General features: G+C 42.4%; 52 protein-coding genes, 2 tRNA genes and 1 riboswitch (2 of these 55 only partly in view). Of the genes, 24 read left to right on the plus strand and 30 right to left on the minus strand.

The window, feature by feature from the left end; all coding sequences use genetic code 11:
• Positions 1–574 carry the 3' portion of an argininosuccinate lyase gene (argH, locus tag ACHEVO_RS08670; RefSeq protein WP_394124740.1) on the plus strand. Its footprint begins 800 nt before the window's first position, so the window shows 574 of its 1374 coding nt (coding positions 801–1374); the start codon falls outside the window, past its left edge; its stop codon occupies positions 572–574.
• A gap of 317 nt (positions 575–891) precedes the next feature.
• Complete coding sequence (locus ACHEVO_RS08675) at positions 892–1182, plus strand: oxidative damage protection protein (RefSeq protein WP_057757820.1); 291 nt, start codon at positions 892–894, stop codon at positions 1180–1182.
• A gap of 97 nt (positions 1183–1279) precedes the next feature.
• On the opposite strand, the gene phoU is transcribed toward ACHEVO_RS08675, so the two are convergent.
• From phoU to pstS, 5 genes are all read right to left on the minus strand, one after another.
• On the minus strand, positions 1280–2062 hold the full coding sequence (phoU, locus tag ACHEVO_RS08680) for a phosphate signaling complex protein PhoU (RefSeq protein WP_102078266.1): 783 nt from the start codon (positions 2060–2062) through the stop codon (positions 1280–1282).
• A 119-nt stretch (positions 2063–2181) separates the two neighbouring features.
• Positions 2182–3018, minus strand: a complete 837-nt coding sequence (gene pstB, locus ACHEVO_RS08685) for a phosphate ABC transporter ATP-binding protein PstB (protein ID WP_394124741.1) — start codon at positions 3016–3018, stop codon at positions 2182–2184.
• A gap of 172 nt (positions 3019–3190) precedes the next feature.
• Positions 3191–4099, minus strand: coding sequence for a phosphate ABC transporter permease PstA (gene pstA / locus ACHEVO_RS08690; RefSeq protein WP_394124636.1), 909 nt, complete (start codon positions 4097–4099; stop codon positions 3191–3193).
• 61 nt (positions 4100–4160) lie between these two features.
• On the minus strand, positions 4161–5114 hold the full coding sequence (gene pstC, locus ACHEVO_RS08695; protein ID WP_101204645.1) for a phosphate ABC transporter permease subunit PstC: 954 nt from the start codon (positions 5112–5114) through the stop codon (positions 4161–4163).
• A gap of 209 nt (positions 5115–5323) precedes the next feature.
• Positions 5324–6490 (minus strand): phosphate ABC transporter substrate-binding protein PstS, encoded by a 1167-nt coding sequence (gene pstS, locus ACHEVO_RS08700; RefSeq protein ID WP_101211185.1) that lies wholly within the window; start codon positions 6488–6490, stop codon positions 5324–5326.
• A 293-nt stretch (positions 6491–6783) separates the two neighbouring features.
• Positions 6784–6928: riboswitch (TPP riboswitch) on the plus strand.
• Positions 6929–7176: 248 nt separating this feature from the next.
• Between pstS and thiC the strand changes: the two genes are divergently transcribed.
• Complete coding sequence (gene thiC / locus ACHEVO_RS08705; RefSeq protein ID WP_394124637.1) at positions 7177–9291, plus strand: phosphomethylpyrimidine synthase ThiC; 2115 nt, start codon at positions 7177–7179, stop codon at positions 9289–9291.
• A gap of 122 nt (positions 9292–9413) precedes the next feature.
• Here thiC and ACHEVO_RS08710 read toward each other — a convergent pair whose 3' ends face one another.
• Together ACHEVO_RS08710 and ACHEVO_RS08715 are read right to left on the minus strand one after the other, a co-directional pair.
• Positions 9414–10304, minus strand: a complete 891-nt coding sequence (locus ACHEVO_RS08710) for a fructose bisphosphate aldolase (protein ID WP_394124638.1) — start codon at positions 10302–10304, stop codon at positions 9414–9416.
• A gap of 177 nt (positions 10305–10481) precedes the next feature.
• Positions 10482–11330 carry an EamA/RhaT family transporter gene (locus ACHEVO_RS08715; protein WP_394124639.1) on the minus strand — a complete coding sequence of 283 codons (849 nt, stop codon included), beginning with the start codon at positions 11328–11330 and terminating at the stop codon, positions 10482–10484.
• A 369-nt stretch (positions 11331–11699) separates the two neighbouring features.
• Here ACHEVO_RS08715 and ACHEVO_RS08720 point away from each other — a divergent pair, with 369 nt between their 5' ends.
• The 3 genes from ACHEVO_RS08720 (at position 11700) to ACHEVO_RS08730 (ending at position 15226) form a co-directional block, all read left to right on the plus strand.
• Entirely contained in the window at positions 11700–13616 is a 1917-nt protein-coding gene (locus ACHEVO_RS08720; RefSeq protein WP_394124640.1) for an ABC transporter ATP-binding protein, read from the plus strand.
• Positions 13617–13697: 81 nt separating this feature from the next.
• Positions 13698–14588, plus strand: coding sequence for an alpha/beta fold hydrolase (locus tag ACHEVO_RS08725; RefSeq protein WP_394124641.1), 891 nt, complete (start codon positions 13698–13700; stop codon positions 14586–14588).
• A gap of 20 nt (positions 14589–14608) precedes the next feature.
• Positions 14609–15226 carry an alpha-ketoglutarate-dependent dioxygenase AlkB family protein gene (locus ACHEVO_RS08730; RefSeq protein WP_394124642.1) on the plus strand — a complete coding sequence of 206 codons (618 nt, stop codon included), beginning with the start codon at positions 14609–14611 and terminating at the stop codon, positions 15224–15226.
• A 32-nt stretch (positions 15227–15258) separates the two neighbouring features.
• On the opposite strand, the gene ACHEVO_RS08735 is transcribed toward ACHEVO_RS08730, so the two are convergent.
• The 4 genes from ACHEVO_RS08735 to ACHEVO_RS08750 form a co-directional block, all read right to left on the minus strand.
• Complete coding sequence (locus ACHEVO_RS08735; RefSeq protein WP_394124643.1) at positions 15259–16131, minus strand: EcsC family protein; 873 nt, start codon at positions 16129–16131, stop codon at positions 15259–15261.
• Positions 16132–16326: 195 nt separating this feature from the next.
• The gene (locus ACHEVO_RS08740; protein WP_394124644.1) at positions 16327–17358 is read right to left on the minus strand and encodes an NADP-dependent oxidoreductase; all 1032 of its coding nucleotides are present in this window, start codon (positions 17356–17358) and stop codon (positions 16327–16329) included.
• 186 nt (positions 17359–17544) lie between these two features.
• Positions 17545–18300, minus strand: coding sequence for an endonuclease/exonuclease/phosphatase family protein (locus tag ACHEVO_RS08745; protein ID WP_394124645.1), 756 nt, complete (start codon positions 18298–18300; stop codon positions 17545–17547).
• Positions 18301–18508: 208 nt separating this feature from the next.
• The gene (locus tag ACHEVO_RS08750) at positions 18509–19621 is read right to left on the minus strand and encodes an AOC03_06830 family ribosome hibernation factor (protein WP_394124646.1); all 1113 of its coding nucleotides are present in this window, start codon (positions 19619–19621) and stop codon (positions 18509–18511) included.
• 496 nt (positions 19622–20117) lie between these two features.
• Between ACHEVO_RS08750 and ACHEVO_RS08755 the strand changes: the two genes are divergently transcribed.
• The 4 genes from ACHEVO_RS08755 (at position 20118) to ACHEVO_RS08770 (ending at position 23905) form a co-directional block, all read left to right on the plus strand.
• Complete coding sequence (locus ACHEVO_RS08755; RefSeq protein ID WP_394124647.1) at positions 20118–22358, plus strand: M3 family metallopeptidase; 2241 nt, start codon at positions 20118–20120, stop codon at positions 22356–22358.
• Entirely contained in the window at positions 22359–22616 is a 258-nt protein-coding gene (locus tag ACHEVO_RS08760; RefSeq protein ID WP_296208958.1) for a YheV family putative zinc ribbon protein, read from the plus strand. It abuts the gene before it with no gap.
• 142 nt (positions 22617–22758) lie between these two features.
• Positions 22759–23307 carry a hypothetical protein gene (locus ACHEVO_RS08765; RefSeq protein WP_296208956.1) on the plus strand — a complete coding sequence of 183 codons (549 nt, stop codon included), beginning with the start codon at positions 22759–22761 and terminating at the stop codon, positions 23305–23307.
• A gap of 34 nt (positions 23308–23341) precedes the next feature.
• Entirely contained in the window at positions 23342–23905 is a 564-nt protein-coding gene (locus ACHEVO_RS08770) for a hypothetical protein (RefSeq protein WP_394124648.1), read from the plus strand.
• Between the two features lie 119 nt (positions 23906–24024).
• Here the strand turns inward: ACHEVO_RS08770 and pnp are convergent, their stop codons facing one another.
• The 14 genes from pnp to tpiA form a co-directional block, all read right to left on the minus strand.
• Complete coding sequence (gene pnp, locus ACHEVO_RS08775; RefSeq protein WP_394124649.1) at positions 24025–26127, minus strand: polyribonucleotide nucleotidyltransferase; 2103 nt, start codon at positions 26125–26127, stop codon at positions 24025–24027.
• A gap of 690 nt (positions 26128–26817) precedes the next feature.
• Complete coding sequence (gene rpsO, locus ACHEVO_RS08780; RefSeq protein WP_045443035.1) at positions 26818–27084, minus strand: 30S ribosomal protein S15; 267 nt, start codon at positions 27082–27084, stop codon at positions 26818–26820.
• A 379-nt stretch (positions 27085–27463) separates the two neighbouring features.
• A complete protein-coding gene (locus tag ACHEVO_RS08785) occupies positions 27464–27640 on the minus strand; it encodes a hypothetical protein (protein ID WP_167514323.1) in 177 nt (58 codons plus the stop codon).
• Positions 27641–27754: 114 nt separating this feature from the next.
• Entirely contained in the window at positions 27755–27916 is a 162-nt protein-coding gene (locus tag ACHEVO_RS08790; RefSeq protein WP_166739220.1) for a hypothetical protein, read from the minus strand.
• A 97-nt stretch (positions 27917–28013) separates the two neighbouring features.
• Positions 28014–28538 (minus strand): type 1 glutamine amidotransferase domain-containing protein, encoded by a 525-nt coding sequence (locus tag ACHEVO_RS08795; protein ID WP_394124650.1) that lies wholly within the window; start codon positions 28536–28538, stop codon positions 28014–28016.
• Positions 28539–28937: 399 nt separating this feature from the next.
• The gene (gene truB / locus ACHEVO_RS08800; RefSeq protein WP_394124651.1) at positions 28938–30029 is read right to left on the minus strand and encodes a tRNA pseudouridine(55) synthase TruB; all 1092 of its coding nucleotides are present in this window, start codon (positions 30027–30029) and stop codon (positions 28938–28940) included.
• A gap of 9 nt (positions 30030–30038) precedes the next feature.
• Positions 30039–30428: a ribosome-binding factor A gene (locus ACHEVO_RS08805; RefSeq protein ID WP_102078739.1), complete on the minus strand. Its 390-nt coding sequence runs from the start codon at positions 30426–30428 to the stop codon at positions 30039–30041.
• 201 nt (positions 30429–30629) lie between these two features.
• Positions 30630–33356 (minus strand): translation initiation factor IF-2, encoded by a 2727-nt coding sequence (gene infB / locus ACHEVO_RS08810; RefSeq protein WP_057757754.1) that lies wholly within the window; start codon positions 33354–33356, stop codon positions 30630–30632.
• Positions 33357–33504: 148 nt separating this feature from the next.
• Positions 33505–34989 carry a transcription termination factor NusA gene (gene nusA, locus ACHEVO_RS08815; protein WP_057757751.1) on the minus strand — a complete coding sequence of 495 codons (1485 nt, stop codon included), beginning with the start codon at positions 34987–34989 and terminating at the stop codon, positions 33505–33507.
• A gap of 135 nt (positions 34990–35124) precedes the next feature.
• On the minus strand, positions 35125–35625 hold the full coding sequence (gene rimP, locus ACHEVO_RS08820; RefSeq protein WP_057757748.1) for a ribosome maturation factor RimP: 501 nt from the start codon (positions 35623–35625) through the stop codon (positions 35125–35127).
• A gap of 452 nt (positions 35626–36077) precedes the next feature.
• Positions 36078–36154 (minus strand) — tRNA-Met (locus ACHEVO_RS08825).
• Positions 36155–36277: 123 nt separating this feature from the next.
• Positions 36278–36361: transfer RNA gene (locus tag ACHEVO_RS08830), tRNA-Leu, on the minus strand.
• 141 nt (positions 36362–36502) lie between these two features.
• Complete coding sequence (gene secG, locus ACHEVO_RS08835; protein WP_191114493.1) at positions 36503–36811, minus strand: preprotein translocase subunit SecG; 309 nt, start codon at positions 36809–36811, stop codon at positions 36503–36505.
• A 214-nt stretch (positions 36812–37025) separates the two neighbouring features.
• The gene (gene tpiA / locus ACHEVO_RS08840) at positions 37026–37838 is read right to left on the minus strand and encodes a triose-phosphate isomerase (RefSeq protein ID WP_296208924.1); all 813 of its coding nucleotides are present in this window, start codon (positions 37836–37838) and stop codon (positions 37026–37028) included.
• A 384-nt stretch (positions 37839–38222) separates the two neighbouring features.
• On the opposite strand from tpiA, the gene pilB reads away from it, so the two are divergent.
• From pilB to coaE, 4 genes are all read left to right on the plus strand, one after another.
• Positions 38223–39938 (plus strand): type IV-A pilus assembly ATPase PilB, encoded by a 1716-nt coding sequence (pilB, locus tag ACHEVO_RS08845; RefSeq protein WP_394124652.1) that lies wholly within the window; start codon positions 38223–38225, stop codon positions 39936–39938.
• A gap of 222 nt (positions 39939–40160) precedes the next feature.
• Positions 40161–41384, plus strand: a complete 1224-nt coding sequence (locus ACHEVO_RS08850) for a type II secretion system F family protein (protein ID WP_134292256.1) — start codon at positions 40161–40163, stop codon at positions 41382–41384.
• Positions 41385–41391: 7 nt separating this feature from the next.
• Positions 41392–42291: a prepilin peptidase gene (locus ACHEVO_RS08855; RefSeq protein ID WP_394124742.1), complete on the plus strand. Its 900-nt coding sequence runs from the start codon at positions 41392–41394 to the stop codon at positions 42289–42291.
• A 126-nt stretch (positions 42292–42417) separates the two neighbouring features.
• Positions 42418–43104, plus strand: a complete 687-nt coding sequence (gene coaE / locus ACHEVO_RS08860) for a dephospho-CoA kinase (RefSeq protein ID WP_394124653.1) — start codon at positions 42418–42420, stop codon at positions 43102–43104.
• Here coaE and rlmB read toward each other — a convergent pair.
• Together rlmB and ppnP are read right to left on the minus strand one after the other, a co-directional pair.
• Positions 43067–43837, minus strand: coding sequence for a 23S rRNA (guanosine(2251)-2'-O)-methyltransferase RlmB (rlmB, locus tag ACHEVO_RS08865; protein ID WP_102078746.1), 771 nt, complete (start codon positions 43835–43837; stop codon positions 43067–43069). The two genes, coaE and rlmB, sit on opposite strands and share 38 nt — an antisense overlap.
• A 221-nt stretch (positions 43838–44058) precedes the next feature.
• The gene (gene ppnP, locus ACHEVO_RS08870) at positions 44059–44394 is read right to left on the minus strand and encodes a pyrimidine/purine nucleoside phosphorylase (protein ID WP_057757729.1); all 336 of its coding nucleotides are present in this window, start codon (positions 44392–44394) and stop codon (positions 44059–44061) included.
• 765 nt (positions 44395–45159) lie between these two features.
• Between ppnP and recN the strand changes: the two genes are divergently transcribed.
• The 7 genes from recN (at position 45160) to ACHEVO_RS08905 (ending at position 50596) form a co-directional block, all read left to right on the plus strand.
• Complete coding sequence (recN, locus tag ACHEVO_RS08875; protein ID WP_201568133.1) at positions 45160–46839, plus strand: DNA repair protein RecN; 1680 nt, start codon at positions 45160–45162, stop codon at positions 46837–46839.
• Between the two features lie 167 nt (positions 46840–47006).
• The gene (locus ACHEVO_RS08880; protein ID WP_101204671.1) at positions 47007–47570 is read left to right on the plus strand and encodes a YqgE/AlgH family protein; all 564 of its coding nucleotides are present in this window, start codon (positions 47007–47009) and stop codon (positions 47568–47570) included.
• 140 nt (positions 47571–47710) lie between these two features.
• The gene (gene ruvX / locus ACHEVO_RS08885; RefSeq protein WP_394124743.1) at positions 47711–48202 is read left to right on the plus strand and encodes a Holliday junction resolvase RuvX; all 492 of its coding nucleotides are present in this window, start codon (positions 47711–47713) and stop codon (positions 48200–48202) included.
• 86 nt (positions 48203–48288) lie between these two features.
• Complete coding sequence (locus tag ACHEVO_RS08890; protein WP_394124654.1) at positions 48289–48783, plus strand: hypothetical protein; 495 nt, start codon at positions 48289–48291, stop codon at positions 48781–48783.
• 83 nt (positions 48784–48866) lie between these two features.
• On the plus strand, positions 48867–49193 hold the full coding sequence (tusA, locus tag ACHEVO_RS08895; protein ID WP_101204674.1) for a sulfurtransferase TusA: 327 nt from the start codon (positions 48867–48869) through the stop codon (positions 49191–49193).
• Positions 49194–49259: 66 nt separating this feature from the next.
• The gene (gene xerD / locus ACHEVO_RS08900) at positions 49260–50198 is read left to right on the plus strand and encodes a site-specific tyrosine recombinase XerD (RefSeq protein WP_394124655.1); all 939 of its coding nucleotides are present in this window, start codon (positions 49260–49262) and stop codon (positions 50196–50198) included.
• A gap of 68 nt (positions 50199–50266) precedes the next feature.
• A complete protein-coding gene (locus ACHEVO_RS08905; RefSeq protein ID WP_394124656.1) occupies positions 50267–50596 on the plus strand; it encodes a DUF3817 domain-containing protein in 330 nt (109 codons plus the stop codon).
• Between the two features lie 78 nt (positions 50597–50674).
• On the opposite strand, the gene ACHEVO_RS08910 is transcribed toward ACHEVO_RS08905, so the two are convergent.
• Positions 50675–51931, minus strand: coding sequence for an ImmA/IrrE family metallo-endopeptidase (locus tag ACHEVO_RS08910; protein WP_394124657.1), 1257 nt, complete (start codon positions 51929–51931; stop codon positions 50675–50677).
• A 204-nt stretch (positions 51932–52135) separates the two neighbouring features.
• On the opposite strand from ACHEVO_RS08910, the gene ACHEVO_RS08915 reads away from it, so the two are divergent.
• Positions 52136–52744, plus strand: a complete 609-nt coding sequence (locus ACHEVO_RS08915) for a class I SAM-dependent methyltransferase (RefSeq protein ID WP_101204678.1) — start codon at positions 52136–52138, stop codon at positions 52742–52744.
• Between the two features lie 120 nt (positions 52745–52864).
• On the opposite strand, the gene lptG is transcribed toward ACHEVO_RS08915, so the two are convergent.
• Entirely contained in the window at positions 52865–54073 is a 1209-nt protein-coding gene (gene lptG, locus ACHEVO_RS08920; protein WP_394124658.1) for an LPS export ABC transporter permease LptG, read from the minus strand.
• On the minus strand, positions 54073–55383 hold the full coding sequence (locus tag ACHEVO_RS08925; RefSeq protein ID WP_394124659.1) for an LPS export ABC transporter permease LptF: 1311 nt from the start codon (positions 55381–55383) through the stop codon (positions 54073–54075). Before ACHEVO_RS08925 ends, lptG begins: the two co-directional genes overlap by 1 nt.
• 493 nt (positions 55384–55876) lie before the next feature.
• Here ACHEVO_RS08925 and ACHEVO_RS08930 point away from each other — a divergent pair, with 493 nt between their 5' ends.
• Both ACHEVO_RS08930 and ACHEVO_RS08935 read left to right on the plus strand, forming a co-directional pair.
• Entirely contained in the window at positions 55877–56494 is a 618-nt protein-coding gene (locus tag ACHEVO_RS08930; protein WP_394124660.1) for a cysteine hydrolase family protein, read from the plus strand.
• Between the two features lie 225 nt (positions 56495–56719).
• Positions 56720–57671 carry the 5' portion of a leucyl aminopeptidase gene (locus ACHEVO_RS08935; RefSeq protein ID WP_394124661.1) on the plus strand. It continues 704 nt past the right edge of the window, so 952 of the gene's 1656 nt are visible here — the first part of the coding sequence; it begins with the start codon at positions 56720–56722; the stop codon falls past the right edge of the window.

The following is a 57671-nucleotide window of genomic DNA, read 5'->3' on the forward strand; positions in this document are numbered from 1 at the left end:
AGATCGCTTCTGTACTGGCTCATCGATCATGCCGCAAAAGAAAAATCCTGACGTACCTGAGTTGGTACGCGGTAAAGCGGCACGTGTCTTTGGTCAGTTGATGACCTTGCTTAGCCTAATGAAGAGCCAGCCACTCGCCTACAACAAAGACAATCAAGAAGACAAGGAGCCTTTGTTTGATTGCGTTGATACGTTGACAGGTTCGCTGCTTGCGTTTGCTGATATGCTACCAAACATCACACCAAACAAAGAAAGCATGCGTGCCGCTACGATGAAAGGCTATGCGACTGCGACTGACTTGGCAGATTACTTAGTACGTCAAGGCGTGGCATTCCGTGACGCTCATGAAGTCGTTGGTAACGCTGTTGCTTTAGGCATCAAAGAGGGTGTTGATCTAAGTGACTTGTCATTGGCACAGCTACAGCAATTTAGCGATGCTATCGGTGAAGATGTCTTCGACTATCTAACGCTAGAAGGCTCATTAGCAGCTCGTGACCATTTAGGTGGCACTGCGCCAAACCAAGTCAAGCAAGCGGTGGTTAATGGCCGTGCTCGCTTAAAAGCCTTTGCTTAATCATTAATTTGCAAATAACAGCCAACTTGCTAACTTAAACTTAACACCCGCTACTTATGCGGGTGTTTTTATTTGTCCTATGACCTCTACTGGTTTGGCCAATGTCATTTTCAAAATATCACTAGTTTTAAGAACTTAAATAAAAAAATTAAACGTAGACAATATTTGTTATACATCAACTACCAGAGACTTTATAACAAATGGATAGAGGCTTGACGATATACATTAGTACCCTTTGCTAAATCTACCAAGACCGTTATCATAGACTCATATGATATTTGATTTAACCACTTAATATAACGAATAAGGAATGCCTTATGACTGAGACTTTTAACCCTCAAGCAAATACTGTGTTTTGCCGTAAATACAAGCAAGATTTACCAAAGATGCCGCATCCACCCTTCCCTAATAAAAAAGGTCAAGAGCTGCAAGAGACCGTATCTGAAAAGGCGTGGAAAGAATGGCTTGAGCATCAAACGATGCTTATTAATGAAAACCATCTAAGCATGATGGATCCTGCTGCCAAAAAGTTTTTAACAGAGCAGCGTGATAAGTTCTTAGACAACGAAGACTATGAGCGTGCACAAGGCTGGACACCAGAAAGCTAGTATTTACTGGCTTTCTACTAGCTACATTTAGTAGTTATAAAAAAACGCGCTTACTATAGCGCGTTTTTTTATAAGGTAAAAACCATAGCCTTTCTTATCAGCCTTCATCACTATCTGACGTTTCTAGCTCATTGGCTGACAATGTACTAACTTGACGAGCAGCTAAGCGATCATTGGCTTCTTGTACCGCTTTTTCGACCATGGCATAGTCTGAATGGCGTACGTCTTGTCCACTGATGTAGTTAATCACTAGCTCTGCGACATTTTGTGCATGGTCACCGATACGCTCAAGCGATCGTAATATCCACATAATATTGATGACTTTTGATACGTGGCGCGAGTCTTCCATAATATAGGTCATCAAAGCACGAATGGCTGACTGATATTCGGTATTGACCACGCTATCATTACGCATCACTTCAAACGCTTGCTCCGCATTCGATTGACTAAAAGCTTCTAGCGAGTTGTTTAGCATCAGACGAACTTGATTGCTCAGATGCTGAACTTCAGCGTAACCGTATGCTGATTTACCTTCTGCCGCAATTTTACTGGCCATTCGCGCAATTTTTACCGCTTCATCGCCGATACGTTCCAAATCGACCACACCTTTACTGATTGACATGACTAAGCGCAAATCACTGGCTGCTGGCTGGCGTTTGGCGACCAATAACAAAATGTGCTCGTCGAGTTCGACCTCCATTCGATTGATATCGAAGTCCATATCGATGACTTCTTGCGCCAGTGTTTCGTCTTTATCGATCAGAGCATGAATGGCTTTGGCCACTTGGTTGGCCGCGCTATCACCCATGTATAAAAATAAACGGATGGCTTCATCAAGATCTTGGTCAAAACTTTTGGAGATATGCTTATCACTTTGCATGAGAGGTATTCCCTAGAATCTATATTTTAATAGCGCGGTGTGCTTGTGAAGTTAGAAAGTCGGCTTATAACATGCTAATCAGCTTTGTCTGCTTGTACCGATTTCAGTCCCAATCAATGTTAGCCATAACGACCTGTAATATAGTCTTCCGTCGCGGTTTGAGTAGGTTTGGTAAATATTTGATCGGTTTCACCCATCTCAATCATGTCACCCAAATACATATAGACCGTGTAGTCAGATACGCGTGCTGCTTGCTGCATATTGTGAGTGACGATAGCGATGGTGTAGTCGTTTTTCAGATCTTCGATCAAATCCTCGATAGCACCCGTCGAGATAGGATCCAACGCTGAGGTCGGCTCATCAAGCAACAGTACTTCAGGTTTGGTCGCGACACTACGTGCGATACATAAACGCTGCTGCTGACCACCTGATAACGACAGTCCTGATGCTTTTAGCTTGTCTTTCACTTCTGGCCATAGCGCTGATTTTTTCAGTGCCCACTCTACGCGATGATCCAGCTCGTCTTTGCTTAATTTTTCATACAGTCGTACGCCAAAGGCGACATTGTCATAGATTGACATCGGGAACGGCGTTGGCTTCTGAAAAACCATACCAACTTGTGCACGCAGTAAGTTCACATCGATGTCTTTACCCAAGATGTTTTTGCCATCTAGATTGATGCTGCCTTCTGCACGCATACCTGGATATAGATCGTACATGCGGTTAAAGGTACGCAGTAGCGTAGACTTACCACAACCTGAAGGACCAATAAAAGCGGTCACTTTTTTATCCGCGATATCGATATTGATGTTTTTCAATGCCTGAAAATCATCGTAATAGAAGTTTAGATCTCGAACTTCCATTTTTGCAGCAGGCATGTTCTTAGGAATATCTTGAATCGTTTGTTTATTAAAATCAGCAGTGTTTGGTTGCTGAGCTTGGGCGCTAGTAGACATGGGTCTATTTAATAGGCTGCCTGTTGCCGTATTAAAGTTGTCAGCAGTCGTGTTTGTACGGACATTGCTTAGGACATCATTCATAATATTTCAACCTAGCTCAATTAATTTCATATAAGTTTAAGTAAATGCTTAGCGTGTAGCGTGCTACGGTCTGGTCTGCTCTCAGCCCTTATTTGGGCTGACCTCTACCACCGATAAATCTTGCCAAAATATTCAACACTAGGACAGACGCGGTGATAAGTAGTGCTGCCGCCCAAGCCAATGTATGCCAGTTGTCGTAAGGACTCATCGCAAACTGGTAAATGGTATTGGGTAAGTTAGCAAGGGGCTGACCCATGTCTGTACTGAAGTATTGATTGTTAAGTGCGGTAAATAGTAACGGGGCTGTCTCACCAGTGATTCGAGCAAAAGCCAATAACACACCTGTGGTCAGTCCCGCGCGCGCAGCTTTTACAGTAACTTGAGTGACCAACTTCCATTTAGGAGTCCCTAGCGCATAGGCTGCTTCGCGTAGACTATTAGGTACCAAGTTCAGCATGTTTTCTGTCGTACGCACGACCACCGGAATAACAATCAATGCCAATGCCAACGCGCCTGCCCAACCAGAGAAACTTTGACCTTTTACCATCAGTGCATAGATAAACAGACCGATGACAATCGATGGCGCTGACAATAGAATATCATTTAAAAAGCGAGTGACCTTGCCAAGCATACTACCTTTAGAAAACTCAGATAAGTAAATACCTGTCATAAGACCAATAGGTGCACCGATAAACAATCCTGAAAACGCCAACATGACCGAACCAACGATAGCATTACGTAAGCCGCCCGCACTCATTGGTGGCGGCGTATCAGCGGTAAAGATTGGTAGCTGTACCATGCCTTGGAAGCCTTCAACAAACAAAGTCACCAAAATCCATGACAACCAAAAGAGGCCAAAAACCATCGCTGACATGGCAAAACCTAAACCTAACTTGTTGGTCAAACGACGCTTGTTATACAGGCTTTGATTGTAGCGGGTAGCGCCGTTTGGCTTAGTAGGTAATGGTGCATTGAGCGCATTGTTACTAGCAGGCATAATATTTATTTCCCATATCTTTTATCAATATCTATCAAGGTTCAATAAATCGGTAACAGACTTATCGGTTACCTGCTTTGTGATCCATACGCATGAGCATCAGTTTTGCTAAAGACAGCACAATGAAAGTGATGACAAATAAGATTAAACCTAGATGTAGTAGAGACGCAAGATGTAGCTCACTAGACGCTTCAGCAAACTCATTGGCCAAGGCCGAGGTAATCGTCACGCCAGAAGTGAATAGGCTTGGACTGATATTAAACGCATTACCAATCAAAAAGGTAACTGCCATCGTCTCACCCAATGCACGACCAAGACCCAAAATTACGCCACCAACGACACCAGCTTTGGTGTAAGGTAAGATAATTTTGAACATGACTTCCCAAGTCGTCGCTCCCATGCCATAGGCTGACTCTTTCAGTAAATCGGGTACGACAGAGAAAACATCGCGCATGGTGGCAGCGATGAACGGTATGATCATAATGGCAAGTACTAGGGATGCGGTAAACATACCCAGTCCCATAGGCGCACCTGCAAACAGCTTACCGATAATAGGCAAAGGCCCGACGTGCTCAATAAACCATGGCTGAATGTGATCACCAAAGAATGGCGCAAATACGAATAATCCCCACATGCCATAAATGATAGATGGGATACCAGCCAACAACTCAATGGCGATGCCAAGTGGTTTTTTGAGGAACTTAGGGCACATCTCGGTTAAAAATATCGCAATACCGAAACTGACTGGAACCGCAATAACAATGGCGATAAATGACGTGACTAAGGTGCCGTAAATAGGCGCTAATGCACCGTATTCATTGGCGACTGTATCCCAGTTATTGCTGGTATAAAATCCCAAACCAAACTCTTGAATACTCGGCCATGCTCCAACAATTAGAGACACCAAAATGCCCCCTAAAGATAGGAGGACGAGTATGGCAAACGCTTTGGTAGAGTTGACAAATAAAGCGTCGTAACGTTTTTGTTTAGCCAGTTGGGACCTTAAGTCTGTCATAAGTGTCTCAGCATTGAATGGGATGAATCGAAATATTAAAAAGATGTATCTTAGGTTTTAACACAACAAACTTAAACGGTATGAGTAACTATATCTATCGAGATGTATTCATCAAATTTGCTGTGTTAAAACCTCTCAAACAACTACCGGAGAATAGTTATTCGAGAGGATAACTTGTCAGTTGCTAAATAGTATTTAGCAGAAACAAATTACTGAGCTGGCTTGTAGACAGGCTGTCCATCACTACCTTTTACTTCGTTCCACTTCTCTTTGAACAAGGCCACTGCCGTGTCAGAGAATGGTACGTAGTCTAGTTCCATGGCGCTGTCATCACCTTGGGTATAAGCCCAGTCAAAGAAGTTCAACACGCCAGCGACTTGCTGAGGATTTTCTGGTTGCTTATGTACCAAGATAAAGGTCGCAGCAGCGATAGGCCATGCTTGGTCAGTTTCAGAGTTGGTGATGACTTTATAAAAGCCTTCTTGTTGTGACCAATCGATATCACCTGCGGCAGCAAACGTCTCAGCAGATGGCTGTACGATGTTACCAGCTGCGTTTTTCAGCGCAGTATGTGACATCTTATTTTGCTTAGCGTAAGCATACTCAACATAACCGATGGAGTTTTTCATACGGTTTACGTAGCTTGAAACGCCTTCGTTACCTTTACCGCCTGCACCAGTAGCAGAAGTCGGCCATTTGACGGTTTTATCAACGCCGACGGTGTCTTTCCAGTCTGGTGAAACCTTAGCAAGATAGTCAGTGAAGTTGAAGGTCGTACCTGAACCATCTGAGCGGAATACTGTTGTGATTGCGGCATCTGGCAAGGTCAAATCTGGGTTCATCGCCTTAATTGCAGGGTCATTCCAGTTGCTAATCTTACCCAAATAGATATCAGCCAACGTTGTGCCGTCTAGCTTCAATGCACCAGGCTCAACACCGTCGATGTTGACGATTGGTACAACACCACCGATGACTGTTGGGAACTGAATCAAACCTGCTTCGTCTAACTCTTCAGGCGTCATTGGGGCATCAGAAGCACCAAAGTCTACTGTTTTTGACTGAATTTGTTTGATACCACCAGATGAACCAATCGACTGATAATTGACTTGGCCACCGGTCGCAGCATTGTAGTCATATGACCATTTCGCATAGATAGGCTGCGGGAACGACGCACCTGCACCTGTAATATTCATAGCGATATTTTCAGCAGATTTAAAATCTGACGTAGCAGAAGATGCTGTCTGAGAGGTTGTTTCAGCTGTTGTCACAGCGCTACTGCTAGTATCAGCAGTTGGCTCCGCCGTATCTGTTGACTTATTACACGCCGTAAGCATTAATGTACAACTGACGGCCACTGCTAATAACGAATAACGCATGTAGGACTCCTGAAGTTTAACAACGGTATAAAAAAGCATTGCTTGTGATATGCGTGTTATCTTGCCAAATCTTTATGACAGTTTAATGACAACTTCTAGAATCCTTCATTCGCTTTACATAATATTTGAATAATTTGTCTACAACCTAGTAATACTAAGCATCCTCATCTATCAACACTCAAAAAAATTATTCACGAAAATATTAAATAGTATGTGTGGCACAGAATATTTGTATCCAAATACTATTAGCCGTTGGTACAGAATTTTGTTAGTATGAAGGCTGATTTACAACACTGACAGACTCGGGGTGCGGTGTATTTTTGGCTCACTTTATTAAACTTACTTTATTAAAGTAGTCGCCTTGATACATTCGCTGAGAGATCACCCGCCGAACCTGATGCGGTTAGTACCGACGCAGGGAAGTCTTAAGCACTTTGTTATTTATGACAAAAGGCGCGTAGAAATACATTTTTATCGTCACTACTGTCTTAATATGCGTAATGCATAGCCAGATAAGAAGAGAGGATATAAAGCTGCGTCCAATATTTGATGAGCACCATGCGCGACGATACTTTTTGGTCGAAGTTGTGGGTTCATGATATAAACTTGTCTAGATGATGGATGCCTACCCCCGCAGATACTGGCGGTGTTGATTTTATTCAAAAACCAACACGCTAGGACAGCATATGACTACTGCAGACACTACCTCAATTGCACCGAAAGCCCAAACGCATAACCCAGCCGACAACTCAACGCTTGCTTCAAATGCTGCTGACACGACCAACGTCAAAGCAGATAAAAAAGCAGATGCGTTAAAAACCCCTGCTCACCGTGCCGCAAGTGATGCCCGTTTCGAAGAAGATGCGCGCGACTTGCACCGTATTTTACCTGCCTCAAGAAAAGTCTATATCGAAGGCTCAAGACCTGACATCCAAGTACCAATGCGTGAAATCAGCTTGGCTGATACGCCTGTTGGTGGCACTGGAGATAAAGACGGTGAGCATAATCCACCGTTTTATGTGTATGACACTTCAGGTGTATATACTGACCCTAATGTCGATATCGACCTCACACGTGGATTGCCAAAATTGCGTGAAAGCTGGATCGCAGAACGCGATGATACTGAGCAGTTAAGCGGCTTATCTAGCTCATATGGACAAGCACGTGCTCGCGATATCAGCACTGCCAATCTTAGATTTGCTCATATTGATAAACCGCGTCGCGCTAAAGCAGGACAGAACGTTACGCAAATGTACTACGCGCGCCGTGGCATCATCACTCCTGAAATGGAATATATCGCCATACGCGAAACGCAAAAGCAGCATGAACTGACCGATATGCGTCAACACGATGGCGAAAGCTTCGGTGCCAATACGCCTCAAATCATTACTCCTGAATTCGTTCGCGATGAAGTGGCGGCTGGACGCGCAATTATCCCAAACAACATCAACCACCCTGAATCTGAGCCGATGATCATCGGGCGCAATTTCTTGGTGAAAATCAATGCCAATATCGGTAACTCAGCGCTGGGTTCGTCTATCGATGAAGAAGTGTCCAAAATGACGTGGGCAACACGTTGGGGTGCGGATACCATCATGGATTTATCAACGGGTAATCATATTCATGAAACCCGTGAATGGCTAATCCGTAACTCTCCTGTGCCGATTGGTACGGTACCGATTTATCAAGCATTAGAAAAAGTCGATGGCGTCGCTGAAGACCTAACGTGGGAGATATTCCGTGATACGTTGATTGAGCAAGCAGAGCAAGGCGTAGATTACTTTACTATCCACGCTGGCGTACTATTACGCTATGTACCACTCACCGCAAAGCGTCTGACAGGTATCGTCTCACGCGGCGGCTCTATCATGGCGCAGTGGTGTCTGGCGCATCATAAGGAAAGCTTTTTATACACGCATTTCGAAGATATCTGCGAGATTATGAAACAGTACGATGTAGCATTTAGTCTAGGTGATGGCCTACGTCCTGGTTGCTTACAAGATGCCAATGATGAAGCGCAGTTCGGTGAGCTACGTACGCTTGGTGAATTGACCAAAGTCGCATGGGAGCATGATGTACAGGTGATGATCGAAGGCCCTGGACACGTGGCGATGAACCGGATCAAAGAAAACATGGACTTGCAGCTTGAGCTATGTGCTGACGCGCCTTTCTATACTTTAGGGCCATTAACGACAGACATCGCTCCAGGCTATGACCATATTACTAGCGCCATCGGTGCTGCGATGATTGGATGGTTTGGTACAGCGATGCTGTGCTATGTCACGCCAAAAGAACACTTAGGTCTGCCAAACAAAAAAGACGTTAAAGACGGCATTATCACTTATAAAATCGCCGCACACGCTGCTGACCTGGCTAAAGGTCATCCAGGAGCACAAGCACGTGATAATGCATTATCTAAAGCACGTTTCGAATTCCGCTGGGATGATCAGTTCAATCTGGCGCTCGACCCTGATACTGCACGTGAATATCATGACGAGACGTTGCCAAAAGACGCACACAAATCGGCACACTTTTGCTCCATGTGTGGCCCTAAGTTTTGTTCAATGAAAATCACTCAAAACGTGCGTGAATATGCAGCGGGACTGGATAAAAATGCTGCTAACCAAAAAGTAACGCCGCAAACGGGTGACCTAACCGATGCTGGTCACCTAATCAAAGAGGTAGATACAGAGCTTGTCGGACAAGTTGGGGAGGCCACTGCTGAGGAAATTCGCCAAGGCATGGCCGAGATGACTAAGAAATATAACAACGAAGGACGTCAGTTATATAAAGAGGTGTAGAGTTAATAACCGATACTTTTAAAATAATAAAAGCCCTACTATTCAAGTATTTTTATACTTATCTAGTAGGGCTTTTTTGCTTATTTACTCATGATTTATGTGCGAATTTTTATTTACTACGTTTACACTTTTGACGCTTCATAAATCTCTTCAATTGAGGCATTAATGGTTTCAGCAAACTCGCTATCGCTTTGTTGCTTACTCAAACCTTCAGTAAAGGCTCGTGAGAAGCTCGCAATCATACCTGGGTTTTGTTTAAGCTTGGCACAAGCATCGCTACGACTATAACCACCAGACAGCGCCACTACTTTTAGCACTTTAGGATGGTCAATCAGCTCCTGATAAAACCCTGCCTCTTCTGGTAGGGTCAGCTTAAGCATCACTTGATGTTCGTCATTCAAGCGTTCCAGATTGCGCAGTATATCTGTCTTCAACAGTAGCTCGCACTCATGCTTTTGAGTGCTTTCAATATTGACCTCTGGCTCGACGATAGGCATCAGACCTTTTGAAATAATTTGCTTAGCCACATCAAACTGCTGCTGTATCACAAGCTCGATGCCATCGACGTTTGGCTCACAGATGACTGAGCGCATTTTAGTACCAAATACGGGATAGTTTTTTGCTTTATCTAATAATAGATCTAGATTCGGAATCGGCTTCATAACTTGTACGCCGCTCATTTGCTCAGCCAGACCTTTGTCTACCTTCAAAAATGGTACGATATTTTTATCTTCCCATAGGTAATTGGCCGTCGACTTGCCATTGACTTCGCGCTCCATGGTGTCTTCAAATAAAATTGCACCAAGTACACGCTCACTATCAAAACAGTCACACGTCATGATACGAGCACGCATTTCATGAACCAAATCAAACATGGCTTCATCGTTATCATAGTCGTCGCTGCTGACACCATAAGTCTCTAACGCTTTCGGTGTACTGCCGCCACTTTGATCAAGAGCAGCAATAAAGCCTGAACTATTTTTTATACGCTGTAATTGCTTATCGTATTCCATTGAGCCTGCATCCTATTTTTATTGGTTAAGTTAACTATCATAAACTAAGCTTTTTTATTCCATACAAGCCGTGTTATTTGTAGATAACCTTATCATAGGATGATTTGTATGCCTATATAGGATACGTGACAATACGGCTAAAAAAGTTGTGAAACCAATACTTTTGGACAGTGCGCTTTACGCCAAAAATAGCACCCCTACACAGCAGACTGCCAATAACAATCCTATTATATTGATACGGTTCAGCTGCTCTTTAAATACACCTACGCCAATCAATGTCGCTACGGCAATAACACCGACATTCATACCAGTGAAAACAATACTAGGAGAATCGTGCAGCACTTGGTGTGCCCGCACATAGGCATAAATATTGCCCATGTTTAATGTGCCGAGCAGTAGACCTGTCATAAGCGCTTGTTTTTGCCAACGTACTCGCGTGGCAAGTAAATAGATTAAAAGCAATACACCTGCTACGCCAAAACTTACCAGTAGAGTCAATGGAAAAGCTGCCCCTTGTTTGGCAACTTGTTTGAACAAAATATCAATAATGCCGTAGCCTGCCCATACCCCAAATAACCATAGCGGCGTATGCTTTGCTTGCCGAGTAATATCATTATGCTGTGGTCGATAGACAAGCGCACCTAATGCCAAAAAGCCCAACGCCAGTCCAAGCACACGAGTACCAGTCAGCACCTCACCGAATAGCAAGAAAGCCGCTACGATAGGAATAATGAGTGATAAGCGCTGAGACGCGTCGGTTGCTACCATCCCCACTGCTTCAATAGCCCGTCCGAGAATGATAAATACAGCAGGTAATAGTACTCCAAGCGCGATGATGATGCCCCAAGCGCTATCAAGCGCATGAATGGCACCTACATCAGGCTTTAGTAATACCCAAGTCAGTAAAAAAGCCACAGGATAGCCTGCCACGATGGTCTGACGAATATCTATATTTTTCTGGCGCAATATTTTCAAAAGTACTGAGACGGCGACGCTACATAGCACCGCTATTATTAAATACATCATTCACTGCTACCTTTTGAACTTCAATGTTGAGTTATTACTGTTCGTATATTGATAAAAACTATTAAATAAAACACCTGCTAATCAGCTGATATTTGCAATAAAATCATACTTATAAAAGCAATATTTAAACCATGAATAAGTTTGGATGTAGAATGTAACAAAATATGTTTTCTACAGCAATCTATTTATTATAGTTGTGACCAAGGCTATAAAGACACAGCTATTCTTAAGTAAATTACAATTAGCATGCAGGTATGATTAGTAATTTTGCTAAAATAGCACCTAATCCCAATCACAAAAGTAAAGATTCTAGATAACGAGTACTCTCGTTCATCTTGACGTACTGCTATTGATGTTTTATTACTGCCTATGAATGCTTTATTTCGCTTTTTCGAAAACCGCCTACCCGCCTTTCCAGATACACCTATGCCATTGCCATCACCTCGCGATGGTATGCTGAAGTTTTTGTGGGCATGTACCAATGGTCTACGCGGCTGGCTACTAATCTTTATGATTTTGTCCGCCGGTATCGGTATCTACGAGGCCATGCTGTTTGCTTGGATAGGCAATATCGTCGATTGGTTGGGCGTTTATACGCCGCAGAACTTATGGGTAGAAAAAGGCGATATGCTACTCATCATGCTCGCTGTCATGATAGTAAGCCCACTGTGGATTGCCTTGTCATCGTTTATCCACTTTCAGACCTTGCAGGGCGTGTTTCCTATGCAGATGCGCTGGCGGTTCCATCAGCGCATGCTTGGGCAATCCATGCAGTTCTATCAGGACGAGTTTTCGGGTCGCGTCTCAGCGAAGGTAATGCAGACAGCCCTAGCAGTACGCGATACCGTGATGACCGTCACCGATATGTTTATGTATGTCTCTGTCTACTTTATTACCTCAGGGGTGATTTTATTTAATTTAGACAGCTTACTACTTATTCCTTTTGTTATTTGGCTTGTCTTAGTTGCTATCACCATTTGGTACTTTATCCCTAAGCTCAAGGAGACAGCGATTGTGCAAGCGGATGCCCGTGCCTTGATGACAGGACGAATCACTGATGCTTATGCCAATATCATGACCGTTAAGCTATTTAGCCATTCTCGTCGTGAGCTGGGCTATGCCAAAAATGCCATGGGACAATTTTTAGGTACGGTGCATGCACAGATGCGCTGGGTCAGCTATTTAGAAGTATCGACCCATCTTATCAGCGTGATCTTGGTCAGTAGTACGGCAGGTATTGGATTGTACTTGTGGCAACAAGGCGCAGTTGGTGTTGGTGCCATTGCTGCTGCGACCGCCATGGCATTGCGTCTAAATGGTTTAACGCGTTGGATTATGTGGCAGACAGCCAGTTTGTTTGAGAGTATCGGTACAGTGCAGGACGGTATGCGTACGTTGTCAGCACCGCAGACAATCATTGATAAACCTGACGCGCCAGCTCTAGCCGTCACGGACGGTCGCATTGTGTTCGACCATGTTGACTTCAGTTATGAAAATGACGAAGAAGACACTGGAAAAGCTGGCGAGCCTGTCGATGGGACTAGCATCGCTAAACGCGCTCCTAACTCATACATCAAACTGTTGGACAACTTCCATTTAGATATTAAGCCGGGTGAAAAGATTGGTTTGGTTGGGCGTTCAGGTGCTGGTAAATCAACTTTGGTTAATCTGCTACTGCGCTTTTTTGATGTCGATAGCGGTAAAATCCTTATTGATGGTCAGGCTATTGATGCGGTTACGCAAGAATCATTGCGTCAACAAATTGGTATGGTGACTCAAGATACGTCGCTGCTACATCGTACTGTACGTGAAAATATCGCTTATGGTCGTCCGGATGCTACTGACGAAGAGATTATGATCGCTGCCAAACAAGCTCAAGCATGGGACTTCATTAAAGATCTGTACGATGATAAAGGCAATACAGGACTTGATACCCAAGTGGGTGAACGCGGAGTCAAACTATCTGGCGGTCAACGTCAGCGTATCGCTATTTCACGTGTTATGCTAAAAAATGCGCCGATTTTACTTTTAGATGAAGCGACCAGTGCGCTAGATTCTGAGATCGAATATGCCATTACCGAAAGCTTAAATGACATCATGACCGGCAAGACCGTTATTGCTATCGCCCATCGCCTGTCTACTATTGCGGCACTGGATAGACTGGTCGTTATGCATCAAGGCCGTATCATTGAGCAAGGTAGTCATGATGAACTATTGGCATTGAATGGTGTCTACGCTCGACTGTGGCAGCGTCAAAGCGGTGGCTTCTTAGGTGAAGACAATTAGGATTCATTAAGTCAGCTCAATCATAAGAAGACAAACTACAAAAAAATCACTCAAAATAAGTCACAAGGAAGTGTTTATTTTATGGAAGCATTCACAAACCGCATTAATCTTGGCGGAAAACAGGCACGCTATTATGACCTTAGCCATTTTAATCAGCCGCTAGATTCAAGCTCTACTCCCCGCGCGCCAGCACATTTTTATAGTGGTAATAGTTTTACTGTTGGTACTTATACGCCACTATTAAGTAAGCTAGCCACTGAGTTTGATATCAGCTCACTTGCCCTACGTGGCTACTGGTATGATAAGCCGCAAAGCCGTCGTCTGACGCGTGAGCAAGATGCTGATATGCTGATTGAGTTTTTAGAAAAGACGCAAGACAACCCTGTCGTAGGTATTGGTCACTCGCAAGGGGCGACGGCCACAGCAATGGCAGCTGCCAAACGTCCAGAGTTGTTTTCGCAGTTGTACCTGATCGAGCCTGTCACATTTACCAAAAACCAAGCTACCTTATATAACCTTTTGCCACGCTCTGTCCTACTGAGCCGCGAGCCTTTCAAAAGCACGTTAACCAAGCAATCTACTTGGCCAAGTACCCATAGTTATTACGAGAGCCTACGTGCGCAGCGTGCTTATAAGCGTATCAGCGATGAGCACTTGCAAGTGTTTGCTGAACAAAGTCTGAGCAAGAATGCAGATGGTAGCTATACGCTTATGTTTGCACCAGTACAAGAGCTGGCTAATTATTTTGGCGCTCCTCATATCGATGCCGCACTCAAAAAACTAAGCTGTCCCTACACGTTGATTACAGGCAAGCCTACCCTGTTCATCAATGACAAAGTACGAAAGCAATGGGAAAAATTTGTCCCAGATAGTAGTCTTATTTCGCTGTCAGATTATGGTCATCTATTGCCAATGGAAGCACCTGAACTATGCGCTCAAATTATCAACGAGCACTATCAAAGCAGTAAATAAGGATTTACAACGACTGAATTATGACTGACCTCTTTTCTCCTGCACCCACGGATAATTTACTGCCCTATGATGGTAAGGTGAACGATCTAGGTGTGATTATCGACGATGCCACTGCCCTTTATAACACTCTACTAAATGAGCTACCTTGGCAATCAGACATCGTGACGTTATTTGGTAAGACCCATATAACTACTCGGAAAATTGTCTGGATGGGAGATACAGATGCAGACTATCAGTACTCAGGACATGTGCGACAAACTGTTCCATGGTCAGATAAAGTGTTTCACGTGAAACAGAAAATCGAACAAGCTTTAGCAGAGATTGGTGTCACTGCTAATTTCAATACATGCCTGCTTAATTACTACCCATCTGGCGCTGATGGTATGGGCTATCATGCCGATGACGAAAAAGAACTCGGTCAGCAACCAGTCATCGCCTCTCTATCGCTTGGTGCTACACGCAAATTTGTTTTTAAGCATAAAAAAACTCAAGACAAAGTTGAACTTTATCTTGAGTCTGGTCAGCTCGTTGTGATGCATGGTGACACACAGACCTTTTGGAAACATACGATTACTAAGACAAAGACGGTCGATGCTGGGCGAATCAGTCTAACGTTTCGGAATATGCTTACATCTTGACACTATCGCTGACTTAACGAGTCATCTAATTCTTACGCGAGACGATCTAAAAAACGCTCACGATAACACTGGTAAGCAGCTTCACAAACATTGGCAGTATAGCTAGCATTAACACCACCTGCGACCACTGCGCCTACCGCTGGAATAATTTGCGCCGCTTTTGTCTTAACGATGTTAGTGGCTACTTTAGTCGCTGTCTGACGCAGTACACGAGACATAACTTCTTCATTAATCTGATTAAATGCCTGAGTTTCTGGATCTCTAATCATCGCATGAGTGTCATCTAACGCCGCTTTACGCTCCTCAACAGAGGCAGAAGTTGCTACAGCCAATAAAGACATAGCAAATAGCTGCTCGCCTTCATCATTGATATCGAAGCCATAATAAGTTGCATATTCTCCAATCGCACGTAGGTTAGCCGTAATGAGCCCAACGACGTCTGCAGGGATACCTGCCCAGCCTACAACCCCTGTAGTCACCCCTTGCGCACTGGTTAGCGCTACATATTTGCTTTTGAAAAGCTTAACTTGTTTATCTACAACTGCAATGGGTAGACGTTTAATGTCAACAAGCGTTTTGATAGAGGAATCGTTAATATCTGCTGCCTCTTGATAGCTATCGATAACGTTTTGAGTGTCCAATGTCCAGTTGGCCGCATCACTCAAAGCAGTAATCGTTTCCTCAGTTGCTTTTTTTAGAGAATCGCCAAATTGTGGAGCCTTCATTAACGCATCACCGGCTGCTACCACAGGGGTATTAAGCACTGTTAGCGTTTTATCCAAAATCCCTTTATCAGGGTTCTTCCATGCTTCTATCTCTGCACGGACTTTTGCTTCATAAGCAATGTGGTCATCTGTTTTTTCATTGCTGGTCTTATTATTAATAGTCTTATTATTGATAGTCATATTATTCCCTTTATTAGTATCGTTCGCTTTCTATCCTGTGATAAATAAGCAAAGACTACAGGGACGTTCTGTTGTCCAAGATAAAACTTTTGTATGATTTGTTAAGTAATCAGTTAAGTTTACTGGGTTTCAACAGACATCCCTTTACTAATAAATCCTACCAAACACTACCTAATACTTGGACAACCTTGAAACTCACTCAGCTGCCGCTAAGACAATCTTGCCAAAAGCATCGCCTTTTTGTAGCTCATGGTGCGCTGCAACAACTTCTGAGAGTGGATAGTTTTTTTGAATTTTTAAAGTTAAATTACCATCGGCCACTTCCTGTAAAACACGCGCCATATCTTGACCACTACGCTGCGCTTTGTAACCTGCTACTGCTAAGTCTTTTTGCTGACCGGCTTCTTTGAGCTTATCAACCCAGATAGTTGGTAACACATTCACGCGGGCGCCTGATTTGAGCACGCTAAGTGCACGGACACCTGCTTCATCGCCGACTAAATCAAGTAGCATATCGGCTTGTAGATCAGGGAACGCTTCATCTTTTGTATAATCTATCCAACCCGCCAGCTTAGATACGTCTATCAATTCATCAAGCTTGGCGTACTTTTCTGGTGAGCAAATTACCGTCACCTTGATGTTATCTTGCGCCACTTTATTCATGAGCAATTGGATTAGTAAATGACCGACACCGCCTGCTGGTGCATTAATCACCACATGTTCGCCTGTTTTTATATCAGCAAAATCTACAAACTGTAGCGCCGTTTGTCCGATACAAGGCAAAGCACCTGCCTGCTCTAAAGTGACATTTTCTGGTACTTTTGCAAGCAATTTGGCATCTACTGCCACATATTGCGCATAGCCGCCACCGCTAAAAGTCAAGGCCGCTACTCTATCGCCAATAGCAAACTCATCGCTATTACTGCTGACTACTTCGCCTGATACATCAAATCCTAAAATAGCTGGCTGATCATTCTCAAACTTGTCTTTGCGAATGTTTTCCGCGCCCCAGCCTTTACCTTGGCGAGTTTTATAATCGACAGGGTTAATCCCAGCATAAGCAATTTTTACCAGTACTTGATCGTCCTGTAGCTCAGGAACATCAGCACCATCTTGGTATTTCATTACTTCAGGCTCACCGAACTCGCGTATGAGTACGGCATGCTGAGCCTTAGGTATGTTGTGGTTAGCTTGTTGATTATTATCAGTAGTAGACGCTGTTGCCATCGTAGAATATCCTTATATTTTGTTTATTAGGCTGTACTTGGTCTTCATTTTATTGAAACGTTGTGCTGCAAATAGCACTTTCAATCGAAAACATGGTTAATCAATAATATGATCAATAAAGACAATTGTTCATATATCGATAGATTGCCAATATAATACATTTAGACGAATTATTATAGTTAGGTATTAGGGCAGCATCAGCTCTGCACTAATGGGCAAATGATCTGATAGCGATGACCAAGGTTTTCCAGTGTGTACCCAAGCATCCTTCACAAGCAAATTGCGCACGTAGATACGATCTAAGCTGAGTACTGGCAGTTTTGCGGGAAAGGTTGGCAACAGCTTGCCATGACAACATTTGAACGCTTCTATCATACCGAGATCTGATGCCAGTTTGTCACAAGACATCTTTTTCCAGTCGTTAAAATCGCCTGCCAAGATAAGTGGTTGATCCAGCGCAATCTCATTTCGAACATAGTCACTAATCGCTTGATACTGCTTAATACGATCGCGCTCAAATAAGTTTAAATGTGCACACAATACGATAACGGGCATTTCCCAACCGATAGGCTGTACCTCACAGTGCAAGACACCGCGCTGCTCAAGCTTATTGACTGTAATATTTACATTGTGTTTGGGATCTAGCGGGAAACGGCTTAATACGGCATTGCCATGATGACCGTTTTCGTACTCTGAGTTTTTGCCATAACTGTTTTGCAGATCTAAAAATTCGCCAAACCATTCATGCTGTGATTGATCTGGGTACTCGTTATATTGCATATTACGTTTGAGGTTTTGGCCTTGTACTTCTTGCAGGCACAAGACGTCTGAACCCACAGACTCTAGCGCCTGAGCAATACCTTGCATCTTCACTTGGCGATTTAGCGGTGACATGCCTTTGTGGATGTTGTAGCTGGTTAAAACAAAAGAGGTGGTAGTCATAGTTTGGTTAGTTGTACGCTCATTATTTATGGAGTAAAGATCAATAGCTCAGCTACGATAGCACCCATAGTGATGGTAATGACAGACATAAAAAGAGCACTGGCTCGTATTGAACCAATGCTCTCATATTACACCTATGTATTATCAATGGCTAATTCATAAATGGCTGACTCATAAATGAATATCGCGCATAGGTGTCATCGTCAGATTAGTAGCGGGTTACTAGCGCTATTGGTTGATCCTCACCCATGATGTCTTGTGGCATAAATACAGCTTCGCCGCCATTATGAATGACGTGTTCGATGATTTCACCGATTGCATCATCTGTAATGCCTTCCGTAGTAGCATCATTGGCAGGGCTTAACGTTTGTTCCTTTTCGTCAATCTTAGCAGACTGAATATAACCACGGCGTACATAGAGTGTCTCACCAGCCCCTTGGAAAGCACTGCGATATACTTCCTGCAAATCAGTCTGCAACATGTTCGCACCGCGAGCTTTGTCAATTTCACCCAGTGCAGCTTTGTGCAGTGAGGTGCGATACTCTTCTACAGCTTCTTGCACACTATCTACGATATGCTGAGCACTACCATCTTCTAGATTGGTCGCATTTGACACTGTAGCAATGATATTGTCTGGACGATCACAGACTTCTTTGTAGTAGCCAATATTTTTTGCATCACCAACTATGACTAGAGGCATTTTATGCTCACCCCATAGTTCTTGGACGCTTTTATCAACTTGGTTAAAGAATTCTTTTAAGTGACTGCTTTCGTTATTTGATGAACGATCTGAGCCACCGTCACCTGTTGTATATAGTCCGTTGTTTTCGACAGGGAACTGAATGTTCTCCATGTTGTTTTGTGCATCGTCATCTTTATCGAACTCTCTCACAACACGGTCATTAGATGCTTCAATCAAACGCGCATTGTCACGGGTTAAGACCACCGTATAATAATGAACCGCACTTGCCATATCACGAACTAGGTCACGCGTAGCAAACCTATCTGAAATCACAACACGTTCTGTTGTATCAATTGGCATACGGATGACTTGCACATCATCTGTACTAGCAAATATAGCTAACGTATCGAGGTTATAATTGTGATTGAGCTCACTGATTTTATTTTGAATATTATCTAGAATGGTAGTCGCTGTACGTTTATCGTACTCTTTTGTCAAACGATCTTCGGCAACTTTCAATTGATTTTTTAGAGCAATAGGATCTTGCTCATTAGCTGGGTGTTCACGATGCGTTTTAACAAAGATACTTACTGCAGGGTTAGCTTTAGTTTCACGTAAACTTTTAAGAGTCGCTTTCATATATTGCTCCTTGTTTTATTATCGTTCATTTTTAACTTTATGTATCTCTTCACTCATATACTGTTATAAGCGTAGAAGTTTCTATCCGTGTTTTTCTTGCATCTCATTGATGCATAATATTTAAATTCCATTATCTTGATGCTAACAGCTATACCCCACTCCCTGTAGGGTTAATTTGCAAGCAAATGATAGCGCTTTGTAAGTAGAGCACTCTATATTGTTAAAGAACTTTCTTAGCGAGCATAACTACATATTCAGATAATTATCTTGAGAAGTGGAATCTAAATACCAGAATCTCAACGTTTACTTTCAGATTGCTAGTACTGTTTTACTCACTTGAATCGTATAAAAGTGCTTAGGTTGTATTTTTACCAAACGAACCCATCTTTTATATAATCTATATATAAAACAAGAACACACTGTATATCTCCATAGTAGCCAGATTTATCTCATTCTCATTTTGATTAATAATAATTCATTGATATCGGATACCTATATGACACCTTCTCCTTTAGATTTACGCCTTGTCGATTTTGCCGACACTGCGCCACATACCTTACAAAATCAAGTGATTGACGCCATTGATGCTGCCAATGCTTTTTTAGATACCTTAACCTCGATAGAAAGCGACAGTGCTGAAAAAACAAGTGCTGAAAAAACAAGTGCTGAAAAGATAAGTGCTGAAAAGATAAGCGCTGAACAAGCTTTGGCAGATGTGATGAGCTTTGATCATATTAATTTGGCATTAGATCGTAGCTGGGGTATTTTGTCGCATCTCAATAGCGTGATGAGCAACGATGAGATTCGCCATGTTCACCATGAACTGCTACCAAAATTATCTGCTTACGGTACGCGAGTGGGCCAACATCAGCCTTTGTTTAATCGCTATCAAGCTATCGTCAATGACATAAATTTCTTTGCTACGTTAGAGCCTGCTCGTGCACGTGCAATCGAACTGGCATTACGTAGCTTTGAGTTATCAGGCGTTGCGTTACCTCAAGCTGAGCAAGAAAAGTTTGCCGTTATCCAAAGCGAGTTATCTACCTTGTCTGCAACCTTTTCGGACAATGTCTTGGATGCGACGCAAGCATTTGCCCTGCCTTTAGAAGATTCTCAGTTAAAGGGGTTAACAGAGAGTGGTTTGGCCCTACTGGCAGATGCAGGCGAGCAATACAAAGCGCGTGAGCTTGCTAGCGGTGCTCTTAGCCAAGCCGATATAGATGCACTTCCTACTCCTTACTATGTGGCCAGTTTGAATATCCCTGTATATCTAGCGATTATGACTCATGCGGACGATCGCAGCTTACGGGAAACGCTGTATCACGCTTATGTCACACGCGCCTCTGAGTTTGATACGCATACCAATGCAAAAGGAAACTCATTAAATAACGCTGACAATATGAGTCAAATCCTCTCATTACGTGAGCAAAAAGCCAAGCTACTTGGTTTTGCAAATTATGCCGAAGTATCCCTATCGACCAAGATGGCAGACAGTGTCTTAGAAGTAGAGACATTCTTACGTGACTTAGCAACGCAAGCAACCCCTGCTGCCAAAGCAGATTTGGCACAGCTACAAAAATACGCTAGCGATTATGGCATTGACGAGTTGCAACCGTGGGATAGCGCCTATATCGCTGAAAAGGTAAAACAAAGTGAGTTCAGCTTATCGCAAGAGGAAATTCGTCCATATTTCCCATTACCTAAAGTGATTAATGGCTTGTTCACTATCGTTGAGCGTCTATACGGTATCAAAGTACAAGAGCAAAGTTATAAAGATGCAGAAAGTGACTCAGTCTCGCGCTGGCATGACGATGTAAGTTTTTATCAGTTATTCGATGCTGATGATCGCTTGCTCGGTGGCTTTTACTTTGACTTGTTTGCGCGTAGCGGTAAGCGTGGCGGTGCATGGATGAGTGGTTTTCAATCTCGCTATAGCTATGAAGAACAGAACCACCAGCAGCTGCCCGTTTGCTTTATGGTTGGTAATTTCACGCCAGCACTTGATGGTAAGCCAAGCTTATTGACTCATGACGAAGTACTGACCTTGTTCCACGAGTTTGGTCATGGATTACATCATTTGTTGACCCAAGTGACGGTCGGTGATGTCGCTGGTGTCAATGGTGTTGAGTGGGATGCGGTAGAGCTTCCAAGTCAGTTTATGGAAAACTGGGCTTGGGACGCTGAAGGCATCGCGCTTATCAGCAGTCACGTTGAGACTGGCGAACCGTTACCTAAAGACAAACTTGATGCCCTATTAGCAGTCAAAAACTTCCAGAGTGGACTGCAAACGCTGCGCCAAATCGAGTTTGCATTGTTTGACTTACTGATTCATGCTCACACCCCAGCGCTTAGCTATGACGATATTTTAGAGACGCTCAATACCGTCCGAAATGACATTGCTATTATGCAGACACCTGACTATAACCGCTTTGCAAACGGTTTTAGTCACATTTTCGCGGGTGGTTATGCTGCAGGTTATTATTCATACAAATGGGCGGAACTGCTATCAGCTGATGCGTTTAGCAAGTTTGAAGAAGACGGTATTTTCAACCCAGCGACAGGCAAAGCGTTCCGTGAGTCCATCTTATCTGTTGGCGGCAGTTTCCCGGCCAAGACCAATTTCGAAAACTTCCGTGGTCGTAGCGCCAGTATCGATGCCTTGCTACGTCATAATGGTTTCACTGATGCTGAAGATATTGATGCCGCAAATACTCAAACGACGCGCGAGGTCATTTAAATGCGTTATCAGTCCTCTAGTCCTAAGCGCCGATTTTTAGCAGGGGTACGTTGTCCAAAATGTCAGGAGATGGACGCTGTGGTGCAAGTCAATATCGTCACTCCTGCCCCAGATGAGTATATTGAATGTACTCAGTGCGGACATACAGAGCACCGCCCCGATCCTGATGCCATTAGCGCCAAGAACCATTTAGAAGATAAGATAGCTCGTGATGCGATGGCAACTGGCACCAGCGGCACTGTAAAATTCAAGTCTTAGCGATTTAGTTTTTATACTTAAAAACAGATTAAATACTTTATTATTTAATGGTCTATTAAGCCTATCTATCAATAGATAGGCTTTTTATTTTGAGTTTGCTATAGTATGGCTACTTATATTCTTGACTTGAATCGATCATAATATGAAACGAGAAAACATTCGTCCTTTACCCACTCACGCTTCCAAGAAAAAAGCGACTAAAACACGCCGGAAAATTTGGACAGTATTTATTTTAGTACTGCTGATTATTGCCATCGGCTATTTAATTTTAGGTAAGTCTGACACAGAATCTACTTTACCTCCTAACACTGCTACTTCAGCACCAGTAACTGAGCAAACGCCGACAGAGTCAACAACAGACAATATATCTGATATAACAGATGACTCTGTGATTAACGATGGTGTGCTCATGGATGAAAACTCCGGAGCAGCCAATAATGACAGGACCGCGATACCAAATCCTACTGCTATATTAGATGCGCCTCTACCAGAAAATGATAGCTTGGCGAAAGAAGAGATTGATCGTTTAGAAGATGAGCGTCAGCGACTAGCCGAACAAGAAAAGTTAGCAGCTGAACAAGTGGCTATGAATAAGCAATTGACTGATATGAAGGCAGAACAAATTGCGCTACTCGAACAGCAAATTGCTCAGTTAGAAGCAAACGACTCTAATAAAGCGACGGTTCAATAACTGTATACTTGATTTGGTTATAGAGAGGCTTACGATGGCGATTTTACAACTCACACATGCCTCTATTTTAAATAGCAATGCACAGTTGCTTGTTTTACCTGTCAACAATGCTGGTGTCGTTTTAGATCCTGTACTCACACGAGCTAAAACTCTATTTCCTGATAATTATAGTCGCTATCATCGTGCGTGCCGCGATGGTAGTCTGAATGTTGGTAGCTGCTTAATCAATAAGCGTACACGTGAGCAAGTCGGACTTGGTATCAGTAGTAACGGTAACCAGCCAAACTATATTGCCAACCTCGTGATATCAAACCATCCTTATCATCCAGCACGCACACGTTGGCTGACTGCTGCCTTGATTGATTTGCAACAGCAAATAATGCCGCTTATACGTTACCAAGGCATACGCAGAGTTGCATTGCTTGCGCGGCCGCTTATCTCAGGCAAACTACGTGATAACGTATCCAATGAAAGCACTACAGCAGATACCCTGCCCTTAGACTGGCATGCTGATACTTTGCCATTACTGACTGAGTACTTACAAGATCTACCAAAACTTCGTATCGATATACACCTGCCTAAAAGTATTGATTTATAAATGGCCTTTTAGCTAGCCAGTCATCATCTTTTTGAACACATAAAAAAACCGCCTTGAATACTCATGACGAGTATTTCAAAGCGGTTTTTTATTACTTAAACCACATCAGGTATTGAGTATTAGTTCTGCTCAACACCTTTCATAGTTAGTTTGATACGACCACGGTTGTCAACGTCTTGTACAAGTACTTTAACGATTTGGCCTTCTTTTAGATAGTCTGACACATTCTCTACGCGCTCTTCCGCGATTTGTGAAATATGTACTAGACCATCAGTGTTTGGCAAGACATTTACAAACGCACCGAAGTCAACGATACGAGCAACGGTACCTTCATAAGTTTTACCAACTTCAACTTCAGCAGTTAGTGCTTCGATTTTACCGATAGCTGCTTTGGTCGCTGCTTTGTTTTCACCAAAGATACGGATAGTACCAGCATCATCGATATCGATAACCGCGCCAGTTTCTTCCGTTAGCTGACGGATAGTTGCGCCGCCTTTACCGATAACGTCACGAATCTTGTCTGGGTTGATTTCGATAACCGCATAGTTTGGTGCATGAGCATTGATTTCAGTACGGCTCTCAGGCAATACTTGGTTCATTGCTTCTAGGATATGGATACGACCTGCATGGGCTTGTTTAAGCGCTTGCTCCATGATGTCAGGGGTAATACCTTCAATTTTGATATCCATCTGAAGTGCAGTGATACCGTTCTTAGAACCGGCTACTTTAAAGTCCATATCACCTAGATGATCTTCATCACCCAAGATGTCTGACAATACAGCGAAACGATCGCCTTCTTTAACCAGACCCATCGCGATACCAGCAACTGGTGCTTTTAATGGTACGCCTGCGTCCATCAATGCCAAGCTTGCGCCACAAACAGAAGCCATAGAAGATGAACCGTTAGATTCAGTGATTTCTGATACCACACGAATCACATATGGGAAACGCTCACTATCTGGCAACATCGCTTGTACACCGCGGCGTGCTAGACGACCATGGCCGATTTCACGACGTTTTGGAATACCTTCACGGCCCGTTTCACCAACTGAGAAATGCGGGAAGTTGTAATGCAGCATGAAATGGTCACGAATCGTACCACCTAGTGAGTCAATCATATTGACGTCACGGCTGTTACCAAGTGTGGTAGTAACCAATGCCTGCGTCTCACCACGTGTGAACAGTGCTGAACCATGCGTATATGGCAATACACCAACTTGTACGTCAAGCGCACGAACTGTCTCAGGGTCACGACCATCGATACGCGGCTTACCTGACAAGATGTTATCACGAACAGTACGATATTTAAGGTCGTTATAGATTTCTTTAAGCTCAGATACTGTATCAGCATAAGTTTCTGACTCAGCATCACCAGCAAGTGCATCAATAATTGATTGCTTGATTTCATCAAGCTTCGTGTAACGTGCTTGCTTATCAGTAATGGTATAAGCGTCAGCAACTTGCTCGCCGAACTGCTCTTTCATGCTGCTGCTAAGGGCTTGGTCACGCTCAGGAGCAGAGTATTGCTGCTTAGCAGTACCGATCTCTTCAGCCATTGACGCAATGTTATCAATAACAATTTGTTGTTGCTGATGGCCGTACAATACTGCACCTAGCATCTGGTCTTCTGACAGCTCTGCCGCTTCAGACTCAACCATCAATACCGCAGACTTAGTACCAGCCACAACCAAATCTAGATCACTAGTTTCAAGTTGCTCAGACGTTGGGTTTAGAACGTATTCGCCATTAATGAAACCAACACGAGCGGCAGCAACAGGACCATTAAATGGTGCATCAGAGATAGCTAGTGCTGCTGAAGCACCGATTAGTGCAGCGATATCTGCAGACTGAGTTTTATCTGATGATACAACTGTTGCGGTGATTTGGATTTCGTTTACGTAGCCTTCTGGGAATAGCGGACGAATCGGACGGTCAATCAAGCGTGAAGTTAAGGTTTCAAATTCGCTCGCACGGCCTTCACGTTTGCCGTAAGCACCTGGGATTTTACCCGCTGCATACATTTTTTCTTGATAATTAACCGTTAGCGGAAAGAAATTTTGACCTTCTTTAGCTTCTGACTTTACGACTGCTGCAACTAATACTGTTACGCCGCCCATGTGTACTAAAATAGAGTTTGCTTGACGGGCAATACGGCCTGTCTCGATAACAACCTGCTGGTTGCCATACTGAAATTCACGCTTAATGGTGTTGAACATTGTCATATAATCTTCCTAATGTTGACTGACAAAACTGACATCAGCATCAAAAAAAGCTGATATCTGTCATTAAAATTCTGTGTATATGGCTATCAGTTGACATGCTTTCTATTAGAAATCAAATCAACTAATGCCAATAACGTTACTTGGTTATCTCATATATTTGTCTGAGTTAGACATCGTACTATTATGTATATTCGGCCGTGCAATTTTGGCTTTACTATAAATACTATCAAAAAGACATTAAGTCAAAAGACTTCGATGCTAAAAACCCCACAGGCTATTTTCTGAATTTTCAAATATCAGCTATCTGCGCTGATTACCAAGCCAAATAATAAGTATTTTATCAATAATCGCCATATCTGTAGCAGATGCGCTATCAAACTCACAAGGCATTATTTTACAGTGATTTATGGCCATTGACCAATTAATTGCACAGTAGCGCAATTATCGTCAGAAAATACCGCATGTGAGGCTTGGTTAGTACAGTTTATACCAATATCCCTCTTAACGATTCTATAGAAGGAATTATAGCTCTTACTATTTGAGCACGGTATCTAAAACGAATAAGCATAAAAAAACGGCGTGAAACTATTCCACACCGTTTTTAGAAAAATCTATTTTATCGATAATAACAAACAAGTTCCAAGCGGTTTGGCAAAAAATTCAGCATCCGCTCGTACTATTGTCGTTAGATTAACGACGTAGACCCAACTGGCTGATTAGAGTAGTGTAACGACCAAGGTCTTTACCTTTTAAGTAATCAAGCAGTTTACGACGCGTGTTAACCATACGGATAAGACCGCGACGGCTATGATGGTCAGCTTTGTGTGCTTTAAAATGGTTCTGCAAATCATTGATACGAGCACTCAACAAAGCTACTTGAACTTCTGGAGAACCAGTGTCATTTTCGCCACGTTGGTATTGAGCGATGATTTGTTCACGATCGGTATTAGTTAGCATAAATATCTCCGGCAATGCTAAAAACTTTAAAAAACGGACTGCAATTTGAGTCAGTATTAAAGCAATAGAATAATAAATAAAATAACCTGTACGCCATTCAGGACAACCCTGCATTACTAGAGTTGACCTAGTGTACGACAAGCTCGGTTGACAACCATTTAGTATGTTTTGAATCGTACATTGTATTTAACTATAGCACTACTTAATCAAAGTAATGGGTTAACTACAGTACATCATTCAAAATCTAATCTAAATGTGGGGGTAATTATAACAAAAAACTGCTGAACTAGCAGCAGTTTTTCATAATACTTGTAACGCTACCTTTGGTCTCTGGTAACTAGTACATGACAGATAACTATCTATTGAAATCCTACCTAGGCTACTTATTAACGTCAGATTCTTTCGCATTGCCGCCTAGTTCATCATCTTCAAGAGGCGCGGCAGTAGTCACTTCCGCTAGACTGTCTGGGGCAGTATGCTCACTTGGATTGATTTCTTCTGCAAGCTTTTCAATCTCTTTTTCTTGCTCGTCCATATTGTTCGGTGAATTACTCATATTAGCTCCTGAATTATTATTTTGTGGACTAACTGTATTTGCACTCATCGATCATAAGATGTGCAAACTATAAACGTATTAATGCCACCCTACTACAGGTGGCATATTAAAAACTTACTTGTCTTCTTTCGCGTTTTCTAAATTAGCTGCGATACGTTCTGCTGCTGCTTCGCTATTTTCATTGTGATTGTCTTCAGTTTGACCTTTAAGTGCTGCTTCTGCTGAATCAGAACGTTGTTGCTCAAGTTTAGTATCGTTTGGGTTAGAGTTTGACATAGTATCTTCCTTAGTTATGGTTATAAATATTAATTATAAAAATTTGAAATTTAATAGTACTTAGGTAATTAAACTTGTTTAGTTAGAATTCAAAATTCTAAGATAATGCTTTATCTATGGCATCAACAAAATTGGGTATATCGTCTGGGTTACGCGAAGTAATGAGATTACCATCTACTTGTACTGTCTTATCTACGTAGTTTGCTCCAACATTTTCTAAATCTAGTTGCAACGTAGGGTAAGCAGTAAGGGTTTTGCCTTTAGCAATACCTGTATTGATGAGAACCCAAGGAGCATGGCAAATAACAGCTAATGGCTTGCCTGCTTCATTGATAGCATTGATAATTTGATGAGCCTTTTCGTTACCACGAATAGTATCAGCGTTCACAGTACCACCTGGTAAAACTAACGCATCATAGTCAGAGACGTTAGCATCTTCTGCAAAGATATCAGCAGTAAAAGTATCACTTTTATCTACGTCTTGCTGCATGGCTTGCACTTCTTTTTTATCATTTGTTGTTATAAGAAGTGTCTTGTAGCCTTTGTCTTTTAACTGATTATTGACGTCTTCATACTCTGCTTGTTCGAAGTGGTTATGTAGTAAAAAAGCGATCGTTTTCATAACTTTCCTTTTTCTTATCTATTAGTTTTGTGAGCCAGTATATTTTTATAAGCTAATTTCATTATTATTCAGTAGTACGTTTTCCTTTGAACTATTTTATTTTTATCCAAATGCGTCCTTTCTGCATTACTTTTTTCTTTTGATTGGTTACTTTTAATTGGCTATTATTTTAATTATTTGCTTTATAGCAATTTTTTATTTTTATAATATTTATCCATTTTATTTTTTAGCTCAGCATTCCCTATCTGATGAATCTAGAGTACAAAAAAAACAGGTTTCACCATAGGTGAAACCTGCAATAAAATGTGAAGGTATGTGATTAGTGTAAACTATTAGTAAATCAGGCCAATGTTAGGTGGTAGTTTCTCTATTTAAGTAACATTAGTGAAAACGTTACTATTAGCGCTGAATCAATTTCTTAGGTTGTAGACGTCCGTTTAAGCTTACAGACCCCAAACCAAGAAACTCTCCCTGCTCATTGAGTAGACGTATATCAACTGGTATTTCGTGCTCTAGGAGCTGAAGTACATCAAGATCAGTATCAGCTTTATTATTGGTACTAGCGTCATCATCGATACCGACAAAACTATCATTAGACAGCTGGTTAGAAACCATATTAGTAACATATTCTTTAAGCTTACCTGTTAGCTCATCAAATACGTTTAGGCGCTGCCCCATATGTACGCGGGCGCATTGTTCCTCTGTCAGCGTCAGTTCAGCATCGATATCAATACAAGCATCGATAGGCAGCAGCCAAGACTGACGCTCCTCTAAACTATGTTCTTCTAATAATGATAAAGCAATAGCATCATCAATGCTGAAGTTCCCTACTTGTGTACGACGCAATGCCGTCAAATGTCCTAGCGTACCTAGCTGCTTTGCAATGTCTTCCGCTAATACACGTACATAAGTACCTTTCGTACAAGTAACCGTAAGATTAATCTGTGTATTATCTATCATCTGTAGATTGATTGCTTTAATCGTGATATTTCTAGGTGGTCTATCAACCTCAATGCCCGCGCGGGCATATTCATACAGTTTTTTGCCGTCTTTTTTTAGCGCTGAATACATCGGTGGTATCTGCTGCTGAGCACCCAAAAACTGCTGGGCAATAGTCGCTAATGAGGCTTCGTCAAATACGGGGATAGAAGCCTGCGTTACGATTTGACCATCAGCATCACCAGTATCGGTTTGACTACCTAGCAAAATAGTCGCTTGATAAGATTTATCAGCATCCAGTTGATAATGGCTAAACTTGGTGGCTTCACCCAAGCAAATAGGCAACAGGCCAGTTGCCATCGGATCAAGCGTTCCTGTATGCCCTGCCTTTTTACTATCGTGTATCGGTGATTTAAATAAATACTTCACTTTTGACACAACTTGCTGCGAGGTCATACCTTTGGGTTTATCCACCAATATGACACCTGAAACTTTTACTTTATCAGGTACTTTATTGGCTTGTTTATCAATTTGCTTAGACGCTATAGACATAATAATAATTTACTCGTCATTCTCGTTTTGCTCGGTTTTAGTCACGGCTTTACTAATCAAGTCCATCATGTAGTTACCACGAGCCGTTACTTCATCATAATGAAAACGTAGGCGCGGCGTAGTACGTGTCTTTAAGCTATGGCTTAATTCTGTACGCAAAAATCCTGCCGCTTTATTCAATACTTTGATGCTTTCTTCATGATTAGTCTTATTCATAGCATCATTGAGCTCAGGCTCCATGATAGTGACATAGACGTCCGCATAGCCTAAATCTGGGCTAACCTTGACACTAGAGATCGTGACAAAACCCGTTAGACGAGGGTCATTAACTTCATCGCGAATAAGAACAGCAAGCTCACGCTGAATCTGATCCGATAATCTTTGTAAACGTTGGTTCATGTTATTACCTTACTTTAATGGACTTATTTTATTAGTGTATGAGTCTTCTGATTAATAGATGTTGCACTGATATGTGCTAAAAAAGGCCTAGCAGGATGTACCTGTTAGGCCTAAGTACAGCTGAATATTAGCAAAGTATCTAAACAGCTCAGCGGGTTACGCATATTGCATTGATACATACTCTGCTATCGAACAGCAGCTTTAGATAGTACGTGCGAACTCTTGGATTTCAAAGACTTCGATCTTATCGCCAGCTTCAACATCATAGCCACGAACGGCCAGACCACATTCCATACCAGTACGTACTTCATTGACGTCTTCTTTATAGCGACGTAATGATTGCAATTGACCAGTAAAGATAACTTGGTCATCACGCAATACGCGGATAGGTTTGTTGCGATAGATTGTACCTTCGACCACCATACAACCAGCAGCAGCACCGAACTTACTAGAACGGAATACTTCACGAACATCTGCAACACCAAGGATTTTCTCACGATGTTCAGGAGCAAGCATACCGCTCATTGCTGACTTAACATCATCGATCAAACCATAGATTACGCTATAGTAGCGAATATCCATGTTAGCAGTGTCTGCTTTGCGGCGTGCGGTAGCATCTGCACGAACGTTAAAGCCTAACAGTACTGCTTCACTAGATTCTGCAAGGGTTACGTCAGACTCAGAGATAGGACCAACGCCTGAACTAATCACTCTGACTTTTACTTCATCAGTAGACAATTCATTTAGAGCAGCTAGTAGTGCCTCAAGTGAACCACGTACGTCTGTTTTCAGTACGATATTCAAGAATGACACATCACCTTGGCCCATCTGATCAAACATGCTTTCCAAACGCATGGCATTTTGACGCTCAAGTTGACGCTCACGCTCACGGTTGGTTCTAAAGTCCGCAACTTCACGAGCTTTTTTCTCATCCGTTACCACTAGGAACTCACTACCAGCAGCAGGTGTTTCAGGCAGACCTAAAATCTCTACAGGGATAGAAGGACCAGCTGATTTGATACGTTGGCCATGCTCGTCTGTTAATGCACGAACTTTACCATAGTGCTCACCAGCTAGAACCAAGTCGCCTTGTTTTAATGTACCTTTCTTCACTAGCACACTAACGACAGGACCACGACCTTTTTCAAGTCTTGATTCAATAACCACACCCTGAGCAGCACCGTCTAGTGGCGCTTCTAGTTCCATTAACTCAGCTTGTAAGCTAATGAACTCTAGTAGGTCTTCGATACCTTCGCCTGTTTTGGCTGAGATACGAGCCATTGGTGTATCGCCACCCCATTCTTCTGAAACAACTTCTTTCGTCGTTAATTCATTAAGAACACGGTCAGGATCAGCACCTGGCTTATCCATTTTGTTGATAGCAACAATAATCGGCGTACCAGCTGCACGTGCATGATCAATGGCTTCTGCTGTTTGTGGCATCATGCCATCGTCAGCTGCAACAACCAATACAACGATATCAGTCGCTTGAGCACCACGTGAACGCATTGCGCTAAACGCTGCGTGACCTGGAGTATCAAGGAAAGTAATAACACCGCGATCAGTTTTTACATGGTAAGCACCAATATGCTGTGTGATACCGCCCGCTTCACCGTTCGCAACTTTCGTTTCACGAATTTTATCTAATAGTGAGGTCTTACCATGATCGACGTGACCCATAATAGTCACTACTGGTGGACGAGTCTGGATGTTACTACTACGCTCATCAACTGCGTACTGTAAGTCGTCTTCGACTTTAGTATCACTAACTGGTACTGGGTTGTGGCCCATTTCTTCAACAAGCAAGCTTGCGGTTGCTTGATCAATCGTATCTGACTCACGAGCCATTTCACCCATTTTCATAAGTAATTTGGTTACTTCGCGAGCTTTAACCGCCATACGCTGAGCAAGATCGGCAACTGAAATTTGCTCACTAATCTCGACATCATAGACGATTTTTTCAACAGGTTTTTCAAATTTATGCTGTGATGCTTGAGTTGAACGTAAACCGTTTTTGCGGTTTTTGATTTCACGCTCATCTTGGTTCTTACGACGACGACCACGAGTACCAGTACTATTCGAACCGCGTTTAATTTCGCGACGCTCTTTTTCGAAAGACTCTTCTAGTGCATCACCGACCAAACCTTCAGCCAATGGCTCATCTTTACGTACTTCAGTAACAGGCTCACGATCTGTATATTTACCAGCCATCTTACGCATTTGCTCAAGTGTACGCTTTTGCGCTTCTTCAGCTTGTGTGCGGCGGGTTTCTAGTTCGATTTCACGCAGACGCGCTTCTTCTTTCTCACGAGTCTCGCGAGCTTTACGCTCAGCAGCGGTTTCAACTTTAGGCTTAGTTGCAGCAACTTTCTTTTTCGGCTGCTCTTTAGGCTTAACTTCAGCAGTCGCTTTGCCGCCTTTTTTGACGACAACTGATGTAGAAATATCATCGTTTTTGTCGTCTGATTTTTTGCTAGAGCCTAAGCTTGCGCGCATTGCTGCTAGCGTTGCTGCTTGACGCTCTTCCGCTTTTTTCTTAGTAGCGGCGCGTTCTTCAGCTTCTTTTGCTGCACGTTCTTGAGACTCAATTAGAGCCTGCTCACGAGCGGCTAACTCTTCAGCCATTTTTTCTGGATCAGGCTTTTCAAATACTTTCTTTTTACGCACTTCTACGTTGACGCTCTTAGATTTACCAGAAGAGCCGGTCACACGTGCAGTACTGGTCGTCTTAGATTTAAGACTAATACGACGCTTTTCTTGTTGACCATGACTTTGCTTTAAATACGTCACCAGCTTTTCTTGCTCAAGCTCGGTGACTAGGTCATCCTCTGCGCGAGCAGGCAGGCCAGCATCTACTAATTGCTGCTTTACAGCATCTGTAGTTTTGCCTACCATTTCTGCCAGTTCTTTGACGGTCTTATCTGCCATTTATTATCACCTACTGTCTATTATTTGCTATATGTTCAATTCAGTTGTTGGCTACAAATGATTGGGTTAAGGCTGATACTTATAAATAGATATCAGCGCTTTATTCTCAATAGCATATCACCAAAAGACAGCGATATGCAGTTACCGCTTATTCATCGAACCAAGATTCCCGAGCTTTCATGATGAGTTTTCCTGCAGTTTCAGAGTCTAATCCTTCGATATCTTCTAGATCGAAGACGGCTTGTTCTGCCAAGTCATCAACAGTAATGATGTCTTTTTGCGCCATTTTATAAGCCCAACTGACTGTCATACCTTCAAGCTCTTGAAGCTCTTGACTTGGCTCTTTCATGTTCTGTTGTTTGACCAGTTCATCAGCGATGACGACTTCTTTAGCACGCTCTTGAATCATATCAATCGCTTCATCGTCTAGACCTTCGATATCATAGAAAGTCTCAACTGGTACATAGGCCACTTCTTCGATACTGGTAAAACCAATATCAACCAATGCCTGTGCTAAATCTTTATCTACTTCTAGGCGCTCATAGAATAATTCAATAAACGCTTTTGATTCGTTTTGTTGACGTTGCTGATACTCTTCTTCGAGCATCATATTAAGCTTATAGCCCGTCAATTCAGACGCTAGACGTACGTTTTGACCTTGTGAGCCAATAGCACGCGCCAACTGATCATTTGTGCTAAAGATAATGTCTGCTGTTTGCGTATCTTCATCCAAAATGATACTACTTACATCAGCAGGCTCTAGAGAGCTGATGATGAACTGAGCAGGATCATCTGACCATACCACTACATCAATACGCTCACCGTCTAGCTCTTGCTGTACTGCTTGGATACGTGTACCACGCATACCAATACAAGCACCAACTGGATCGATACGGTGATCGTTGGTCTTCACGGCTATTTTAGCACGAGTACCTGGCAGGCGAGCGACGTTACGAATTTCGATAATTTGTTCTGCAATCTCAGGCACTTCTTTTTGCATCAATGCTGATAGCATTTCAGGATGCGTGCGAGATAACAGTAACTGTGCACCGCGGTTTTCACGGTTTACATGGTACAAGATAGCATTGATACGCGACTTTGCACGGAGTTGTTCGCGTGGCAACATTTGGTCACGTGACAAATAACCTTCGGCATTGTCACCCAAATCGATGATATAGCCATCACGAGTCTGTTTTTTGACTTCGCCATACATCATCTCACCAACACGCGGCTCGAAAGCATCTGCAACTAGTGCACGCTCAGCTTCACGAATCTTTTGGATGATAACCTGTTTGGCTTGAGTAGCAGCAATACGACCAAATTCGATTGACTCAATTTGCTCTTCTTTAATATCACCAATTGACCATTCTTCCTGATCAAGATCGGTGATAGCAAGCTGACAAGCTGGCATTTCATGGTCTTCATCTGCAACCACTGTCCAGTAACGATAAGTATCGTAATCGCCAGTTGCACGGTCGATCGCTACTCGTACAGCCACTTCTGGCTGCTCGGTATATACTTTTTTCTTAGTCGATACCACTAAAGCGTCTTCAATTGCTTCAAAGATATCTTCAGGATTTAAGCCCTTTTCATTACTGACAGTTTCTACTACCGTTAAGATTTCACGACTCATGCTATACCTGTCCTATCATTTTTTAATTGACTTAAATTTTATAATTTGGGTGCTGCTATTATATAGTTGCTATAAGCCACATAAGCTATTGGAAGATAAAACTGTCTACCTATAAACAGTTACCCTAGTACGAATCTAGGCATCTTCATAAATCAAATTGGCTTTATCAATATTACTTAGTGCAATCTCAAACTGCTCGCCATCACTTGACGTCAGTTTTAAAGAGTTTTCATCAATACTATCTAAAGTACCTGTGGCTTTACGACGTTTTTGATCGCCTGTACCGATAGCTTGAATCAGACGCAAGCTAACAGTTTGACCAACATACGCATGCATTTGCTCATCTGAGAAAAACGCACGATCAAAACCAGGTGAAGATACTTCTAAAATGTACTCACCAGCGATAGGATCATGAACTTCTAAGATACCGCTTACTTGATGGTTTACTGCCGCGCAGTCTTCAATCGTTACTTGTTTATCTTGGGCTTGCTCTTCTGGCAATGCTTCAATATAGATACGTAGTAAAGAGCGACGACCTTGTGGCGCAAACTCGATACCCCATAATGACACATCACAAGCGGCCACGGCAGGGGCAATAATATTAGTCAGTTCTGCAACTTTAGTCGAAAGCTTCATAATCTCTTTGTATTTTCCTATTCACTTATCTATCGTACTTAGTAAACCGTATTAAAGATGAACTCTTATCTATATATAACAATCTTATGATGATAAGAATCACGGTCAGTATATAATTTTAAATCACAAATATATGATACATATTGTGCATTTATATAGGGACGAGCGTAAAAAACATCAAGCTCGGCCAAACAATGCTTTTATTATTTATAAAGCACTACTATCGATAAAAGTATGAGGAATAAAAGATAGTGTTGCTTAAGAAGCATCGTGCCGGTAGCGGCCGATGATGACCAGTGACGAGTAATATCGTACTCTATAGACTTAGAGCTTAGCATAAGTAGGATAGATACCGCGATAACACTGACCTTCAGATACAAAAAAACCCACAAACATAATGGTGGGCTAATCGGTACTGACAAATTTAGTGTACAAAACATCAGTATAAAAAGTGGTAGCGGGGGCTGGATTTGAACCAACGACCTTCGGGTTATGAGCCCGACGAGCTACCAGACTGCTCCACCCCGCATCAATCTAGAACGCATATTATAGGGAGGTTTAATAGAAGTGTCAATACTTTTTTTAAATTAATTATAAATTAAGTATTATCTGCTAAAAATCCAACCTAACGCTATGCTGCGTCTGTAAAACTTGGTGCGATTGGGGGGACTTGAACCCCCACAGCTTTCGCCACCACCCCCTCAAGATGGCGTGTCTACCATTCCACCACAATCGCATTGTACTGCTCTGTCTCTATCGTCCAGTCTATAATCAATGATGCTTAAGGTAGGCACCTATAGAACAGGAGTTGCGAAAACAGGAAAGCATTGTAAATCTAACCTACCAAAATAGCAAGCGCTGCCTACTTAAAAGAGGCTTACTCGGAATGTTGAGTCATTGGACGCGGCGTTTGCGGTGCTGAAACTGGCGCATCTAGACGAAACTGATCTTCTGCTTGCTTACGAGCATGAACGGCAAGCGTCATACTTGTAATAAAAAATATGACCGTTAGTACTGCCGTAGCACGCGTCAAGAAATTAGCAGTGCCTGCTGCGCCAAACACGGTACCTGATGAACCAGCACCAAAAGAAGCTCCAGCGTCTGCCCCTTTACCATGCTGTATCAGAATCAAGCCGATCATGGCGATGGCCACAATAATATGCAGGGCTAATATAAACGTAAACATGGTGGCCTCTTTTGCCGCGTAATGACGACTGATAACGGAAAATAAAACGTAAGGTTAATAGAATGACAATCGGCATGATCAAATGCCAAATCGACTATATAAATAAGGCGCATTGTACACGATTGCAAGGGCAGTGTTAAACCTACTTTTACCAACTGATGAAACCATACTGACTATAAGCTATGATCTTGATATCTGAGTATTATTTATTCATTTAAGCATTGGCTTGGTTGAAGGCATCGGCAATCGCTAGAAAGCTCTCTGCTTTTAATGAAGCACCGCCCACTAACGCGCCATCAATCATAGCGTCAGAAGCAAAGCTATTGGCATTATCAGCATTAACACTACCGCCATACAGCACGGTAATCGTATCTGTTATATCAGCAAAGCTTGCAACCGTTTGCTTGATATACTGATGAGTCTTACTCACTTCTGCCACAGTAGGCACTTTACCTGTACCAATGGCCCATACAGGTTCGTAAGCGATGAGCAGCTTTTCAGATAACGATGATGCTAACTCTGGCTGTTGAGTCAGTAAATCCTTAATAACCGAAAGTTGCTCATTGATAACGTCGAGTGTTTGACCATTATCATACTGCTCTTGCGTTTCGCCGATACAAAATACCACACCTAATTTCTGAGAAAATGCATGAGACAATTTGCTTATCAGGCATTCATGAGACTCTTTGTGATATTGACGACGCTCAGAGTGGCCAAGTAGCGTCCAAGTAGCACCTGCATCTGCTACCTGCTGTGCTGAGCAGTCACCAGTATAGGCTCCTGTACTTGCACTATAAGTACTAACGTCCTGTGCTGCACAAAGTATTGAGCTATCTGCTAGACGCGTACTCACTGTACTTAAATGAACACAACTTGGTGCTACCATTAATTTACAGCGGTTTTTTAATGTCTGCGAGCTGGCTTGTTCTTCAGTATTAACTTTAGTCAATAAGTCGTCCAATAGTGCATTGACAGCACTGTTAGTCGCAGGATTCTGTTTCCAATTGCCAATTACCCAAGCTTGCATACTTATTTACCTTGTCTCATGTATTCATGCCAATTCGGCTAATATGCGCGTCAGTATAACAAATAATTCGTAAGTGCTATAGTAGCGTGCCACCATGAGCAGAATCACTTCTGCAAACTTATCTACAGACAATACATCAATCGACCGTTATTTTTACGAGCTAGTCGTCTAATGGTATATATAAATTTTTCAAACTAAAGTAAAGTTCTATACTACAGAATGTATAAAATCAAATATTGTTGCTGGTTCTATATATAGATATACAGGTAGATAAGATAAACAAAGCAAGATAGTTCAAGCGAGTTATCGACTAGCAACGACAAGTATATAACGTCTAATACCAAGCAGTTCTACAGAATACTTTGTATCAAAGGAGAGGTTACAATGTCTATCGCAACCAATAAGTACGGCGGTCTAGCACAGCAACTGATTAGCGACGGTGTCGTTAGCGAAGCAAATATGAAGACGGCACAGATCGAGTCGCAACAGCAGCAAATAGGACTGGTACCCTATTTAGTAGACAACAAATTGGCCGATGCTTATCATCTTGCCCAAATGCTATCCCAAGCTTTCGGTGACCCTCTATTTGATCTTGATGCATTAAACGTTGATGTTATTCCAAAAGACTTAGTTGATGAAAAAATCGTTCGTAAGTTTAATGCTTTACCACTCTTTAAACGAGGACAACGTCTATTTGTCGCACTAAGTGATCCCACACGCGTTGATGCTATTGATGCGATTGCCTTTAATTCTCGACTGTCGATAGAAACCATTGTTGTCGAAGAAAATAAGCTCAAAAAGCGTATTGAAAATATTTACGCGGATACGATGCAAAGTTTTGATAGCTTTTCTGATAATGATTTAAGCGTTGGTTTTGAAGATGGTGATGAAGATAAAGAGGATGGCGAAACTCAGCTGAGCGACGGCGTCGATGAAGCGCCTGTCGTAAAATTCGTCAATAAAATGCTAGTCGATGCCATTCGTATGGGTGCTTCTGATTTACATTTCGAGCCATATGAAAAGTCTTTCAGAGTACGATTTCGTGTCGATGGCGTCATGCAAAAAATGGCCAATCCACCGGTTCAACTTGCGAATAAAATTGCAGCACGCTTAAAGGTCATGTCTCAGATGGATATCTCAGAACGCCGGGTACCACAAGATGGGCGTATTAAACTAAAAATTTCTAAAAATAAAGCGATTGATTTCCGGGTAAACTCATTACCGACGTTATTCGGTGAAAAGCTTGTTTTGCGTATCCTTGACCCATCATCAGCCATGCTAGGTATTGATGCATTGGGGTATGAACCAGATCAGCAGGAAATGTTTTTAGAGGCATTACACAAACCACAAGGAATGTTGCTTATCACTGGTCCTACTGGTTCTGGTAAGACGGTATCACTTTACACTGGTATCAATATCTTAAATACTGGCGCAACCAATATCTCAACGGCTGAAGATCCAGTCGAAATTAACCTTGAAGGAATTAACCAAGTCAATGTCAATGCCAAAGTTGGTCTAACGTTTGCCAATGCGCTTAAGTCTTTTTTACGTCAAGATCCTGATATTGTTATGGTCGGTGAGATTCGTGACCTTGAGACTGCTGAGATCGCTATTAAAGCTGCGCAGACAGGTCATATGGTTCTTTCTACTTTGCATACTAACTCGGCACCTGAAACATTAACGCGTCTACGTAACATGGGTGTTGCCTCTTTTAACATTGCCACATCAGTCAACCTAGTTATTGCCCAACGATTGGCACGACGTCTCTGTAAGAACTGTAAAAAACCTATTAGCATACCGCGTCAGAGCTTATTAGAGATTGGTTTTACCGATACTGATCTAGATAACACTGATAATGTCATTTATGAACCAGTCGGCTGTAATGAATGCCGTGAAGGTTATAAAGGCCGTGTAGGTATCTATGAGGTGATGAAAGTCAGCCCTGATATTTCACGCATTATCATGGAAGATGGTAACGCAATAGATATCAAAGACGCTGCCATTAAAAACGGTTTTCGCGACTTGCGACGTTCTGGAATTTTAAAAGTATTGCAAGGTGTCACGAGTATCCAAGAAATGATGCGGGTAACTTCTGAATAATAAATGAAATTATAGAATATATATGCTATGCCTTAACATCTTGACTTTCAGTTGCTAGAAAAGTTATAAACTAGCAACGTTCTTTATCGTATAACTTTAAAAATAAAACAGATAAACACTGGTTTTTTACGCTAAAATAAAGTATGCCTGACTAATATTTCAAGTCTGGTATTTTGTTGTAGGTTTACAATATCTATATTGGACAATTTTGAGGGTAGTAACATGGCAAAAGCTAAGACCGATATGTTGTTGGACTTTGTTTACGACGGTGTGAATCGACGCGGGCAGAAAGTTAAGGGCGAAACTACTAGTCGTAGTTTAGAACTGGCAAAAGCGACCCTACGTAAACAAGGTATCACGGTTAAAGGGATTAAGAAAAAACCAAAACCACTTTATACCTTCAAAAAAGCCATTAAAGCCATTGATATTGCTATTTTTGCTCGGCAACTAGCAACAATGATGAAAGCGGGCGTACCTTTAACTCAGTCTTTCGAAATTGTCGCCGACTCCCTTGATAATCCAAGTATGAAAGACTTAGTACTGCAAATCAAAGCAGATATTGAGGCAGGTGGTACTTTTGCTTCTGCACTGCGCAAACATCCGCGCTATTTTGATGATTTATTCTGCTCCCTCGTCGAATCTGGTGAACAATCAGGTGCACTTGAGACGATGCTTGAACGAGTAGCTACTTACAAAGAAAAGAGTGAGCTTCTAAAAGCAAAAATCAAAAAGGCGATGAAGTACCCTATTGCTGTTATCGTAGTTGCTATCATTGTCACTATAATTTTGCTCGTAAAGGTAGTACCTGTATTCTCTGGATTATTTGAATCATTTGGAGCGGAATTACCTGCTTTTACTCAGATGGTAGTAGCGATGTCTGAATGGATGCAGGCATGGTGGTTTATTTTGATCATCGTCATTGGTGGATCAATTATTAGCTTTACTGAGGCTAAAAAGCGATCTAAAAAGTTCCGTGACTTTTTAGATCGGGCTACCCTAAAGGCTCCAATTTTTGGAAACATTGCTTATCAAGCAATTATTGCCCGTTTCGCTCGTACGCTATCTACAACTTTTGCTGCTGGTGTGCCGCTTATCGATGCCTTAGATTCTACTGCTGGTGCGACCAATAATGTTGTTTTTTACAATGCAACTCAGCAAATTAAGAGTGATGTATCTACTGGTCAGCAATTACAGTTCTCTATACGATCTACCAACTTGTTCCCAAGTTTAGCTATTCAGATGGTTGGCATTGGCGAAGAGTCTGGTAGTTTAGAAGAAATGTTAGATAAAGTCGCTGTCTACTACGAGAATGAAGTTGATAACGCTGTTGATGGTCTAACTAGCTTGATGGAACCACTTATTATGTCGGTATTAGGTGTATTAATTGGTGGCCTAGTCATTGCAATGTACTTGCCAATCTTCCAAATGGGCGCAGTAGTAGGATAATGATTTGATGCAACTTATACAGTTACTACAAGAGAACAGTACCCTAGCTTTATTCGTATTTGGCCTATTAGGTCTTTGCGTTGGTAGTTTTTTAAATGTTGTGATTCATCGCATACCGCTGATGATGGTCTATGGCTGGAGACAAGAGTGTAGCCAGTTTATGTCTGAACAGGCCGATATGCCACGCGAGCATACACTGCCCATAGCAAATATTGTCGCTACTGACCAACCAATTACCTTAAGTCGACCTGCCTCTCGCTGCCCTCATTGCGCACATAAAATTAAGCGGTATGAAAATATCCCTTTAATAAGTTGGCTATTACTACGCGGACGCTGTTCAAGCTGCAAAGCGGCTATCGATCTACGTTATCCTCTTGTTGAGCTAGTCACTGCCCTCCTGTCCGTATTAGTAATATATAAGTTTGGGGTAAATGCTACAGGCTTGTCCGCATTGGTTTTAGTATGGACACTGGTTGCTCTAACAGGTATCGACTTTGACACACAGCTACTACCTGATCGTCTAACTTTTCCTTTAGCAGGCTTAGGATTGGCGGTAAACTCACAAAGTTGGTTTGTCACACCAACACAGTCGATATGGGGATTACTACTTGGGTTTTTATCGCTATGGATAGTAGTCAAGGTGTTTTACTTAATAACTAAAAAACATGGAATGGGTCAAGGGGATTTTAAATTACTAGCAGTATTAGGTGCTTGGCTCGGACCTATGATGTTACCTTTGATTATTCTACTATCATCTTTACTCGGCTCTATCGTTGGGCTGATCTTGATGAAAAAACAGGGTGAAAGCCGACCTTTTGCTTTCGGGCCTTATATCGCTATTGCAGGTATCGTTGCCTTATTATATGGCTCAGATATCGTCAGCTGGTATCTCGGTATGTATGTCTAATAACTGACAGCGTACATTAGATTATTGTAGTAAATTTCCGGCAGTGACTCATAAATAAAGCCTCAAAAGGCCGATTGTGAGTTTAAAGCCGCATTCATTGTTCTATCTGTCAGATAAGCCATTATTATGTCAAAAAATACATCGCATTCTTATTCACACCAGCCACAAGCCACGCAACCAAAAAGCAAGAAGCTTGTGGTTGGTTTGACGGGTGGTATCGGTAGTGGCAAATCTGCCGCTAGTGCTTGGTTTGCTGAGCAAGGCATCGATATTATTGATGCAGACGTGATCGCCCATGAGACTGTCGCTAAAGGTAGCGTCACTCTGCAGAAAATCCAGAAAAAATTTGGTGATTGGATACTGACGGATGATGGTGTTATGGATAGGGCTGCTGTACGTACACACGTATTTGCAAATCCTGAAGCGCTGATTGAGCTTGAGGCTATCACTCACCCAGCAATACGTGAGACAGCAAAAGCACAGCTAGATGCTAGTACTTCACCGTATATAATCTTATCTGCGCCCCTACTTATAGAGGCGGCAGAAGCAGGACTGGCCAATTTATGTCAACGTATTTTGGTCATGGATGCGACCGAAGACACGCAGCTTGCACGTGCCAGTCAGCGTGATGATCAAAGCATACAAAAAATTAAGGCCATTATGACCAATCAGCTGAGTCGTGAAGAGCGTAATCGTCATGCAGACAATGTCATACTCAATGAGAGCGACCTTGCCTCTCTATATCTACAACTAGAACCCTTGCACCAAGAGTATCTTACGCTTGCCCAGCAGCTAAAGTTCGCTGGCGATTAACCTCATACAATGCCATGCCAGTAGCAACACTCACGTTTAGGCTCTGTAGATTACCATGCTCGTTTCCTGACATTGGAATATAAACCAACTCATCACAGCTTTCCATTGTCAGGCGACGCATACCCTCTCCTTCTGAACCCATAATGATAGCGGTCTTGCCAGTTAGGTCAGCGGCATGTATTGGCTTAGCCTCTTCACTAAGTGCCGTACCAAATACGAAAACGCCTGCATTTTTGATTTGCGACAACGTGCGTGCTAAGTTCGTAACGCTGACGATCGGCATCATCTCTGCTGCGCCAACTGATACTTTAGCGACTGTTGGCGTTAGGCTCGCTGCATGATGCTTTGGACAAACCACTGCATCCACACCCATAGCCACTGCGGTACGTAGGCAAGCGCCAAAGTTATGTGCATCAGTAATTTGATCTAGTACCAATAATAAGCACTGTTCACGGCCAATAATAGTATCAAGCAAACCTTCATCAGCGAAACCTAACGGACGAGCATTGAGCACCACGCCTTGATGCTGCGGACTACCACATAACTGAGTCAGCTTGTCTTTTTGGGTCGGTTGAATACTAATGCCGTTTGCTTCCGCTTCGGCCATGATAGCTTGTACATGACTGTCACTCTCACGCCCTTGCTGCACAAACAAACTAAGACCATCAAGAGGACGATGTTCAAGTAACGCATCAATGGCATGAATGCCGTAAAAATAAATGGGTTTTGCCATAATAGGCCTACTAAATATAAAGTGGATATCGCACTAGGCGACGGGATAAAAGAAGATAACGTAGATTTTACGTGTCATGACCCATTGATAATGAGAGAACAGTAAACCAAACGTCAAAAAAGAAATAAACAATACCAATCCGATATTGTTTATTTTCTCGAAATACTAATGTGTGATAGAACAGGCGCTAGAATGAAAGCTCAAGCGCCCTATTAATAATATCAGCCTTCTAGATGACAGACATATTGAACAATCTCTTCAGTACGTAGGTTAAAACCGCTATTGCCTTCAACGACAAATGATTGACCTGCACGGTAGTAGCTGAATTCATCGTCACCATTGATCTTCACTTCACACTCACCACTGGTGATTTCGATACGCTCAGAAGTGTTGGTGCTAAAATGATAATGCTCAACCAAGTTGTCACAAGGTAAGATAACGCCTAGCGTTTTATGACGACCATCCTCAAACATAATGGTATGGCTTGAGCAGCGACCATCATAAGATACTGTCGCTTGGGCATTAACTGTTACGTTAGTAAATTGCGCCGCTGTCATAGTGGCTTCCTTATCAAATAATTATGGCAAAACTAAAAAATAAGTAACGGGTTAAAGTACTGACAGAGTTGCACTGGGCTTCAAATACGCGACCAGTAAGCAAACATGCCTGCTTTAAATACTTTATCCCTCTATAGTAGATATCTGCGCGCTAAAGGTAGCCACAGGTTCTATGAAAACGCTTTTGAATAATGATCGAGTGGCATATTTTTCACCACTATACGCCTACAATTTTACAAAATTATGACTCGTTATTAGGTTGCATAGCGCATCAAACTCATAAGAAGAGTTTATCATTATGTGAGATTATGCTACCACATTATATCTATAAAGTTTGTTAAAGCGACGAGGAAAATTCTATTCGATGACAAGTATCTACCCGTTCGTTTAATATTCATTTGGTATTTTTCTAGGCGGATGCTAGACCGTCATTTTAGGTATCTTTTTATCATTATCAGTCAAAATACTTCTTCTCATACTATGCTTATCTTTGGATACCCAATGGCCCTAATGATTAATATTATAGGTATTATGTCGATGATTTATTGTCAGTTTTTAATAGTTTTATGGTAATCTCCCAATAATAAATTCTGTTATACCTCGTCTTAAAGTTTGTATTTACGCACATTTAACACCATACTATTTGCCTACAATATTTATCTAATTAGCAAGTTTAAATAGATATTTTCAATTCCTTATTTATCCTATTTATAGATGGCTTCCTAAGATTTATATGATGTCCATTGTCTGTCCTGAGAGGCGTTGATGCTAGTATCGTTAACTTTACATCAGTTTGCGTTGATTGCTCAGCATGAGCTGAGCGTGGCTGAAGGTTTTAATGTCATCACTGGTGAAACAGGTGCTGGCAAGTCGTTATTGCTAGATGCACTATCACTATGTGTTGGTGAGCGAGCAGACAGTGCGATGGTCAGGCATGGCGCTGCGCATGCAGATATCTACGCTCAATTTGATGTAGAAAATAATAGTGTCGTCGCTGAGTGGTTTGCCAAAAATGATCGACCGCTAGAAGAGCCTGAAGTACTTATTCGTCGACAATTAAGCAATACTGGCCGCTCAAAAGCATGGCTAAATGGTTCACCGGTTAGCTTAGCGGAGCTAAAGAGTTTAGGCACTTTACTGGTCAATATACATAGCCAACATGCTCAGCAAGCATTGCTCAAGCCGCAATTTGTGGTGCAATGGCTTGATGAGATGGCACAGATAACACCGTTAGCCAACCAAACTACCAGTAGCTATCAAGCCTATCAGCAGCTAAAACGTCGCGCGGATGACATCGCGAGCCGCGAAGCCCAGCGTCAAGATCGTATTCAGTTATTGCAGAGTCAATTAGCAGATATTGCGCCGTTATTGGCTGTGGACTACGCAGAAGTTGAATCTGAACACGAAGAGCTCTCCAACATTGAAGCCCTAATGCAAGAGGCTAGTCATGGTCTGCATTTGCTCGACAATGATACCGATGAGCCAGACGTCATGACCTTGCTCGGACAAGCGATCAAACTCTGTGACAATCAAGTAAGCGTCAGTCAAACGTTTGAACAAGCTTCTGAACAGCTCCATCTAGCTCAGCAGCAAATTACTGAGGTGACTGCCCTGCTATCAGATTATGCCGAACAGCAGCTACCTGATCCTGAACGCCTGCAAACACTAGACAATTTAATCAGCTTAGGACATCGTTTGTCACGTAAGCATAGCTTGCCAGCGAGTGATTTAATTGATGAAGCAAAGGGCTGGGAAGCGCAATTAGAGCAACTAGAGAACGAGCCAAGTAGTGATGCAATGGCAGCGCAAATTGAGCAGGCTTGGCAAGACTATCTCGCTCTGGCGACACAGTTAAATAAAGAGCGCACAAAAGCTGCTCCGACAATTAGTAAGCAACTCATCAAACAGCTACAACCACTTGCACTACCCAATGCTCGCTGTGAATTTGTTTTTACCAAAAAAGCCGAACCTAGTCAGTACAATGCACAAGGCTGTTTCGATATTGATTTATTGTTCAGCGCCAATGTCGGTATGCCAATGCAGCCTCTACACAAAATCGCCTCAGGTGGTGAACTGTCACGTATGGCGCTCGTGATGCAAGTATTACAAGCGACCAATGCTGATAACAATGCCGCCAAGCCTATGCTGGTATTTGATGAGGTCGATGTCGGTATCAGTGGCGGTACTGCGCAAGTGGTTGGCGAACTGCTACGCTCGCTTGGCCAAACACAGCAATTGCTAGCCATCACGCACCAAGCACAAGTCGCAGCACAAGCGCATCAACATATCTTGGTACAAAAGCATCATCAAGAACAGACTGAAAGCGAGCTACTCATACTGACCAACAGTGCGCAAGTAGACGAGTTGGCACGTATGTCTGGCGGTGTCATTATCACTGATGTCACACGCGATCATGCCCGCAGCTTATTATCCGATGTTAAATAACGCTCTATCTGACCTATCTAACGTTAAATAATCATTCGTTTTCATCAAAACGGATGGTTATTTGAATCTATATGATCGTCAGCAGCAATTGGTGTGAATCTTGCTTTTCTATTGATTATCACCATATAGTGGTCTTTCACCCTTATTATTAGGTTGCGTTTGTTTCTATGTCTAAAACCAATTTGACCCATCATTTTTTGATTGCAGCACCAGAGCTGTCAGACCCAAGGTTTGAGCAGGCACTTATATATATTTGCCGTCATGACAAGCATGGTGCGCTAGGTCTGATGGTCAATCGTCCGCTTGAGCAATCTCGCGTAGGTAAGCTGCTAGAAGATTTAGATATTGAAGTGACCAATCCGCAGGTGATGGAAGATGTGGCATTAGAGGGCGGCCCTATGTATCCTGAGGTCGGCTTTGTGCTGCATACTGGTCAGCCAGAATGGGCCTCTTCTTTTGCTATTTCAGAGAACGTTTGCATCACAACTAGCCAAGATATTCTTAAACGTATCGCTGCAGGTCAAGGCGTCGGTCACTATCAGCTGTGTCTAGGTCATGCCAGCTGGGGCAAAAAACAGCTAGACCAAGAGCTGAGTAATGGTGACTGGTTAGTCTGCCCTGCGGATCTTAATTTATTATTTGATACACCGTTTGAAGAACGCTGGCAAATCGCAGCCGACAAAATCGGTGTCAACTTTGACTATCTTAGTAGTGACATAGGTCATGCGTGAACTCATACGCTCTGCGAATTTAGATAAAGACATAAAGGATACCCATTACTATGGTAGATAGTACTTTTACAGCCAATAGCACAGACGCTATAGATAATGACATTGAAAGTGGATTTGATACTCTCGATAACGATAGCAATATCACTGCTGAAACTATTGAGCCAGAAGTAAAGCCGCATCTTATCTTGGCGCTAGACTACGGTGTCAAAAAGATGGGGATGGCACTCGGTAATACCATTACACAGACGGCGCGTGCCTTTGATATATTGGCGATGAATAACGGGCAGCCGGATTGGGACAATTTAATTGGTATCATCAAAGTCTGGGGCGTGGCGCAAGTCGTGGTCGGTCTACCGCTTAATATGGATGGCACTAGCTCCATGCTTTCAAAACGAGCACACAAATTCGCTCGTCGTCTGGCCCATAGAGTGATGGAACAACATCTGCCAGTGACCGTATCACTGTGTGATGAGCGGCTGACTTCCATCGAAGCAAGAGAAATCGCATGGGACAATGGTTGGATTAAAAACGAACGCGACCCAATTGATGATATCTCCGCTTGTATCCTAATGTCGACCTATTTTGCTGATCCTAATAGCAGTATCGCTATCGATGCAATCAAAGCAGAATAAAGCAGCCAAATAGGTAAAAGACACGTGTGCGGCTATAATGGCACTTCGATACATCGTACTTCTCAACGGATAAATGACTGATTACTATGACCACTGTCTCAGACCAATCTTCGCAACATAAGTCACAGCATGGTTTTGCTCCACTTGCTATTGCCCGTATTAAAGGCGCACAGCGTGCCAACCAAATAGCAATCTATCTTATTTATGCGGCTATTTTCGCATTTGTGGTCTTTGGCACGATTGCTAGTATCAAAGCTTTCCATGACAACCAACTGCTTTATCAGTTATTTTATAATTTGCCCTACGCCCTAGTAGCCCTCACGATACCTATTACCATTTATGATGCATTGGTCGTTTATCGTTATCGCTTAAATCAACCGTCGATGATTGCCATGAGTCTTGGCGTATCGACCATTATATTGGTTGGCGGATTAATTTTTGCCGATACTGCATGGTTAGGACTATCTTGTTGGCTAGGCGTGGCATTCTTATTTAAAGTAAGTTTTAAGCGGTTTTTTAACTTTTTAGAAGTAGCTGGTACGCCTGATGCCGATGAAGAGGCTGAAAGTACTGAAGCATAGAAGACCTACAAAGTACGCCGCAATAAGCACTTAAGCAAACTACTCATCCTCAAATCCACTTATTTAGCTTTACGATAATGACTATGACCACTTCGATACCAGACACGCCTATCCACCATCACTTAGATACTCAAGGGCTGATCTGTCCTGAGCCAGTCATGATGCTACACCGCGTCATTCGCAAAGCAGATGGCGGTGAAGTGATTGAAATATTGGCGACAGATCCGGCTACCACGCGCGATATTCCAAATTTCTGTCGTCATTTAGGTCATGAGCTAATCGGTCAAGAAACACTGGCTGAAAACGTTAGCTTAGATGCTGATCCTGATGAAATCACCATTGATAGCGATAATGATACGCCTGCAAGCGTGACGCTATATCGCTATCTGGTTAAGAAAAAAATGGCATGATAAGTTTGATGTTATTTTAATAACTGTCTGTCATCGCTAACTTAACCCCTATCTGAGTATTGTCTTATGAGCCGCGATCGTGCTGTGCAACAGCGTCAACCTAAAGCATTGGCGGTCGATGATGAGCCAGCTTATATGACTGAGTTTCGTCAAGCTATGCTGGCGCGCGGTCTAGCGACGCGTACTCGTAATGCGTACGTCCGTGACCTACGCTCTTGTGAGCTGACCAATCCTATCGCCCTGACACGCTGGCAGCCTGATGATGTACTGCATTGTCTGTCACTCCTTGCTCAAGAGGGCAAAACCCCACGTACCCAAGCACGCATGCTCTCAAGCTTGCGCCAGTTTTATCTATGGATGATTGCCAGCAATTTGCGTGAGGACAATCCTTGTGAACGTATCAAAAGCCCAAAACTCGGACGACCGTTACCAAAGGACTTAGCCGAGGCTGACGTCGATAATCTACTTGCTGCACCTGATACCAGTACGGCACTTGGACTGCGTGACAAAGCCATGCTAGAAGTTTTATACGCCTGCGGTCTGCGGGTGAGTGAGTTAATTAACCTCTCATTAGAGCAAGTGAATTTAAACTCAGGCTGGCTACAAATCACGGGTAAAGGCAATAAAACGCGACTGGTGCCTCTCGGCGAATATGCAGCGGATGCATTGGAAGATTATCTGTCTCATGGGCGTGGAGACTTGATTGCTCATTTAAAATCGGGCAATTGCCAAGCGGTATTTTTGACGGCGCAAGGTGGCTATATGACGCGGCAGAACTTTTGGTATCTACTTAAGAAGTACGCCAAAGTTGCCAGTATCGATAAAGAATTATCCCCGCATACGCTACGTCACGCTTTTGCCACGCATTTGCTCAATCATGGTGCAGACTTGCGTAGTGTGCAGTTATTGCTAGGACATAGCGATTTGTCCACCACGCAAATCTATACTCATGTAGCAACGGCAAGATTGCAGAAATTACATGCGGAGCATCATCCACGTGGGTAGCCTTACTATATGGCCATATGGGCAGCATTGAAATCTAATATTATTGATGATTGTAAAAGGAATATATTGTGTCGCAAGCTCAACCGTCTGCCTTAACGAAGCGTCAAAACTCTGCACTCAGAAACCTCACTATCATGGGTTATTTAGAAGGTACGTCTTTTCTATTGTTACTTGGTATCGCGATGCCACTCAAATATATGCTCGATATTCCAGAAGCGGTGAGCTATGTTGGTCCAGTGCATGGGGTATTATTCGTTGCCTATGTCGTGGTGCTAATCATTACGGCGAGCAGAATGAAAATGCCGCTTTGGGCGCTACCTGCTGGTGTGCTTGGCTCGTTTTTGCCATTTGGGCCATTTATATTTGATCATTTATTGAAGAAGAGTTTGGGAAAATAAAATTAAAAATCCTGATGACTCAAATTTATACTTGGATAACGAAAACGAGATTGTAGAGCATAATCTGAAATCGAAAGGTTAAAGTATCTTCAACTTTTCCTCATGAAGCAAACCAAAACCTATCAACCTAATTCTAATAACACTTTTTGAAACGTTAAAATGTCGAGCTAGCTTACTAATCATGTTATTAGCTACAATTTTATTTTCAGGCTGACTATCTAGATAAATCCAGAACACGCCTCTCTGCTTTAACCCTAACTCAGAATATATTTTCGAAAAAACTTTCGCTAGCTGATTTTTTGGAACCAGTAAACAGCTCGCTAGATAGTTTGCTTGAAATTCAAGCTTGGCAATTATAGAATTATCCAAAACCTCTAGATTAGCTAAATCGCTTTCTTCTAGTGAATCTCTACTGAGATACTGACCATGTCCTAATATAATATGGGAAATTTCATGTGCAAGAGTAAATCGGTCTCTTTTTATATCTTCAACTTCTTTCTTATATATAAAAATTTCGTTGCTTTCAAAATCCACTCTACCAAGTAGATTGTTCTCATGTACAGAAGGAATAATGTCTATATATAGCTTTACACTATCTAATACTTTGTGAGACAGTAAATCAGATAGGGAAACAGCACCCTCTAAATACTTTGCTTCTGTAAGAATACTCCCAGCAATATCATCCAAGGTATCTTTAGCAAAATATTTTACTTGCGATTTGAGGCCTTTACTTTTATGACCAGTAATGTGTTTTATATAGTCTTTGATGCTACTGAACCATTTATTATTAGCATAAAATAACCAATATGAGCCATAATATTTGGGTTCATGACCTTCTACGAAGATACTTTCTGAGCTTAAAGATTGGTTAACTCCATGTTTTTCAAAACTTCTATTTAGAACCCACTTTAATTCATCACTTTCATTTATTTTAATCAGTCCCACACCTCTTTCTAAAGCTACATTGAATGCTGATTTCGCTAAGGTAGAACTGACTGCCATTATAGGCTTTAAGCTATAGCTAAAATTATCTTCGCTTAAGTCTCTTACATCTTGTAAAAACTTACTAACTTGGTCAACACCAACTGGCCCTTTATAATCCTTACACTCAATCAGTATTAGAGATGAGTAGTTTGGAATTTTTTCATCTTGATATACCTCAATAGCGATATCGAACTCAATATCACCCTTCCGAAATCTTGAGTAGTATTTTTTCTTCTTAAAAACTTTTATATGATTTTTAGGATTTATAAACGTATTGAAATCTTCTATTTCTTTCATAAGAAGTGTCAGCACTTTGTCCTCAAACTTATCGCCCTTCTCCGTTGTATTCATGATGATCTCATAGGCTATATTTTTATAAACCAATCTTACACTACAAAATTAGCAGGTAGACTAGGTTTTTTATCTTTGAATTAATAGATAGCTGCAAACCCATCCTTTTCTCGTTACAATACCCTTATTAAAGTGCGTCATGATATACATGCTGCCTAACTGGGCTGCGCACTACCTTTTTCCTATCTATTATCCGAGAACCCCATGAGCCATAGACCACCTGCTGACCTATTAAAAAATGCCGAACACTGGCGCGAAGATATCAATTTTCGCCAAGAAGTGCTGGGTAAGCCGTTTGATTTTGCGACCACGTGGGGCATTTTTTCACCGCAAAAACTCGATGACGGTAGCTTGATGCTGCTTGATTATGTAGATTTTGAGCAAGATGATGACTCGATTGATTTGGGCTGTGGTTATGGCGTACTTGGTATGACGGCAGCACGTGAATGTCCAAATGGTCAGCATACGCTGATTGATAAAGACTTTATGGCGGTAGAATACGCACGCCGTAACTGTGAGAAAAACGGTCTCAACAATGTCGATGTGCATTTATCAAATGGCTTCAATCATGTGGCAAAAGACAAAGATTTTAGCCTTGTGATGTCAAACTTGCCAGCTAAAGTGGGTAAAGAGCAGCATTATTTATACTTCCTCGATGCCTATGCACGTATGCGTAAAGGTGGCCGTTTTTATGTCGTCACCATCAACGGCCTGCGCCAATTTGTGAAACGCTCGTTTACCGAAGTATTTGGCAATAGCGATAAAATCAAACAAGGTAAAACCTATACGATTACGATGGCGACCAAAGACTAGTTTTAGCTTTGCCTGATTGAGTTTCGGCCATTTAAACTGAGGCTCAAATTGAAATCGACATAAAAAAGCACGCTAAATTAGATTTAGCGTGCTTTTTATTTGGTATGACCAACTGTCTTTTTACATCTGGCGTTTTATCAAATATCCACCCAATAGCGCGCTGCCGATAATCGGCAATAGCACCATAAGCATCGGTGAAAAGCCTGTCGCTAGCGATACAAATCCGACTAAGTCCTGAATATAGCTAAATAGTAGACCAAACAGCAATGCCACGACGATACGTAAGCCTAAGCTGTGCGTCCGTAGCGAGCCAAAGACAAACGAGCAAGCAACAATCACCAGCGACAATATCGATAATGGCGATAGTAGCTTTTGCCAAAATGCGACTTCATGATCTAAAGAGCGATTGCCCTGTTGGCGCATAAACGTACGGTGCTCATACAGCTGCGTCAATGACAAATCCTCTGCCTTACGCGTTAGCAGATACACAGACTCTGGGGCAAAGGGTAAGCTTAACGTATCTGATGGTGAAACGGCTTGGCTACTCTCAAAGCCCTGATTGATAGAAAGCTTGACCATATCGTTTAACTGCCACTCGTAACGATACTGCTCGCTTGGCTTTTCACTATTTACATCAATTGGTTCACGGCCAGTATACTTTCCACCTTCCGCATGGACAGCAGTTTGCAAATTACCGTTGTTGTCCAAATGCCAGCGTTTCACCTCGCCAATATTACCTGCTACATCAGCATAATCAATATATAAAACGTCGCTACCATCAGGTGTAGCACTGCCATCTTCTGCGGTTTCGAATCGTGGCTGTATCGTCCAGTAGCCGCGTACTGACGTGACCAGTGAAGTGCTATCTTCATCATTAATCTGTTTCGCTAATTGGTTAGAGGATGGTAGGACAAATTGATTGATAGCTAATGCCAGTAGTACAAATATCAAAGCGGGCTGCAATACCCAACCGACGATACGATAAATACTGACCCCAGCCGCGCGCATGACGACCAGCTCGCTTTTATTGGCCAGCAAACCTAACCCTATGACAGCACCCAATAGCGCACCCGTTGGAATGAATTGCTCTAAAAAGTAAGGCGAGCGATAAAAGATATATTTGAGCGCCTCACCCATGGTGTAATTATCATCTAACGAATCAAGCTCTGATAAGTAAGAGAAAATCAGCTGTAATGCCCACAAACCAATAATGGCAGCGATAATAGCCAATAGAGCGTTGAGTTTGACATAACGACTAAGGACTTTTAAATTGGCAGGTTTTTTGGCCAATGGAACAGACTTGTCTGACTTAGCAAATAAAGAGCGCATTAAGACTGCCCTCCTTGTGAGCTGTTGTTCTGATTATCGATGTCGCTAACTGAGTTAGTTGCGGCAGCGGCTAGCCTATTTTCTTGTTTGCGAAAGCGCAATCGATGTTGCACGCGGCTACCCCAATTCATATAAAGCGCCAATGCCATAAACCCTAAGATGAGCCATGCATACGCCCATACGCTGATGCTGTCTTTGCTCACTGCGTTTTTTAGCGAAATGATACCTAATGCACAACTGACGAATAATAGGATAGAAGGAAACAAGCGCAGCCAGCGTCCTTGACGCGGACGCACTTGCGCCAGTGGCACGGCCAACATAGGCGCGATAATCATCAGCCATGGTAGCGCCAAACGATAGCCAAGCTCACCTTGTGCAGCGCGCATTGCACTATTCGTACCTGATGGTGAACTACTCGTTGCGGCTTGCCACAATGGTCCAATCTGTTGCGTTTCAATATTGTCTTCGGTGATAACTTCCTGTGAAGACTCAGTCAAGGTGATGCGATAACGATCAAAAGCAACTTGATTATATTTCAGGCTACCTGCACCGACTTCGTAACGACGTCCTTGGAACAAATCCAACTGGGTCACGCCGCTATTGCCAGTATCAACTTGCTCAGCACGCTTAGCCAACGTGATAGTATCCTTGCTAATGTCCTTCGCACCGCTATTTATAATATCTTTTGGTATGTCAGAGATGCCAATTTGTTCGGCTGTCTCATTATCAATCCTGTTATTCATATCAGTGGCATTAGCATCGACACTTTCAGCAGCACTACCTTTTTTCGCAGGTTCAGATTGGATCAAGATCACATCTTGCAGTTTTTTCTTATCATCGCTGAGACTACCCACATATAAATGATAATTGCCGCTACTGATAAACTCGTTCGGACGAATCAAATCAAATGCACTGGTCAATGCTTGCTGCTGCCAAACAGCCTCAGACGAACGGACACCCCAAGGTTTACCAACGACAGATAGCGCCGCTTCACCAACGAACAATGCCAATATTAATGGTGTCATTAATCGAGCAAGCTTACCTCGAGATACGCCACTAGCATTGATCACTGCCATTTCTTGATCGACATATAAGCGGCCAAATACTAGCATCAAAGCGATAAAGAATGCTAACGGTAAAATGAGCTCTAAAAAATACGGTAGGTTATACCCAATGATCGTAAACAGTAGGCTGACGTCCAAACGACCTTCAGCAGCGATGCCAAAATAGCGTATCAAACGACCGCCGAGCATCATCACTACCAAAAACCCCAACACTAAGGCAGTGGTCGAGGCAACTTGTTGTGTCATGTAGCGGCGTAATATCACAATGGGTACTCTTAAACGGTTGGTATGTGCGCAATTGATGATGAGCTTATTAAGTATCTAGGTCGTACGACGACACATCACCAGCATGATATGAGTCATTTAAATACTCAAATAACGGTAAACGTTACTAAGTGACTGGTTAGTCATACTCAATAAACACAAGCGACAGATATAACCGCTAATGCTAGCATGTTTTGCCCAAAAATGGCTGTGAAATGTGTTTGAAAACATTACCTACACCTTGCTAAGAGCTCATTATTGACAGTAATTAACGAATATAGCAAATATTGGATAAATAATTGCTAAAACCTCAAAGTACATCGAATTGATAGTATTTATAGCGCTAAGTTTTTGCTTTATTTATTTTAGAAAGGTTTGTTTGTCATTCGTATCATCGAACATTTATCTCTGTTATTAATTGCTAGACTGACTGATAGAAAAATATACTTATATCGTCAAACGGAGAATAATACTAATGAATAAAACGACCTCTACACCCTCTACCCTACTTGAACTCGCTGGCGGCACATTCGATGCGCTTGACTGGTCAAATTGCGCGCTCGTTCTTATCGACTATCAAAATGAATATGTCGATGGCGCTATGCCATTAGGGGACGCTGGGGCAAAAGCCATCGCCAATGCGCGCCTAGTACTCGATAAAACGCGTCAGCAAGATTTACCTATCTTTCACATTACCCATCATGGTGCAGAGAATGGCAATGTCTTTGACCCTTTATCAGCTAACGTTGAGATCGTCGAACAGTTGCAGCCACAAGATGGCGAAACAGTGATTGCCAAAAAGCATCCGAATGCCTTTTATGATACGCAATTACAATCACTGATTTCAGCAGCAGAAAAAAAGCAGATTATTTTTGCGGGTTTTATGAGTCATATGTGCGTCAGCTCAAGCGTCCGCGCTGCATTTGATTTAGGTTTCGATAGTTTTGTCTGCCATGATGCCTGTGCCACGCGCGATCTACCTAGCGCTACAAGAAAGCCGATAAGCGCTGAAATCATGCATGATACTGCCATGGCCGCACTACAAGACAGATTTGCCGCGATGGTAACGACCGATGAATTGGTCAATGGCTAATATGTTGGCATCATCGAAAAATGATAATGTAACCGCTAAACCATAGCGTAAGTTAGCACAGCATAATAATTCAAACGTATTACCTAAGGCTTGCTAACTGCGCACGATTATCGCAATATGCTACACTACTGTGATTGCTCAACAGACCAAATAATCTAATAATCTGACAGGTATAAGCAGTCATACAAATCCTGCAATTTTCATAACTCTAATAAGGATAACTATATGAATATCAAATTATCTCAGCATTTACCAAAGACTCATACGCAGAAAATCTTGAAAAAAGAAGCCAAAAGTAAAGACGATGCTTGTCTGGTTGTATTGGTCGATGACAAGAAAAACATTCTGGCTGAATCTGTACTGGCCGAATATACCACTCGTATTGAGCAGCTGATTGAAGTATCACATTTCAAGGGCACTACCTGTGAGACTGTTGCTGACTACGCATTAGCAGGTGATAAAAAGACCACTAAGCAAAACCCTGTACAACTGCTATTGGTCGGTGTAGGTAACACTGATAAGTTCAACAATACAGTGCTGCAAAAAATCGCCAATACTATCTATAGCAGCACACAAAAGCGTGTGTCTTCTATCACTGTCGCCTTGGGTGATGCACTGGAAGAAAATCACTTTGGTCAATTTGCCCTTAATCTGTTGGCAGCTAGCTACCGCTTTGACAAGTATAAGTCTGAGCAAGCAAGTCCTGTATTGACTGATGTTTATCTATTAGCTGATGAGTCACTACAGCCTGCACTTGCCTTTGCTCAGTCAGTATTTGCTGGTCAGAGCCTCACTCGTGATGTGGCCAATGAGCCTGGCAATATTTGCTTCCCAGCTTATATGGCTGAACAAGCTCAAGAGCTTGCAAAAACTTATCCTGATCTATTAACCGTGAAGGTACTAGGTGAGGACGAGATGTCAGCGCTAGGTATGCATTGCTTCTTGGCCGTTGCACAAGGCTCTACCAAAGAAGGTAAGCTGGTACTCATGGAGTACCGTGGTAAATCAGAATTTAGTTCAAATGTAGGCACTACCGAGCAAACCACTAGCAACGCAAAAGTGAGTGGTCTAAAGGCATTGGCCGATAAACTACCAACCAAAAAGTCAGCTAAAAATGCAAGCAAAAATAGCAATGACAATACACAAGCGACCAATGACGACGCACCTATCGTATTAG

This window comes from Psychrobacter nivimaris (genome assembly GCF_043419765.1).
Taxonomy (GTDB): Bacteria; Pseudomonadota; Gammaproteobacteria; order Pseudomonadales; family Moraxellaceae; genus Psychrobacter.

Bases quoted from the DNA above. Each gene is read 5' to 3' on its own strand.
- ACHEVO_RS08675 (WP_057757820.1), top strand. From the start codon at position 892: ATGACTGAGACTTTTAACCCTCAAGCAAATACTGTGTTTTGCCGTAAA.
- phoU (WP_102078266.1), bottom strand. From the start codon at position 2,062: ATGCAAAGTGATAAGCATATCTCCAAAAGTTTTGACCAAGATCTTGAT.
- pstB (WP_394124741.1), bottom strand. From the start codon at position 3,018: ATGTCTACTAGCGCCCAAGCTCAGCAACCAAACACTGCTGATTTTAAT.
- pstA (WP_394124636.1), bottom strand. From the start codon at position 4,099: ATGCCTGCTAGTAACAATGCGCTCAATGCACCATTACCTACTAAGCCA.
- pstC (WP_101204645.1), bottom strand. From the start codon at position 5,114: ATGACAGACTTAAGGTCCCAACTGGCTAAACAAAAACGTTACGACGCT.
- pstS (WP_101211185.1), bottom strand. From the start codon at position 6,490: ATGCGTTATTCGTTATTAGCAGTGGCCGTCAGTTGTACATTAATGCTT.
- thiC (WP_394124637.1), top strand. From the start codon at position 7,177: ATGACTACTGCAGACACTACCTCAATTGCACCGAAAGCCCAAACGCAT.
- ACHEVO_RS08710 (WP_394124638.1), bottom strand. From the start codon at position 10,304: ATGGAATACGATAAGCAATTACAGCGTATAAAAAATAGTTCAGGCTTT.
- ACHEVO_RS08715 (WP_394124639.1), bottom strand. From the start codon at position 11,330: ATGATGTATTTAATAATAGCGGTGCTATGTAGCGTCGCCGTCTCAGTA.
- ACHEVO_RS08720 (WP_394124640.1), top strand. From the start codon at position 11,700: ATGAATGCTTTATTTCGCTTTTTCGAAAACCGCCTACCCGCCTTTCCA.
- ACHEVO_RS08725 (WP_394124641.1), top strand. From the start codon at position 13,698: ATGGAAGCATTCACAAACCGCATTAATCTTGGCGGAAAACAGGCACGC.
- ACHEVO_RS08730 (WP_394124642.1), top strand. From the start codon at position 14,609: ATGACTGACCTCTTTTCTCCTGCACCCACGGATAATTTACTGCCCTAT.
- ACHEVO_RS08735 (WP_394124643.1), bottom strand. From the start codon at position 16,131: ATGACTATCAATAATAAGACTATTAATAATAAGACCAGCAATGAAAAA.
- ACHEVO_RS08740 (WP_394124644.1), bottom strand. From the start codon at position 17,358: ATGGCAACAGCGTCTACTACTGATAATAATCAACAAGCTAACCACAAC.
- ACHEVO_RS08745 (WP_394124645.1), bottom strand. From the start codon at position 18,300: ATGACTACCACCTCTTTTGTTTTAACCAGCTACAACATCCACAAAGGC.
- ACHEVO_RS08750 (WP_394124646.1), bottom strand. From the start codon at position 19,621: ATGAAAGCGACTCTTAAAAGTTTACGTGAAACTAAAGCTAACCCTGCA.
- ACHEVO_RS08755 (WP_394124647.1), top strand. From the start codon at position 20,118: ATGACACCTTCTCCTTTAGATTTACGCCTTGTCGATTTTGCCGACACT.
- ACHEVO_RS08760 (WP_296208958.1), top strand. From the start codon at position 22,359: ATGCGTTATCAGTCCTCTAGTCCTAAGCGCCGATTTTTAGCAGGGGTA.
- ACHEVO_RS08765 (WP_296208956.1), top strand. From the start codon at position 22,759: ATGAAACGAGAAAACATTCGTCCTTTACCCACTCACGCTTCCAAGAAA.
- ACHEVO_RS08770 (WP_394124648.1), top strand. From the start codon at position 23,342: ATGGCGATTTTACAACTCACACATGCCTCTATTTTAAATAGCAATGCA.
- pnp (WP_394124649.1), bottom strand. From the start codon at position 26,127: ATGACAATGTTCAACACCATTAAGCGTGAATTTCAGTATGGCAACCAG.
- rpsO (WP_045443035.1), bottom strand. From the start codon at position 27,084: ATGCTAACTAATACCGATCGTGAACAAATCATCGCTCAATACCAACGT.
- ACHEVO_RS08785 (WP_167514323.1), bottom strand. From the start codon at position 27,640: ATGAGTAATTCACCGAACAATATGGACGAGCAAGAAAAAGAGATTGAA.
- ACHEVO_RS08790 (WP_166739220.1), bottom strand. From the start codon at position 27,916: ATGTCAAACTCTAACCCAAACGATACTAAACTTGAGCAACAACGTTCT.
- ACHEVO_RS08795 (WP_394124650.1), bottom strand. From the start codon at position 28,538: ATGAAAACGATCGCTTTTTTACTACATAACCACTTCGAACAAGCAGAG.
- truB (WP_394124651.1), bottom strand. From the start codon at position 30,029: ATGTCTATAGCGTCTAAGCAAATTGATAAACAAGCCAATAAAGTACCT.
- ACHEVO_RS08805 (WP_102078739.1), bottom strand. From the start codon at position 30,428: ATGAACCAACGTTTACAAAGATTATCGGATCAGATTCAGCGTGAGCTT.
- infB (WP_057757754.1), bottom strand. From the start codon at position 33,356: ATGGCAGATAAGACCGTCAAAGAACTGGCAGAAATGGTAGGCAAAACT.
- nusA (WP_057757751.1), bottom strand. From the start codon at position 34,989: ATGAGTCGTGAAATCTTAACGGTAGTAGAAACTGTCAGTAATGAAAAG.
- rimP (WP_057757748.1), bottom strand. From the start codon at position 35,625: ATGAAGCTTTCGACTAAAGTTGCAGAACTGACTAATATTATTGCCCCT.
- secG (WP_191114493.1), bottom strand. From the start codon at position 36,811: ATGTTTACGTTTATATTAGCCCTGCATATTATTGTGGCCATCGCCATG.
- tpiA (WP_296208924.1), bottom strand. From the start codon at position 37,838: ATGCAAGCTTGGGTAATTGGCAATTGGAAACAGAATCCTGCGACTAAC.
- pilB (WP_394124652.1), top strand. From the start codon at position 38,223: ATGTCTATCGCAACCAATAAGTACGGCGGTCTAGCACAGCAACTGATT.
- ACHEVO_RS08850 (WP_134292256.1), top strand. From the start codon at position 40,161: ATGGCAAAAGCTAAGACCGATATGTTGTTGGACTTTGTTTACGACGGT.
- ACHEVO_RS08855 (WP_394124742.1), top strand. From the start codon at position 41,392: ATGCAACTTATACAGTTACTACAAGAGAACAGTACCCTAGCTTTATTC.
- coaE (WP_394124653.1), top strand. From the start codon at position 42,418: ATGTCAAAAAATACATCGCATTCTTATTCACACCAGCCACAAGCCACG.
- rlmB (WP_102078746.1), bottom strand. From the start codon at position 43,837: ATGGCAAAACCCATTTATTTTTACGGCATTCATGCCATTGATGCGTTA.
- ppnP (WP_057757729.1), bottom strand. From the start codon at position 44,394: ATGACAGCGGCGCAATTTACTAACGTAACAGTTAATGCCCAAGCGACA.
- recN (WP_201568133.1), top strand. From the start codon at position 45,160: ATGCTAGTATCGTTAACTTTACATCAGTTTGCGTTGATTGCTCAGCAT.
- ACHEVO_RS08880 (WP_101204671.1), top strand. From the start codon at position 47,007: ATGTCTAAAACCAATTTGACCCATCATTTTTTGATTGCAGCACCAGAG.
- ACHEVO_RS08890 (WP_394124654.1), top strand. From the start codon at position 48,289: ATGACCACTGTCTCAGACCAATCTTCGCAACATAAGTCACAGCATGGT.
- tusA (WP_101204674.1), top strand. From the start codon at position 48,867: ATGACCACTTCGATACCAGACACGCCTATCCACCATCACTTAGATACT.
- xerD (WP_394124655.1), top strand. From the start codon at position 49,260: ATGAGCCGCGATCGTGCTGTGCAACAGCGTCAACCTAAAGCATTGGCG.
- ACHEVO_RS08910 (WP_394124657.1), bottom strand. From the start codon at position 51,931: ATGAATACAACGGAGAAGGGCGATAAGTTTGAGGACAAAGTGCTGACA.
- ACHEVO_RS08915 (WP_101204678.1), top strand. From the start codon at position 52,136: ATGAGCCATAGACCACCTGCTGACCTATTAAAAAATGCCGAACACTGG.
- lptG (WP_394124658.1), bottom strand. From the start codon at position 54,073: ATGCGCTCTTTATTTGCTAAGTCAGACAAGTCTGTTCCATTGGCCAAA.
- ACHEVO_RS08925 (WP_394124659.1), bottom strand. From the start codon at position 55,383: ATGACACAACAAGTTGCCTCGACCACTGCCTTAGTGTTGGGGTTTTTG.
- ACHEVO_RS08930 (WP_394124660.1), top strand. From the start codon at position 55,877: ATGAATAAAACGACCTCTACACCCTCTACCCTACTTGAACTCGCTGGC.